Origin of the sequence: Uliginosibacterium aquaticum (assembly GCF_012972705.2) — a bacterium.
GTDB lineage: Bacteria > Pseudomonadota > Gammaproteobacteria > Burkholderiales > Rhodocyclaceae > Uliginosibacterium > Uliginosibacterium aquaticum.
The window spans coordinates 1-56,525 of sequence record NZ_JABCSC020000007.1; the positions used below are offsets into that span (position 1 = coordinate 1).

54 protein-coding genes and 2 tRNA genes (1 of these 56 running past the window's edge) are annotated in these 56,525 nt (G+C 62.9%); 35 read left to right on the forward strand and 21 right to left on the reverse strand.

The genetic code is table 11. The annotated features are described in order from the left end of the window. Nucleotides 1-497 precede the first annotated feature (497 nt). The 11 genes from HJ583_RS18410 to orn form a co-directional block, all read right to left on the reverse strand. Nucleotides 498-574 (reverse strand) — tRNA-Pro (locus tag HJ583_RS18410). A gap of 60 nt (nt 575-634) precedes the next feature. After that, on the reverse strand, nt 635-1,009 hold the full coding sequence (locus HJ583_RS18415; protein WP_170023283.1) for a MerR family transcriptional regulator: 375 nt from the start codon (nt 1,007-1,009) through the stop codon (nt 635-637). Beyond that, the gene (locus HJ583_RS18420; RefSeq protein ID WP_101944294.1) at nt 993-1,295 is read right to left on the reverse strand and encodes an integration host factor subunit alpha; all 303 of its coding nucleotides are present in this window, start codon (nt 1,293-1,295) and stop codon (nt 993-995) included. The genes HJ583_RS18415 and HJ583_RS18420 overlap by 17 nt, the downstream gene beginning before the upstream one ends. Nucleotides 1,296-1,314: 19 nt before the next feature. Next, nucleotides 1,315-3,690 carry a phenylalanine--tRNA ligase subunit beta gene (gene pheT, locus HJ583_RS18425; RefSeq protein WP_170023284.1) on the reverse strand — a complete coding sequence of 792 codons (2,376 nt, stop codon included), beginning with the start codon at nt 3,688-3,690 and terminating at the stop codon, nt 1,315-1,317. Between the two features lie 5 nt (nt 3,691-3,695). Next, nucleotides 3,696-4,730: a phenylalanine--tRNA ligase subunit alpha gene (pheS, locus tag HJ583_RS18430; protein ID WP_170023285.1), complete on the reverse strand. Its 1,035-nt coding sequence runs from the start codon at nt 4,728-4,730 to the stop codon at nt 3,696-3,698. 93 nt (nt 4,731-4,823) lie between these two features. Beyond that, a complete protein-coding gene (gene rplT, locus HJ583_RS18435) occupies nt 4,824-5,183 on the reverse strand; it encodes a 50S ribosomal protein L20 (protein WP_101944211.1) in 360 nt (119 codons plus the stop codon). 19 nt (nt 5,184-5,202) lie between these two features. Further along, nucleotides 5,203-5,400 (reverse strand): 50S ribosomal protein L35, encoded by a 198-nt coding sequence (gene rpmI, locus HJ583_RS18440; RefSeq protein ID WP_101944212.1) that lies wholly within the window; start codon nt 5,398-5,400, stop codon nt 5,203-5,205. Nucleotides 5,401-5,527: 127 nt separating this feature from the next. Continuing rightward, on the reverse strand, nt 5,528-6,052 hold the full coding sequence (infC, locus tag HJ583_RS18445; RefSeq protein ID WP_170023352.1) for a translation initiation factor IF-3: 525 nt from the start codon (nt 6,050-6,052) through the stop codon (nt 5,528-5,530). Nucleotides 6,053-6,080: 28 nt separating this feature from the next. Beyond that, on the reverse strand, nt 6,081-7,997 hold the full coding sequence (gene thrS, locus HJ583_RS18450; RefSeq protein WP_170023286.1) for a threonine--tRNA ligase: 1,917 nt from the start codon (nt 7,995-7,997) through the stop codon (nt 6,081-6,083). 162 nt (nt 7,998-8,159) lie between these two features. Continuing rightward, nucleotides 8,160-8,236, reverse strand: a tRNA-Val gene (locus tag HJ583_RS18455). Between the two features lie 45 nt (nt 8,237-8,281). Then, entirely contained in the window at nt 8,282-8,833 is a 552-nt protein-coding gene (gene orn, locus HJ583_RS18460; protein ID WP_170023287.1) for an oligoribonuclease, read from the reverse strand. 71 nt (nt 8,834-8,904) lie between these two features. Between orn and HJ583_RS18465 the strand changes: the two genes are divergently transcribed. The 10 genes from HJ583_RS18465 (at nt 8,905) to HJ583_RS18510 (ending at nt 19,932) form a co-directional block, all read left to right on the forward strand. After that, nucleotides 8,905-10,155, forward strand: a complete 1,251-nt coding sequence (locus HJ583_RS18465; RefSeq protein WP_170023288.1) for a M48 family metallopeptidase — start codon at nt 8,905-8,907, stop codon at nt 10,153-10,155. Next, nucleotides 10,152-11,051 carry a ribosome small subunit-dependent GTPase A gene (gene rsgA, locus HJ583_RS18470; RefSeq protein WP_170023289.1) on the forward strand — a complete coding sequence of 300 codons (900 nt, stop codon included), beginning with the start codon at nt 10,152-10,154 and terminating at the stop codon, nt 11,049-11,051. Before HJ583_RS18465 ends, rsgA begins: the two co-directional genes overlap by 4 nt. An 80-nt stretch (nt 11,052-11,131) precedes the next feature. Beyond that, nucleotides 11,132-12,028, forward strand: a complete 897-nt coding sequence (locus HJ583_RS18475) for a 5'-nucleotidase (protein ID WP_170023290.1) — start codon at nt 11,132-11,134, stop codon at nt 12,026-12,028. A 123-nt stretch (nt 12,029-12,151) separates the two neighbouring features. Beyond that, entirely contained in the window at nt 12,152-12,946 is a 795-nt protein-coding gene (locus tag HJ583_RS18480; protein WP_170023291.1) for a BPSS1780 family membrane protein, read from the forward strand. A gap of 45 nt (nt 12,947-12,991) precedes the next feature. After that, nucleotides 12,992-13,678, forward strand: a complete 687-nt coding sequence (locus HJ583_RS18485; RefSeq protein WP_170023292.1) for an RDD family protein — start codon at nt 12,992-12,994, stop codon at nt 13,676-13,678. Next, on the forward strand, nt 13,675-14,661 hold the full coding sequence (locus HJ583_RS18490) for a stage II sporulation protein M (RefSeq protein ID WP_170023293.1): 987 nt from the start codon (nt 13,675-13,677) through the stop codon (nt 14,659-14,661). Before HJ583_RS18485 ends, HJ583_RS18490 begins: the two co-directional genes overlap by 4 nt. Beyond that, nucleotides 14,651-16,180 carry a DUF4129 domain-containing protein gene (locus tag HJ583_RS18495; RefSeq protein WP_170023294.1) on the forward strand — a complete coding sequence of 510 codons (1,530 nt, stop codon included), beginning with the start codon at nt 14,651-14,653 and terminating at the stop codon, nt 16,178-16,180. Before HJ583_RS18490 ends, HJ583_RS18495 begins: the two co-directional genes overlap by 11 nt. Then, the gene (locus HJ583_RS18500; protein ID WP_170023295.1) at nt 16,173-17,636 is read left to right on the forward strand and encodes a DUF4350 domain-containing protein; all 1,464 of its coding nucleotides are present in this window, start codon (nt 16,173-16,175) and stop codon (nt 17,634-17,636) included. Before HJ583_RS18495 ends, HJ583_RS18500 begins: the two co-directional genes overlap by 8 nt. After that, a complete protein-coding gene (locus HJ583_RS18505; protein WP_101944224.1) occupies nt 17,633-18,604 on the forward strand; it encodes an AAA family ATPase in 972 nt (323 codons plus the stop codon). The genes HJ583_RS18500 and HJ583_RS18505 overlap by 4 nt, the downstream gene beginning before the upstream one ends. After that, complete coding sequence (locus HJ583_RS18510) at nt 18,601-19,932, forward strand: DUF58 domain-containing protein (protein WP_170023296.1); 1,332 nt, start codon at nt 18,601-18,603, stop codon at nt 19,930-19,932. The genes HJ583_RS18505 and HJ583_RS18510 overlap by 4 nt, the downstream gene beginning before the upstream one ends. Nucleotides 19,933-19,988: 56 nt before the next feature. On the opposite strand, the gene HJ583_RS18515 is transcribed toward HJ583_RS18510, so the two are convergent. The 5 genes from HJ583_RS18515 to HJ583_RS18535 form a co-directional block, all read right to left on the reverse strand. Continuing rightward, nucleotides 19,989-20,900 carry an amino acid ABC transporter substrate-binding protein gene (locus HJ583_RS18515; RefSeq protein ID WP_170023297.1) on the reverse strand — a complete coding sequence of 304 codons (912 nt, stop codon included), beginning with the start codon at nt 20,898-20,900 and terminating at the stop codon, nt 19,989-19,991. Nucleotides 20,901-21,031: 131 nt separating this feature from the next. Then, nucleotides 21,032-21,886 carry a DUF4349 domain-containing protein gene (locus HJ583_RS18520; protein WP_170023298.1) on the reverse strand — a complete coding sequence of 285 codons (855 nt, stop codon included), beginning with the start codon at nt 21,884-21,886 and terminating at the stop codon, nt 21,032-21,034. Between the two features lie 57 nt (nt 21,887-21,943). Then, a complete protein-coding gene (locus HJ583_RS18525; protein WP_170023299.1) occupies nt 21,944-22,588 on the reverse strand; it encodes an HAD hydrolase-like protein in 645 nt (214 codons plus the stop codon). A gap of 17 nt (nt 22,589-22,605) precedes the next feature. Continuing rightward, nucleotides 22,606-23,400 (reverse strand): DUF2971 domain-containing protein, encoded by a 795-nt coding sequence (locus HJ583_RS19385; protein WP_170023300.1) that lies wholly within the window; start codon nt 23,398-23,400, stop codon nt 22,606-22,608. A gap of 14 nt (nt 23,401-23,414) precedes the next feature. Beyond that, a complete protein-coding gene (locus tag HJ583_RS18535) occupies nt 23,415-24,524 on the reverse strand; it encodes an AIR synthase-related protein (protein ID WP_170023301.1) in 1,110 nt (369 codons plus the stop codon). A gap of 140 nt (nt 24,525-24,664) precedes the next feature. On the opposite strand from HJ583_RS18535, the gene hda reads away from it, so the two are divergent. From hda to panB, 9 genes are all read left to right on the forward strand, one after another. Beyond that, the gene (gene hda / locus HJ583_RS18540) at nt 24,665-25,378 is read left to right on the forward strand and encodes a DnaA regulatory inactivator Hda (protein ID WP_170023302.1); all 714 of its coding nucleotides are present in this window, start codon (nt 24,665-24,667) and stop codon (nt 25,376-25,378) included. A 15-nt stretch (nt 25,379-25,393) separates the two neighbouring features. After that, a complete protein-coding gene (locus tag HJ583_RS18545; protein ID WP_170023303.1) occupies nt 25,394-26,104 on the forward strand; it encodes a histidinol-phosphatase in 711 nt (236 codons plus the stop codon). A gap of 68 nt (nt 26,105-26,172) precedes the next feature. After that, nucleotides 26,173-26,556 carry a DUF6394 family protein gene (locus HJ583_RS18550; RefSeq protein WP_170023304.1) on the forward strand — a complete coding sequence of 128 codons (384 nt, stop codon included), beginning with the start codon at nt 26,173-26,175 and terminating at the stop codon, nt 26,554-26,556. Nucleotides 26,557-26,562: 6 nt separating this feature from the next. After that, a complete protein-coding gene (locus HJ583_RS18555) occupies nt 26,563-28,260 on the forward strand; it encodes an NAD(P)-binding protein (RefSeq protein WP_170023305.1) in 1,698 nt (565 codons plus the stop codon). Nucleotides 28,261-28,408: 148 nt separating this feature from the next. Further along, nucleotides 28,409-29,764 (forward strand): polynucleotide adenylyltransferase PcnB, encoded by a 1,356-nt coding sequence (gene pcnB / locus HJ583_RS18560; RefSeq protein ID WP_170023306.1) that lies wholly within the window; start codon nt 28,409-28,411, stop codon nt 29,762-29,764. A gap of 3 nt (nt 29,765-29,767) precedes the next feature. Continuing rightward, nucleotides 29,768-30,259 carry a 2-amino-4-hydroxy-6-hydroxymethyldihydropteridine diphosphokinase gene (folK, locus tag HJ583_RS18565; RefSeq protein WP_170023307.1) on the forward strand — a complete coding sequence of 164 codons (492 nt, stop codon included), beginning with the start codon at nt 29,768-29,770 and terminating at the stop codon, nt 30,257-30,259. A gap of 10 nt (nt 30,260-30,269) precedes the next feature. Continuing rightward, nucleotides 30,270-30,611, forward strand: a complete 342-nt coding sequence (locus HJ583_RS18570) for a DMT family protein (RefSeq protein ID WP_170023308.1) — start codon at nt 30,270-30,272, stop codon at nt 30,609-30,611. Between the two features lie 9 nt (nt 30,612-30,620). After that, the gene (locus HJ583_RS18575) at nt 30,621-31,256 is read left to right on the forward strand and encodes a deoxynucleoside kinase (protein ID WP_170023309.1); all 636 of its coding nucleotides are present in this window, start codon (nt 30,621-30,623) and stop codon (nt 31,254-31,256) included. Nucleotides 31,257-31,391: 135 nt separating this feature from the next. Beyond that, a complete protein-coding gene (gene panB, locus HJ583_RS18580) occupies nt 31,392-32,207 on the forward strand; it encodes a 3-methyl-2-oxobutanoate hydroxymethyltransferase (RefSeq protein ID WP_170023310.1) in 816 nt (271 codons plus the stop codon). 145 nt (nt 32,208-32,352) lie between these two features. On the opposite strand, the gene HJ583_RS18585 is transcribed toward panB, so the two are convergent. Further along, complete coding sequence (locus HJ583_RS18585) at nt 32,353-33,576, reverse strand: J domain-containing protein (protein WP_170023311.1); 1,224 nt, start codon at nt 33,574-33,576, stop codon at nt 32,353-32,355. After that, nucleotides 33,576-34,826: an ankyrin repeat domain-containing protein gene (locus HJ583_RS18590; RefSeq protein ID WP_170023312.1), complete on the reverse strand. Its 1,251-nt coding sequence runs from the start codon at nt 34,824-34,826 to the stop codon at nt 33,576-33,578. The genes HJ583_RS18585 and HJ583_RS18590 overlap by 1 nt, the downstream gene beginning before the upstream one ends. 178 nt (nt 34,827-35,004) lie before the next feature. Here HJ583_RS18590 and pgi point away from each other — a divergent pair, with 178 nt between their 5' ends. Together pgi and HJ583_RS18600 are read left to right on the forward strand one after the other, a co-directional pair. Further along, on the forward strand, nt 35,005-36,639 hold the full coding sequence (gene pgi / locus HJ583_RS18595; RefSeq protein WP_170023313.1) for a glucose-6-phosphate isomerase: 1,635 nt from the start codon (nt 35,005-35,007) through the stop codon (nt 36,637-36,639). A 97-nt stretch (nt 36,640-36,736) separates the two neighbouring features. After that, nucleotides 36,737-37,132 carry a type II toxin-antitoxin system VapC family toxin gene (locus tag HJ583_RS18600; protein ID WP_170023314.1) on the forward strand — a complete coding sequence of 132 codons (396 nt, stop codon included), beginning with the start codon at nt 36,737-36,739 and terminating at the stop codon, nt 37,130-37,132. A gap of 88 nt (nt 37,133-37,220) precedes the next feature. Here the strand turns inward: HJ583_RS18600 and secA are convergent, their stop codons facing one another. Beyond that, nucleotides 37,221-39,950, reverse strand: a complete 2,730-nt coding sequence (gene secA, locus HJ583_RS18605; RefSeq protein ID WP_170023315.1) for a preprotein translocase subunit SecA — start codon at nt 39,948-39,950, stop codon at nt 37,221-37,223. Nucleotides 39,951-40,130: 180 nt separating this feature from the next. Here secA and HJ583_RS18610 point away from each other — a divergent pair, with 180 nt between their 5' ends. Then, nucleotides 40,131-40,574 (forward strand): DciA family protein, encoded by a 444-nt coding sequence (locus tag HJ583_RS18610; RefSeq protein ID WP_158239275.1) that lies wholly within the window; start codon nt 40,131-40,133, stop codon nt 40,572-40,574. Between the two features lie 56 nt (nt 40,575-40,630). Here the strand turns inward: HJ583_RS18610 and HJ583_RS18615 are convergent, their stop codons facing one another. Together HJ583_RS18615 and lpxC are read right to left on the reverse strand one after the other, a co-directional pair. Continuing rightward, the gene (locus tag HJ583_RS18615; RefSeq protein WP_170023316.1) at nt 40,631-40,819 is read right to left on the reverse strand and encodes a hypothetical protein; all 189 of its coding nucleotides are present in this window, start codon (nt 40,817-40,819) and stop codon (nt 40,631-40,633) included. Between the two features lie 7 nt (nt 40,820-40,826). Beyond that, complete coding sequence (lpxC, locus tag HJ583_RS18620; RefSeq protein ID WP_101944244.1) at nt 40,827-41,750, reverse strand: UDP-3-O-acyl-N-acetylglucosamine deacetylase; 924 nt, start codon at nt 41,748-41,750, stop codon at nt 40,827-40,829. A 124-nt stretch (nt 41,751-41,874) separates the two neighbouring features. Between lpxC and amrB the strand changes: the two genes are divergently transcribed. The 13 genes from amrB to nirB form a co-directional block, all read left to right on the forward strand. Continuing rightward, the gene (gene amrB, locus HJ583_RS18625) at nt 41,875-42,690 is read left to right on the forward strand and encodes an AmmeMemoRadiSam system protein B (protein ID WP_170023317.1); all 816 of its coding nucleotides are present in this window, start codon (nt 41,875-41,877) and stop codon (nt 42,688-42,690) included. Nucleotides 42,691-42,696: 6 nt separating this feature from the next. Then, nucleotides 42,697-43,251 carry an AmmeMemoRadiSam system protein A gene (amrA, locus tag HJ583_RS18630; RefSeq protein ID WP_170023318.1) on the forward strand — a complete coding sequence of 185 codons (555 nt, stop codon included), beginning with the start codon at nt 42,697-42,699 and terminating at the stop codon, nt 43,249-43,251. Then, on the forward strand, nt 43,248-44,321 hold the full coding sequence (amrS, locus tag HJ583_RS18635; protein ID WP_170023319.1) for an AmmeMemoRadiSam system radical SAM enzyme: 1,074 nt from the start codon (nt 43,248-43,250) through the stop codon (nt 44,319-44,321). Before amrA ends, amrS begins: the two co-directional genes overlap by 4 nt. A 1-nt stretch (nt 44,322) precedes the next feature. Further along, nucleotides 44,323-44,976 (forward strand): alpha/beta hydrolase, encoded by a 654-nt coding sequence (locus HJ583_RS18640; protein WP_170023320.1) that lies wholly within the window; start codon nt 44,323-44,325, stop codon nt 44,974-44,976. Between the two features lie 82 nt (nt 44,977-45,058). Next, on the forward strand, nt 45,059-46,165 hold the full coding sequence (locus HJ583_RS18645; protein WP_170023321.1) for a pectinesterase family protein: 1,107 nt from the start codon (nt 45,059-45,061) through the stop codon (nt 46,163-46,165). A gap of 93 nt (nt 46,166-46,258) precedes the next feature. Continuing rightward, nucleotides 46,259-47,689, forward strand: coding sequence for a hypothetical protein (locus HJ583_RS18650; RefSeq protein ID WP_170023322.1), 1,431 nt, complete (start codon nt 46,259-46,261; stop codon nt 47,687-47,689). Nucleotides 47,690-47,788: 99 nt separating this feature from the next. Beyond that, nucleotides 47,789-48,499, forward strand: a complete 711-nt coding sequence (gene aat, locus HJ583_RS18655) for a leucyl/phenylalanyl-tRNA--protein transferase (RefSeq protein WP_170023323.1) — start codon at nt 47,789-47,791, stop codon at nt 48,497-48,499. Then, nucleotides 48,499-49,245, forward strand: a complete 747-nt coding sequence (locus HJ583_RS18660; protein ID WP_101944251.1) for an arginyltransferase — start codon at nt 48,499-48,501, stop codon at nt 49,243-49,245. The genes aat and HJ583_RS18660 overlap by 1 nt, the downstream gene beginning before the upstream one ends. Nucleotides 49,246-49,504: 259 nt before the next feature. Next, nucleotides 49,505-50,245, forward strand: a complete 741-nt coding sequence (locus tag HJ583_RS18665) for a FadR/GntR family transcriptional regulator (RefSeq protein WP_170023324.1) — start codon at nt 49,505-49,507, stop codon at nt 50,243-50,245. 213 nt (nt 50,246-50,458) lie between these two features. Then, nucleotides 50,459-51,427 carry a TRAP transporter substrate-binding protein gene (locus tag HJ583_RS18670; RefSeq protein WP_170023325.1) on the forward strand — a complete coding sequence of 323 codons (969 nt, stop codon included), beginning with the start codon at nt 50,459-50,461 and terminating at the stop codon, nt 51,425-51,427. Between the two features lie 73 nt (nt 51,428-51,500). Continuing rightward, nucleotides 51,501-52,040, forward strand: a complete 540-nt coding sequence (locus HJ583_RS18675) for a TRAP transporter small permease (RefSeq protein WP_170023326.1) — start codon at nt 51,501-51,503, stop codon at nt 52,038-52,040. Between the two features lie 10 nt (nt 52,041-52,050). Further along, on the forward strand, nt 52,051-53,622 hold the full coding sequence (locus tag HJ583_RS18680; protein ID WP_170023327.1) for a TRAP transporter large permease subunit: 1,572 nt from the start codon (nt 52,051-52,053) through the stop codon (nt 53,620-53,622). Nucleotides 53,623-54,158: 536 nt separating this feature from the next. Further along, on the forward strand, nt 54,159-56,525 hold the 5' portion of the coding sequence (gene nirB, locus HJ583_RS18685) for a nitrite reductase large subunit NirB (protein WP_170023328.1). The gene runs 165 nt beyond the window's last position; only the first 2,367 of its 2,532 coding nucleotides appear in the window; the start codon lies at nt 54,159-54,161; its stop codon lies off the right edge, out of view.

Here is a 56,525-nt window from a genome sequence, read left to right on the forward strand (position 1 = left end):
TCCAAGGAGGTTAGGCGGCCTGGTGACTGGATGCTTGCTCGCTTCTTGAATGGCTTGGGCCGCTGTCGATAGGCTCTCAGAGCATAAGGATGCGAGGGGAAGGCTGAGTACGGACAGTTCTATTTTTATTGAGTCAGGCCAACCGCCGCGGAGGCCGAGTAGTGCGAATGGCTCATCTGGCAGGTTTGAAAGCACTGTGGCCATTCCGATTGCCGGTTTGTCGCATGGGCGAATGCCCGCACCTAGCCGACAGCAGCCATTCTAGTCCGCGGGCATCAACGACCGCCAAGGCCGACAACCAGCGTCCGCCTCTACAACTTGAGCCGCAGGCCACGCCGTATTTCAAGCGTAACCCTTTCCACACCCACACCGGAAACGAGCCGTGATAGATCGACGGGCAGGCGCTCAAGCCTCCGTCAAACGGCAACCAGAAACGAAATTCTGGGATAGAAAGCAAAAAGCCCAATCCGAAGATTGGGCTAAGTGCTTGTTTCTGTTGGTCGGGGCGGCGGGATTCGAACTCGCGACCCCTTGCACCCCATGCAAGTGCGCTACCAGGCTGCGCTACGCCCCGACACAGAAGCGAGATTATAGCAGGAGAATCTAATCTTGCCAGCCTCCCAAGAGGCTTTTCTTACTCACGCAGGAGCGCAAGGATTGCTTGCAGTTCGCCACGCACCTGCGCGTTAGTTGCACGGCCACGCTCGACGATTTCGTCCGTCTCGCGGCGCAGGATCTGGTACTCCTCCAGGCGATTGCGCGCACCGCTGATGGTAAAACCTTCGCTGTAGAGCAACTCGCGAATACGGCGTACGAGAAGAACTTCGTGGCGCTGATAGTAGCGGCGATTGCCACGCCGCTTGACCGGCTTGAGCTGGGTGAACTCCTGCTCCCAGTAGCGCAGCACATGCGGCTTCACTCCGCACAGCTCACTCACCTCGCCAATGGTGAAGTACCGTTTGGCAGGGATAGGGGGAAGCTCTGTTAGCTCTTCAAGCTGATGGTCCATCGCTCAGTTGTTCAACTGCCGTCTTAAGTTTCTGGCTGGCATGGAAGGTCACTACCCGCCTTGCGGTAATGGGGATTTCCTCACCCGTCTTGGGATTGCGTCCAGGCCGCTGGGGCTTGTCACGTAGTTGGAAATTACCGAAGCCAGAAAGTTTCACTTCTTCGCCACGTTCAAGTGCGTTACGGATTTCTTCGAAGAAACCTTCAACCATGTCCTTGGCTTCACGCTTGTTGAGGCCAACACGATCAAAGAGAAGATCGGCGAGCTCGGCCTTGGTCAGCGTGATCCCGTTTGTCTTGCTTTCATCAGGCACGAAGCTGCCCCCCCAGCTCTCGCTCTGCGGCACTCACAAGAGCGCGCATGGCGTTATCGATTTCCGTCTCTTCCAGCGTGCGTTCAGTGTGCTGAAGCACCACACGCAGTGCAATGCTCTTGTGATCGGCGGCAACACCCTTGCCCGCATAGACATCAAATACATCTACCGTCCGGACAATTTCAATCGCAGCCGCGCGCAACACGCGCAACAGATCCGCGGCAGACACTTCCTGTTTGAGCACAATGGCCAAGTCGCGTAGCACAGCCGGGTGACGCAGCAGGTCTGCGTGTGCAGGAACGCCAACGGCCAAGGCTGCGGCGAGATCCAGCTCAAATACGACCGGAGCATTGCCCAATTCGTAGCTTTGTACCAGAGCCGGATGCAGCTCGCCCATGAAGCCTGTCACAGTCCCGTTCACTTTGATTTCTGCGGAACGCCCGGGATGCAGCGCAGGATGCTTGGCAGCAGCGAACTCCGCTTGCTCACCGAGAAGGCGCTCGACATCACGCTTCACATCGAAGAAATCAACCTTGCGTGCGGCCTGCCCCCATTGCTCGGGCGCCACCGCGCCCCAGGCCAGACCGGCCACGCGTAGCGGCTGGGCGGCCGGATCAAGCGGCGTTTCAGCCGCGTTGCCAGCAAAACAGCGGCCCACTTCGAACAGACGCACGCGGCTGGCGCGGCGCCGCTGATTCGCGGACAGCGCGCCGACCAGGCCGCCCAGCAGGCTGGAGCGCATCACGCTCATCTGGCTGGCGATCGGGTTGGCGAGCTTCACCGGATTGGTGTTGCCGGCAAAATCCTTTTCCCAGGCTGCATCGACGAAGGCGTAGGAAATCACTTCCTGATAGTCCTGCGCCGCCAGCCAGCGGCGCAGGCGATGCACCGGACGCAGGGTCTCGGTACTGGCCAGCATGTTGGCCGGGCCTTTCGGCGGCAGCGGCTGGATATTGTCGTAACCGTAAACGCGGGCAACCTCTTCGATCAGGTCTTCCTCGATGGCGATATCGAAGCGGTAGCTCGGCGGCGTCACCGCCAGCGCCTCGCCCTTTTGCTCGACCTGCATGCCGAGCAGGCGCAGCGAAGCCTCGATCTGCTCATCAGAGATATCAAAGCCCAGCACCTTGCGGGCGCGGGCAGGACGGAAGATCACCGGCAGGCGCTGCGGCAGCTTGTCCGCTACCACGGTCTCGATGACCGGCCCTGCCGAACCGCCGCAGATATCCAGAATCAGCTGGGTGGCGCGCGCCATGGCTTGCGGCGCGAGTTCGAAATCCACCCCACGCTCGAAGCGATGGGAGGCGTCCGACGAGAAATTCAATGCGCGGGCGCGACCGACGATGGCGTCCGGTTGGAAGAAGGCTGACTCCAGAAAAATCTCGGTCGTCTCGTCGCTCACGCCGCTGTCTTCGCCGCCCATCACGCCGGCCAGCGCCAGCGCGCGTGCTTCGTCGGCAATCAACAGCATATTGGCGGCTGGCTCGATTTCCTGGCCGTTCAGCAGGGTGAGTTTTTCACCCGCATTCGGCCAGCGCACATGGATCGCGCCTTGCAGCCTGGCGTTGTCGAAGGCATGCAGCGGCTGACCGAGCTCCAGCATCACGTAGTTGGTGATGTCCACGGCAGCGCTGATCGAGCGCACGCCGCAGCGGGCCAAGCGGGCCTTCATCCAGTCCGGCGTCGCAGCCTTGGCATTCACGCCGGTGATCACTCGCCCCAGATAACGCGGGCAGCCTTCCGGTGCATCCAGCACCACGGCCCGCTGCTGCGCATGGGCAACTTCAACGCTGCGCGGCGCGGTGATCTGGGCAGGGGTTCCGGTCAGCGCCGACAGCTCGCGGGCGACGCCAGCGAGGCTCAGGCAGTCAGCGCGATTCGGCGTGAGCTTGATGGTGATTTTCTTGTCATCCAGAGCCAGATACTCGCGGATGTTCGTGCCGACCGGTGCATCGTCCGGCAGCACCAGCAGGCCGTCGTGATCCTGGCTCATGCCCAGCTCATCGGCCGAGCACATCATGCCGAAGGACTCCATGCCGCGCAGCTTGGCCGGCTTGATCTCGAAGCCCGGCAGTTTGGCGCCCACCATGGCGCACGGGGCCTTCATGCCTTCAACCACATTGGGCGCACCGCACACGATCTGCAGCGGCTCGCCCTGCCCCACATCCACGCGGCACACGCGCAGCTTGTCGGCATTCGGATGCTTTTCGAAGCTGACGATCTGGCCCACTACCACGCCGGTAAAGGGCGGCGCGACGGCCTCGACCTCTTCCACTTCGAGGCCGGCCATAGTCAGCAGATGACACAGCGCTTCAGAATCAAGCGCCGGATTACACAGGCTACGCAGCCATTGTTCGGAAAACTGCATGTCGATCAGTCCTGGAATTGAGCGAGGAAGCGCAAGTCGTTCTCGAAGAACAGACGCAGGTCATTCACGCCGTAGCGCAGCATGGTGAGTCGATCCAGCCCCATGCCGAAAGCAAAGCCGGTATAGCGGCTGGCATCGATACCGCCATTCTTCAGCACATTCGGATGCACCATGCCGCAGCCGGCGATTTCCAGCCAGCGCCCCTTGTTCGGGCCACTCATGAAGGCAAAATCGATCTCGGCGGAAGGCTCGGTAAACGGGAAGAAGGAGGGGCGGAAGCGCACCTGCAGCTCGTCGGTTTCGAAGAAACGCTGCAAGAAATCAATGATCACGCCCTTGAGACCGGCAAAGGAAACCTCCTCGCCCACCCACAGGCCTTCGACCTGATGGAACATCGGCGAGTGCGTGGCATCGGAATCCACACGATAAACGCGGCCCGGCGCAATGATGCGCAGCTCGGGCATGCTCTCGGCGTCCTTGAATTTCGCTGCGTGCGCCTGCATGGCGCGGATCTGCACCGGGCTGGTATGCGTGCGCAGCAGCACATCCTTGGCACCTTCGATGTAGAAGGTGTCGTGCATCGAACGCGCGGGATGGTTATCCGGCGTGTTCAGCGCGGTGAAGTTGAACCAGTCTTCCTCGATTTCGGGGCCATCGGCCACTTCGAAACCGATGGAACGGAACAGAGTTTCGAAGCGCTCCTGGGTGCGCACAACAGGGTGCAGACCACCGCGCCCCATACCACGCCCGGGCAGGGTCACGTCCAGCGCCTCGGCGGCGAGCTGGGCTTCGAGCTGAGCCATGCGCAGAGCCTCACGGCGGGCTTCAAGCGCCTGCTCGATGGCACTCTTGCAACGGTTGATCTCAGCCCCGGCGCTCTTGCGCGCCTCCGGATCCAGCTTGCCAAGTCCCTTGAGCAGCTCGGTCAGGCTGCCACTCTTGCCAAGATAGATCGCCTTGGCCTGCTCCAGTGCATTCATGTCGGCTGCGGCGGCGAAGGCGGCTGCAGCGTCCTTGAGCAATTGATCGAGGTGTTCCACGTCAATACCCGCAATTCTGGTTCGCGGCCTGCTCGGAGCAGGCCAGAAAAGAAAAAAGGAGGCTTACGCCTCCTTTTTTTACTCCCGGACAGCTCAGGCGCCGAGCTGTGCCTTGGCCTGATTGGCCAGCGCCGCAAAAGCGGGCTTGTCAAACACAGCCAGATCAGCCAGCACCTTGCGGTCGACTTCGATCGCAGCCTTCTTCAGGCCGTTCATGAAGCGGCTGTAAGTCAGACCGACTTCGCGGGCAGCCGCGTTGATACGGGCGATCCACAGTGCACGGAACTGACGCTTGCGCTGACGACGGTCACGGTAAGCGTACTGACCGGCCTTCATCACCGCTTCTTTGGCGATACGATATACGTTCTTGCGACGGCCGCGGTAACCCTTGGCTTTGTCGAGGACTTTCTTGTGACGGGCGCGAGCCGTTACACCACGTTTAACGCGAGGCATGTTTTATCTCCTTCCTGAATCAAGCGTAAGGCATCATTGCGTGGATGCGTGCGGTATCGGTGTCATGAACACCGGTCATGCCGCGCAGCTGACGCTTTGCCTTGGTGGTTTTCTTGGTCAGGATGTGGCGCTTGAACGCCTGGCCGCGCTTGACGCTGCCACCCGCACGAACCTTGAAGCGCTTGGCAGCGCCGCTCTTGGTTTTCATCTTGGGCATTTGATACTCCAACGATTTTAGATATGACCCCCGGTGGCTCCGCCTGGAGCGCTTCAACTACCGGAACATCACTTGTTTTGCAGCAATCAGCCGGTGCTCTGGCCAGGGCTGCTGCGCCCCTTCAAACTCAAATTTTCTTCTTCGGCGCAATCACCATGATCAGTTGGCGACCTTCCAGCTTCGGAAACTGCTCAACCACAATGGTGTCGCCCAGATCCGCCTTGATCCGCTCAAGCTGGCGAATACCGAATTCCTGGTGAGCCATTTCACGGCCGCGGTAACGCAGGGTTACCTTGACCTTGTCGCCCTCTTCCAGGAAGCGGACCATGTTACGCATCTTGATCTGGTAGTCATTCTCGTCCGTTGCCGGGCGCAGCTTGACTTCCTTGACCTGGATCTGCTTCTGCTTCTGCTTGGCTTCGTGAGCCCGCTTCTGCTCCTGGTACTTGAACTTGCCGTAATCCATCAAACGGCAGACCGGGGGCTTTGCCTGGGGGGCGATTTCAACCAGATCGACCTCGGCTTCTTCAGCCATGGCCAGCGCCTGATGAGTCGGAACAACACCAAGTTGTTCGCCTTCTTCACCTACCAGCCGCACCTCGGGAACACCGATTTCCCGGTTGATGCGATGCGAGTTCTTTTCCTGAGCTATGGCAGAAACCTCCTAGAAAAACAAAAAATCAAGCCTCGGCGCCACGGCTTTCCAGCTCGTGTTGCCAACGCTCAGCCAATTCCGTGATGGACATTTGCCCCAGATCCTGACCGCCCCGGACGCGCACTGCGACCTTGCCGGCTTCTTTTTCCTTGTCGCCTACGACAAGCAGGTAGGGTAGCTTTTGCAAGCTATGTTCGCGGATTTTATAGGTAATTTTCTCGTTCCGCAAATCCGATTCGACACGAAAGCCCTTGGCGCGCAACTCTGCCACAACTTCTTGCACGTAATCGGCCTGCCCTTCGGAGATGTTCATCACCACCGCATGAGTCGGCGCCAACCACAAAGGGAAGGCGCCGCCATGATTTTCGATCAGGATGCCAAGGAAACGCTCAAGCGACCCAAGGATCGCGCGGTGCAGCATCACAGGACGGTGGCGGGCGTTGTCTTCAGCAACGTATTCGGCACCAAGGCGCTCGGGCAGCACGAAATCCAGCTGAATCGTGCCGCACTGCCAGGAGCGCCCCAGCGCATCCTTGATGTGATACTCGACCTTGGGGCCATAGAAGGCGCCTTCGCCCGGCAATTCCTCCCACTCCTTGCCGGAAGCCTTGAGCGCCGCGCGCAGACCGTCTTCAGCCTTATCCCAAGTAGCATCGGAACCGGCACGTTTTTCAGGACGCAAAGCCAGTTTCACAGCCACATTATTGAAGCCGAAATCCTTGTACACACTCATCAGCAGCGCGTCGAAATCGGTTGCCTCGGACTCGATCTGATCTTCTGTACAGAAGATATGTGCATCATCCTGCACGAAGCCGCGCACGCGCATCAGGCCATGCAGCGCGCCAGACGGCTCGTTGCGGTGACAGGAACCAAACTCAGCCAGGCGCAGTGGCAAGTCGCGGTAGGAACGCAGGCCGTGGTTGAAAATCTGCACATGACCCGGACAGTTCATCGGCTTCACCGCGTAGTCGCGCTTTTCCGACTCGGTGGTAAACATGTTGTCGCGGTAGTTTTCCCAGTGACCGGACTTCTCCCACAAGGTGCGATCCATCACCATCGGCGTACGCACTTCCTGATAGCCCGCAGCATTCAGACGTGCGCGCATGTACTGCTCGACTGCCTGCCACAGAGTCCAGCCCTTCGGATGCCAGAACACCATACCTGGCGCCTCATCCTGCAGATGGAAGAGATCAAGCTGCTTGCCAACACGGCGATGGTCGCGCTTTTCCGCTTCTTCCAACATGTGCAGATAGGCTTCCAGCTCTTCCTTCTTGGCCCAGGCCGTACCGTAGATACGCTGCAACTGCTCATTCTTGGCGTCACCGCGCCAGTAAGCGCCCGCCACTTTCATAAGCTTGAAGAACTTGAGCTTGCCGGTAGAAGGCACATGCGGGCCGCGGCACAAGTCGATGAAATCACCTTCTCGGTACAAGGAAATGGTCTGACCTGCCGGGATCGCAGCAATCAGCTCGGCCTTGTACTTTTCGCCCAGCCCAAGGAAGAATTTGACCGCCTCATCACGATCCCACTCTTCCCGGCTGATGCCGATATCCTTCTTGGCCAGCTCAGCCATGCGTTTTTCGATGGCAAGCAGATCTTCCGGCGTAAAAGGGCGGGAGTAGGCAAAGTCGTAATAGAAACCATGTTCGACCACCGGACCGATAGTGACCTGGGCTTCCGGGAACAGCTCTTTCACTGCATAGGCCAACAGGTGGGCCGTGGAGTGGCGGATAACTTCGAGACCATCCGCATCCTTCTCGGTCACGATCGCCAGCTTTGCGTCAGCAGCCATCACATGCGAGGTATCGACCAACTGGCCATCAACCTTGCCAGCCAGCGCAGCCTTGGCCAGACCAGCGCCAATCGAGGCCGCAACCTGGGCAACCGAAACCGGTGCCTCAAAACTGCGGACGGAACCATCAGGGAGGGTGATATTCGGCATTGTCTGGCCTCAAGCAATCGAAAATGCGGGCAAAAAAAAAGTGCGGGCTTAGCCGCACTTTTTCAATTTTCTACCAAATCGGGGACGCGCGGCGGTGAGCGCTTAAAAAGCAATCATCACCGTGCGAGTTCGAAACATTTTTAATCCCCGCTTCAGGAATTTTGGTAGGCGCGATTGGACTCGAACCAACGACCCCCACCATGTCAAGGTGGTGCTCTAACCAGCTGAGCTACGCGCCTGAAGAGCTGCGCATTATAGAGATTTTTTTTCGACTGTCAAAGACTTCAGGCGGGAAGTCGCAAGAAATTTTCGCGGTAGTAGCGCAGTTCCTCGATGGACTCACGGATATCGGCCAGCGCGGTATGCGCTTCGCTCTTCTTCACGCCTGCAGCCAGCGCCGGATGCCAGCGCCGCGCCAGCTCCTTGAGGGTGCTGACATCGATATTGCGGTAGTGGAAGTAAGCCTCCAGCGCAGGCATATAGCGCGCCATGAAGCGGCGATCCTGGCCGATAGTGTTGCCACACATCGGCGTCGTGCGTTTCGGCACGTATTGCGCCATCCACTCAAGATAGAGTGCTTCGGCTGCAGCCTCATCCGTCGTGGAAGCCTTCACGCGCTCAATCAGGCCGGACTTGCCATGGGTGTTCTTGTTCCAGTCGTCCATAGCGTCCAGCACTGCTGCTGATTGATGCACAACCACCACCGGGCTTTCGGCGATCACATTGAGATTCACGTCGGTCACGATCATGGCGATCTCGATGATGCGGTCACGGTCCGGCTCCAGCCCGGTCATCTCCATGTCCAGCCAGACAAGGTTGTTCTGATCCTGTGCCATATAATCCTCCAGCGCTTGCAAAGCCCGGATTCTCGCATGTACGAGCCTTTTCACCTTAGCCGCAGACCCTCATGACCGCTTCCACGCTGACCGCCCTGTTCCTGCTGGCCCTCTTTCTTTCCAGCGGTATCCGCCTGTGGCTCTCGCTGCGCCAGGCACGGCATGTCGCCGCCCATCGCGCCGCCGTGCCGGCCGAGTTTGCGGCCAGCATCGAGCTGGCGGCCCACCAGAAAGCGGCGGACTACACACTTGCCAAGGGCCGCTTCGGTCGCATCGAGCTGGCGCTGGGGCTGGTCTGGGTATTGGCCCTGACCCTGGGCGGTGGCCTGCAGCTCATGCACGACCTGCTTGCGCAATGGTTTGAGCCAAGCACGCTGTGGCACGGGCTCGCACTCTTCGGTTTGCTGTCCGTGGCGGGCTTCGTCTGGGAGCTGCCGGGCTCGCTGTATTACACCTTCGTGCTCGAGGCACGTTTCGGCTTCAATAAAACCACCGTCAAGACCCTCATTCTCGATACGCTCAAGAGCAGCCTGCTGGCCGTGTTGATCGGCGGACCTTTGCTGTGGTGCGTGCTGTGGCTGATGCGCAGCATGGGGGCGAACTGGTGGCTGTGGACCTGGGGCGTGCTGATCGCTTTCAATCTGGCGGCGATGGTGATCTATCCGCTTTTCATTGCACCGTTGTTCAACAAGTTCGAGCCACTCAAGGACGAAGCCTTGGCTGCCCGCATCAACTTGCTGCTGGCCCGCTGCGGCTTCCAAAGCAAGGGCCTGTTCGTGATGGATGGCTCCAAGCGCAGTGCTCACGGCAATGCCTACTTCACCGGCTTCGGAGCGGCCAAGCGCATCGTGTTCTTCGATACCCTGCTCGCCACACTCACGCCTGAAGAAGTCGAAGCCGTGTTGGCCCACGAACTGGGTCACTTCAAGCATCGCCACATTGCCCAGCGCGTGGCACTGTTCGCCGTGCTTTCACTGGCCTTTTTCGCGCTGCTGGGCTGGCTGGCGCAGCAACCAGCCTTCTTTGCCGGACTGGGCGTCGAGGCACACAGCGAAGCGCTGACCCTGATCCTGTTCTCGCTAATCCTTGGCCCCTTCACTTTCCCGCTCACTCCCATGATGAGCTTCTGGTCGCGCAAACATGAGTTCGAGGCCGATGCCTATGCCATGGCCCATGCCCAGGCGGGGGATCTGGTCTCGGCACTGGTGAAACTGTATCGAGACAACGCCGCCACTCTCACACCGGACCCGCTCCATTCGCTGTTCTACGACTCGCACCCGCCTGCCACGATCCGCATCGGGCGCCTGAAAGCGGCGGCATGAGCGCGCGCCAGATCGGCACGGTCATCGCCGCCTTCGGGCGCCAGTACGCGGTGCGCCTCGCAGACGGCAGCCAGCTGCTGTGCGTGCCGCGCGCCAAAAAGAGCGAAGTCGCCTGCGGTGATCGCGTGGAGCTGGCCATGGCCAGTGCAGATCAGGGCGTGATCGAAAAGATCAGCGAACGCGCCAGCCTTTTCTACCGCGCCGACCAGTGGAAAGAGAAGCTCATCGCGGCCAATGTGAGCCAGGTCGTCGTCGTCGTAGCCACCGAGCCCGGCTTCTCGGACGAGCTGATCACACGCTGCCTGGTGGCCGCCGATGCGCAGGACATCCCGGCCCTGATCGTGCTCAACAAGTGCGACATCACCGCCGGCCTCGAATCGGCGCGCCGCCAGCTCGAAACCTTCGTCAAGGCAGGCCACGACGTGCTGGAGCTTTCCGCCAAGGGTGATGTGGAAGCGCTGCGCGCCAGGCTCGCCGGGCATGTCAGCTTGCTGGTCGGGCAGTCCGGCATGGGCAAATCCACGATCACCAATGCGCTGATTCCGGAAGCCGATGCGCGCACCCGAGAGATCTCGGCCGTGCTCGATTCAGGTAAACACACCACCACTCACGCCCGCCTCTACCCTCTGCCCGGCGGCGGTGAGCTGATCGACAGCCCCGGCCTGCAAAGCTTCGGCCTCGCCCATCTGACGAAGAATGAAATCGAGTGCGGCTTCCTGGAAATCCGCGCCCTGCTCGGCACCTGCCGCTTCCGCGACTGCAGCCACATCAAGGAGCCGGACTGCGCGATCCGCGCCGCGCGGGATGGCGGCCAGTTCAACGAACGCCGCTATGCCACTCTGCTGCAGATCCTCGACGAGCACGAGGTGGCGCGCAAACACAATCTGGAACATTGATTGGTCGGTGTGACTTCAGTCGCACAAACCACCTGTGCGGCCGACTGAAGTCGGCCCTACGAACGACAAGGAGCCCGCACATGCCATTCGATCTTTCCGACAAGCTGGTTATCGGCCTTTCCTCCCGGGCCCTGTTCGATCTTGAGAGCGAAAACGCGCTCTACGAGAAGCAAGGTGTAACGGCCTATTCCGACTATCAGCGTGCTCACGAAGATCAGGTGCTCTCCCCTGGCACGGCCTTCCCGCTGGTGAAAGCCCTGCTGGGCCTGAATGAACTGGTGTCAGGCAAGCAGTTCGTTGAAGTGGTGCTGATGTCACGCAATACCGCGGACACCGGCATGCGCGTATTCAACAGCATCGAGCACTACCAGTTGCCGATCACCCGCGCAGCCTTTTCCGGCGGCGAGCCGATCGTCTCCTACCTGCAGCCCTTCAAGGTCGATCTCTTTCTCTCCAAGTCCCAGGATGACGTGCAGAGTGCCGTGAATGCCGGCCTGGCCGCCGCCACGCTCTACGCCCCGCCCACCGCCAACGCCGCGCGGCAGGAACAGATCCGCATCGCGTTTGACGGCGATGCAGTCCTGTTCTCGCCCGAATCCGAATTCATCTACAAGGAAAAAGGACTGGACGCCTTTTACGCCCATGAACAAGCCCACCGTTTCGACTCGATGCGCGAAGGTCCCTTCGCCAAACTGCTGATCCTGCTCGCCAAGCTGCAGAAGCAGTTCCCGGCCGAACGCTGCCCGGTGCGCATCGCCATCGTCACCGCGCGTGCCAGCCCGGCCCACGCCCGCGTGGTACACACCCTGCGTGCCTGGGGGGTGACCGTGGACGAAGCCTTCTTCCTCGGCGGCGTGACCAAGCACGAAGTACTCGCAGCATTTGGCGCACATATCTTCTTCGACGATCAGGATGTGCATCTGGCGAGCGCTGCACCGCTGGTGCCCAGCGCCAAGGTACCCTATCGCCAGGCCTGAAGCGGCACCAGCCGGATGTCGTAAAGACATGACATCCGGCTCGACAGAACTTGCGGCCGGCATGTACCTGCGGCATGCTGCCCGGCGATACACAACACCCACAACAGATCAGGGAGCGCTTTCATGCAAACACAGGGCAATAACCCGTACGCACCGCCGGCTGCAATCGTTGAAGATGAACAGAACTGGCAGCAGGACGGTCAGTACATCCCCGGCGGCCGTACGGTCAGCGCGGGTCGCGGTGTGTCCTGGTTCGGCATGGGCTGGGAGTTTTTCAAGCAGAGCCCGCTGGGCTGGATCGTGCTGCTGATCGTTTTCGGCGTACTGTGGATGGTGGTGTCGATGATCCCGCTGGTGAACCTGCTGGCCATCGTGCTCTTCCCGGTACTCAACGGTGGCGTGATGATTGCCTGTGAAAACCAGCGCCGGAACGGCTCCCTCGCCATCGGTGACCTGTTCGCCGGCTTCCAGCAGAAGTTCGGCCCGCTGGCCATCCTCGGGCTGATTTCCTTCGGCGTCATGCTGGTCAGCATGATCCCGGTCATCGCCATCATGGGCTTTGGTTTTGCATCGGCCCTGATGGGTGGCCAACAGATCGACCCCTCAATGATCATGGGCATGATGGGCTCTTTCGGTCTCGCCATGCTGCTGATGGTTGTGGTCTCGATGCTGATGTACTCGGCCCTGTGGTTTGCACCGGCGCTGATTACCCTGCAAAACCTGTCTCCCGTAGAGGCGATCAAGGCCAGCTTTGCCGGCTGCTGGAAGAACTTCCTCGCCGGTCTGGTGTATTTCATCACCGCCACCATCCTGATGATTCTCGGTGCCATCCCGCTCGGGCTGGGCCTGCTGGTCGTGCTGCCGATGCTCATGGTGTCGATCTACGCCGGCTACCGCGACATTTTCATCGAAGAGTAATTCTCTCTCCTTCACGGTGGCACTCACGGGTGCCACCGTCTGCCCATGCTCGACACCCTGCGTCACGTCACCACCCCGGAACTCATCGAACTGCAGTTGCGCCCGGCGGGCCTCCTGCCGCGCAGCCTTGCCTGGACGATAGACTTCCTGATCCGCATGGCCCTGCTGCTGTGCCTGATTCCGCTGACCAGCGGCCTCGGGCGTGCCGGCGGCGGGCTATGGCTGCTCGCCTACTTCCTGCTGGACTGGTTTTACCCGGTCTTCTTCGAGGTCTGGCGCCAGGGAGCTACCCCTGGCAAGAAAGCACTAGGCCTCATGGTGGTGAATGACAATGGCACGCCCGTGGGCTGGGGGGCGTCGTTTTCGCGCAACCTGCTGCGCGTGGCCGACATGCTGCCCATGGCTTACGGCTGCGGCCTTGTCACGATGCTGTGCCATCAGGAATTTCGCCGCCTTGGCGATATCGTGGCCGGCACCCTGGTGGTCTATCGCGAGAAACCGGTGGCCCTGCCTGCCCTCGAAAAAACTGCCGCCATCGCGCCTACCGAGCCGCTCGACCGGGCGACCCAACGCGCCTTGCTGGCCTTTGCCGAGCGCGCCGCAAGCCTCACCCCGGCGCGCCAGGAAGAACTGGCCAGCCTGTTGCCCCAGCTCTCGCAAGGCAGCTATGGCCCGCAGGGCGCGGCGCGCCTGCTTGGCCTGGCGAGTCATCTGATTGGGCGGCGCACATGAAGCAGGACACTTTCGAACTGCATCATCGCCAGGACTGGGCGGCCTTCGAAACCTGGCTGACGTATGCCGCACTACCGCTGCGGCAACGCAATGCACAGCAACCGCCCTTTCCGGCCCACGAGCTGCCACAGCGCTACCGCCACCTGTGCCAGCAACTCGCCCTGGCACGGGACCGCGACTACAGCCTATCGCTGGTCGAGCGCCTGCACGCCCTGGTCCAGCAAGGGCATGACCTGCTCTACGGTGCGCAAGGCAATCTGGGGCAACGCGTCTGGCGCTACGCGGCCGGAGGTTTTGCGCGTGATGTGCGCCGTGAGCGCTGGTGGGTGCTGGCGGCAGCCCTGCTGCTGTTCGGCCCCCAGCTGACGATGATGCTGGCGGTGCACCTGAAGCCGGATCTGGCTTACCTGATTCTGGATCCACAGCAACTCAGCCAGATCGAGCACATGTACAGCCACGAGGTGAAGAACCTCGGCCAAGTGGCGCGCGAGGCCTCAACCGATTTCCAGATGTTCGGTTTCTACATCTTCAACAACGTGAGTATCGCCTTCCGCTGCTTCGCCGGTGGCATCAGCGCCGGACTGCTGACGATCTTTGCTCTGGTGCACAACGGTCTGTTCTTCGGCGTGATCGAGATGCGCCTGATTCAGGCCGGGCTGGCGGAGAACTTCCATTCCTTCGTGATCGGCCACAGCGGCTTCGAGATGGGGGCGATCGTGCTCTCCGGCGCGGCCGGCCTGCGCCTGGGTTTCGCGGTGCTGGCACCGGGCCAGCGCACCCGCAGCGCCGCCCTCGCCCACACCGCCCGCAGCCTCATCGGCATGGTCTGCGGGCTGGCAGTGATGCTGGTGATCGCAGCCCTGATCGAAGCCTTCTGGTCTCCTTTGCGCCTGGCCTTCCCGATCAAGCTCGGTGTGGGCAGCCTGCTGATCCTCACCCCCTTGTTGTACTTCCTTTTTGCCGGGAGGCGTGATGGATCTTGAACGCCTGTCGGTCACCCTGCGGCCGCGCAATCACTGGGAGGCCATCGATCTGGGCGTGCGCTTCGCGCTGAGCCGCGCCCGCCCGCTGTATGCCGCCTGGTTCGCGCTGACCCTGCCGGTGCTGGCTGTGCTGACGCTGATCTTTGCCTTGTGGCTGGGCGAGATCTCCTGGGTATTGCTGATCATGTGGTGGCTCAAGCCGGTCTTTGATCGGCTCGCCCTGCATGTGGTGAGCCACGCCGTGTTCGGCGAAATTCCGAGCCTGCGCCAGAGTCTGCGCGCCTTGCCGGGCCTGCTGCGCAACTCGCGCCTGCTGGCCGCCCTCACCTGGGAGCGTTTCAGCCTGACGCGCAGCATCCGGCTGCCGGTGGATCAGCTTGAAGGCCTGCGCGGCAAGGCCGGGCGCCAGCGCAAGAGCCTGCTCGGCCGGCGCATCGGCAGCGCCGCCACCTGGCATACGCTGGCCTGGCTGCATCTGGAAACCATCCTGTGGACCGGCCTGCTGGGCCTTGTCTGGTTGCTGATCCCTGAAGACCTGATGCCGGCCGGGGTGACGCTGTGGAAACTCCTCACGGCGCAACCTCTATGGTTCTCCTGCCTGCTCTACCTGCCGCTGCTGGCCTGCAGCCTGCTGCTGGAACCGCTCTATGTGGCGGGCGGCTTCATGCTCTATCTCAAGCGCCGCACCGATCTGGAAGCCTGGGATGTCGAGCTGCAGTTCCGCCGCCTGGCCCAGAGCCACACCGCGCGCAGTGGCCTTGCCTCGGTATGCATCGCGATCCTGCTCGGCCTGTTGCTCGGCGTGGCAACGCCGAGCCCGGCCGAGGCGGCCGACAGCGCCAGCCTGCGTGAAACGCAGATCAGCCAGTCCGGCGAAACCATCAAGCAGGTGATGCAGGACCCGGCCTTCGGCAAGGAAGAAACGGAACGCCGCCTGCACTGGCGCAGCAGCGATGAACCCAAAAACAAGGATGCCTTCAAGCTGCCGGACGGGCTACGTGGACTCTTCCAGGGACTGGAGAGCTTTTTTGAGTGGATCGGCAAAGCCATGGCCATGCTCGGGCGCATCGGCAGCTGGCTACTGATCCTGGCGGCTCTGGGGCTGCTGCTGTATCTGGCCAGTCGCTTCGGTTGGCTCAGAAACAGCGGGGACGCCAAGGCGCCGCCCGCCGAACTCGCCGGTTTCGATATCCGCCCGCAGTCCCTGCCGGACGATCTGGCCAGCGCCGCACACGCCCTGCTCGCCGCAGGCGATGCGCGAGGAGCCCTAAGCCTGCTCTTCCGCGGAAGCCTGTCGCGGCTCGCCCATCGCGAGCAAGTCGCCTTCGCCCGCGGCGACACCGAGGGCGACTGCCTCGACCGCACCCGTCAGCAAGCCTCCGCCCGCGCGCCTTATCTGGCCCGCCTGCTCGGCTGCTGGCAGCGCCTGGCCTACGCCCATCAGGTCATTCCGCCGGCCGAGATCGAAGCCCTGTGTCAGGACTGGCGCAAGCACTTCGAGGAGGTTTCGCGTGGATAAGCGCCGCCTCCTCACCGCCCTGCTCGCCCTGTGTGCGCTGGCATTTGCCGGCTGGTACGTGACCGAGCATCTTGAATGGCGCGAAGAGAAATCGCGCAGCGGCTACTCGCCAGAAGCACGCACCAACACCTGGCATGCCGGCCGGCTCCTGCTGGGCCGCCTGGGCTATGCGGCGGACTTCGCCAGCACCGAACGGGCGCTCGACCAGCTCGCTCCGCAAGGCACCCTGATGCTCTCCGGCATGGATCGTTTCGCCGACCCGGAACTGCGCACCAGACTGCTTGACTGGGTGAAACGGGGCGGCCACCTCGTACTGCCGCTCAGCACCGAAGACAAGGATCGCGAGCTCCTGCGCGAATTGCAGATCGACATTCGCGGCGGCCTGCAGACCGGCGGAGAGCTGATCGGCGCGATGAGTGAGAAATTCGGCGTGGATATCGATCTGATTGGCCGGCGCAAACTCAGCGCCGAGGGTCACGCCGCGCAGCTTGTGCTCCACGATGCGCCGGTTTTCCGCGCCGGCCTCTTCGCAAAGCGCCCCGGCGAATGGCAGGCCAGCCTGCGTGGAAGCCTGTCCGGAGACGAAAACCAGCCGGACGTGTTCGAACCGCTCAGCGAGGACGAGCAGGAGCTTCCGCCTGCCCACAACGACAGCTGCCCCAATCCACAGCCGGCCGCGCCCGCTGAAGCCGATAGCGAAGCGGCGCCAGGGGAGTCTCGCAGCGAGCTGATTCCGCTGGCCGACAGCGAGCCCGTGCCACCGGAAGCAGCCGCTCCGGCAAGCGAGGAGGACACGCCAGATGCCGCCGAGGAAGACGAGCACGCCCACATTGAAACCCTCGCCCTGTATTCACGCTTCCGCCTCGGTGAAGGCATGGTCACCGTCGGCAGCTTCGCACCCTTCGCCAACGAGCGCATCGAGAAGTTTGATCACGCCGCCTTCTTTGTGCGTCTGCTGACCCTGCCGACCGAGCCGCGCCCGGTACTGATGCTGGTGCTGCCACCTTACCCGGGCCTCTTCAGCTGGCTCATTGATCACGCACCCGAGGCCTTGCTGGTTGCCACCCTGTTGCTGCTGGCCGCCTTGCGCCGGGTGATGCCGCGCTTCGGCCCCTTGCTGCCGGATGCGCCGCCGCAGCGCCCGGGCCTGCGCGAGCACCTTGCCGCCAGCGGTCATTTCCTGCTCCGCCAGCACTGCTACGAAGCCCTGCTCGCCCCGCTGCGCGAAGCCGTACTGCGCCAGCTCGACGGGCTGCAGCATCGCCACCCCGAAATCGAGGGCCGCGAGCAACTCGGCGAACACCTTTCCGGCATCAAGGCCGCCGACATCCAGCGCGCCCTGAGCCCAGACCCTGCCAACGCGCATGAATTCCTGCGCCGCGCCCGCATCCTTGCCACGCTGCGCCAGCAATGCCGCCTGCTGCAACGCCCATCCCTTCCCGGAGCCGAACCATGAGCCTGCCCACCACGCCGCTTGAAGCCACCGAACTCGCCCGCGCCCTGCGCCAGGAACTCGGCCGCGTCTTCGTCGGCCAGAGCGCCGTCGTCGAACACACCCTCTGCGCGCTGGTCGCCGGCGGCCACATCCTGCTCGAGGGCGTGCCCGGTCTCGGCAAGACCCTGCTGGTCAAGGCACTCGCCAAGACCTTCGGCGGCCAGTTCTCGCGCATCCAGTTCACGCCCGATCTGATGCCCGCCGACGTCACCGGCCACACCCTGTTCGATACGCGCAGCAGCCAGTTCGTGATCCGCCGCGGCCCGGTCTTCGCCAATCTGGTGCTGGCCGACGAAATCAACCGCGCGCCGGCCAAGACTCAGGCCGCCCTGCTCGAAGTAATGCAGGAAGCCCAGGTCACCATCGAAGGCAAGACGCTGCCGCTGCCACCGCCCTTCCTGGTGCTCGCCACCCAGAACCCGATCGAGCAGGAAGGCACCTACGCCCTGCCCGAAGCGCAGCTCGACCGCTTCCTGCTCAAGGTGCTGATCGACTATCCGAGCCTGGATGAAGAGCGTGCGCTGGTTGCCGCTTCCTGCACCGGCCGCACCGGCGACAAGCTGGAAGTCGAAGCCGTGCAGCAGGTTGCTACACCGGAGCAACTCATCGCCATGCAGCAAATCGCCGCTGGCCTGCGCATCGACGAGGCTGTGCTGGACTATGCAGTACGCATCGTGCGCAACACCCGCGAATGGAGCGGAATCGCCATCGGCGCCGGCCCGCGCGGCGCGATTGCGCTGGTGCGTGCGGCCCGTGCCTCGGCCCTGCTCGCCGGGCGCGAATTCGTCACCCCGGATGATGTGAAGCGTGTTGCCCTGCCGGCCCTGCGTCACCGCATCAGCCTGGTGCCGGAAGCCGAGATCGAAGGCCTGTCGATCGACAGCGTGCTCACCAGCCTGCTCGCCCGCACCGACGCTCCACGCGCATGATGCTGCCCGCCAAGGCCCTGCTTGCGGCCCTCGCCGCCTGGCTCGTACTGGCCATTGCCAGTGCCATCGAACCCGCCCTGCAGCCGCTCGATAACGCTGCGGGGGTAGCGCTATTGCTGTGGGCGGCGGTGGACTGGCTGCGCGCGCGCAGCGAAGCCCTGCCTGCCGCCCAGCGCGTGGTGAATGCCACACTCGCCGTCGGCGAGTGGGCACAGGTGGAACTGCGCTTTCACTGGGCACACCGCGTGCCAGCCGAGCTCAGCGTGTTCGATCACCATCCCGCCAGCTTTCAGCAGGAAGGGCTGCCCGCAGCCGTTCGCACCGCCGGCAATAACGCTCAAGCCCTGCGCTACCGGGTACGCCCGCAGGCCCGCGGCGATCACGCCTTCGGCCACATCGAACTGCGCATCCGCTCGCCCTGGGCGGCCTGGTTGAGGCAAGTACAGGTCGCCGAAGCGCAGGAAGTGCGCGTCTATCCCAACTTTGCACCGCTGGCCCGCCACGCACTGCGCGCGGTGGATTACCGCAATGCGCGCTTCGGCCTGCAGCAAAGGCAGCGGCGTGGGCAGGGGATGGATTTCTCGCAGCTGCGCGAATATCGCGAAGGCGACTCGATGCGCCAGATCGACTGGAAAGCCACCACGCGCATGGGCAAGATGATTTCGCGTGAATATCAGGATGAGCGCGACCAGCGCATCCTCCTGCTGGTCGATTGCGGTCGGCGCATGGGCGCCAGGGAACGCGATCCCGGGCGAACCTCGGGGAGTGATCTCTCGCACTTCGATCACGCCCTGGACACGGTGCTGATGCTTGCCTATGTGGCGCTCTCGCACGGCGACCGCGTTGGCCTGATGACCCTCGGCGGCCCTGAACGCTACCTGCCGGTGCAGCACTCGGCCGCCACCGTCAGCCGCATCCTGCGCGAGACCTACGATCTGCAACCCACGCTGCAGGTCAGCGATTTCGAACGCGCGGCCCAACAACTGCTGCTGCGTGAGCGCAAACGCGCGCTGGTGGTATTGATGACCAATCTGCGCGATGAAGATGATCAGGGCCTGCTGGCTGCCGTGCGCCTGCTCAGCAGCCGCCATCTGGTGCTGGTTGCCAGCCTGCGCGAAGCAGCCCTCGATGCGGCGCAGGACGAAGGCATCCAGGATGCCTTCGATGCCGCCCGCGTCACCGCCGCGGTGGACTACGCGCGGCGCCGTGAAGCCACGCTGCGCCGGCTACGCGCGGAAGGCGTACTGTGTCTGGACGTAAAGCCTGAAGATCTGGCGATCGAAACCGTGAACCGCTATCTGGCGGTCAAGGCGGCCAACCGGCTGTAACAGCCGGTCTCCGCCCAGAAGCTTATTACGACCTTACTGCGAGACCGGAGCAGCTCTCAGAGCATGTAACCCAGGCCCAGTGCTGTCGCCCGGCTGTTGCAAGGCCTTCTGAAGCAATCCGCCAGCATCAGCGAAACCGGCGTGTTCAGCTTGGACGTCTTGAACCAGCGCTCGTAAATCGAACTGATCTCACCCGAGGCATAGAGATTCGCGAGGGTCTTGTCGACCACGGCCTTGAAAGCCGGATCTTCCTTCCGGACCATCAGGGTCATCGGCTCGATGGAGAGCGGCTTCGTGCTGATCGCGTACTGACCCGGCTGGGCGCTGCTCTGACGCATGCCTTCGAGCAGAATGTCCAGCTGGGCCACCGCCGCCACGGTGCCGGCCTCCAGCGCCTTCATCGCATCCTGGTTCTTGCTGAAAACCACCAGCTTCATGGACTTGAGCGTGTCATCGCGCAACTGGTTGAAGAGCTTCTCGGCCGTGGTGCCCTTGACGATGCCGACCGCCTGACTGTTGAGCTGGGTGTAATCGCTCAAACCTGCGGACTGCTTGCTCATGAAGCGCGTACCAGCGATAAAGTGGGCGTAGGAAAAATCCACATCCTTGGCACGCGTCTGGGTGTTCACTGTCGTGCCGCACTCGATGTCTGCGACACCATCGCGCACCTTGGCCAGACGGTCAGCCGCCGTCACCACGACATATTGCACACGCAGCTCGGAGAGCTTCAGTTCCTTCCTGATCTGCTCGGCAACTTTCTGGCACAGATCGATCGAGTAGCCCGACGCCACGCCCTGGCTATAGCCCGCGAAAGGCAGGTTGTCTTCGCGGACGCCGATGTTGAGCACCTTGCTCTTGCTGATCTTCTCCAGCGTCTGGGCGTGTGCCCCACTCTGCAGACCACAGGCCACGGCCAACACCACCGCCCAAGAGAATGTTTTCTGCCACTTCAGGCCGTACTGTGCCATCACCTGCTCCGTAAGTTTTAACGTCGAACGATCTGAATCCTCTCACAGATCTTTTCCGCCAAAACGACAACAAATGTGGCATCGGATGGATGGACAGACGGCCCTGCGCGGCACCTCAACGCCAAGCCGGGCTAGGATTTCGGACCCGACTTGCGCGCCCGCCACAAGCGCCGCCCGCCCCACAACACGGCAGCTCCGACTGCGAACCAGGGCAAACCACCCACCAGAAAATACATCAGCATCGCAAGACTCTCGGCAAAAGTGCTGCCCAGCCGGCGCCAGGCCTCGCGCAGCGGCTCCCAGCTACCGGGCTGGCTCAGCGAGGCCGGTGCGCGGAACTGGATATCGAAGCTGACTTTCTCGGTGACCGCCAGCGTGGCGCGCATCTGCCCTTCCAGCGAATCGATCTCGCCCTGAACCCGGGCCAGCTCGCGCTCGACTTCCAGCAGATCGCGCACCTTGTCGACTCGCCCGGCCAGCAGCCCGCGCAAGCGATCGCGCAAGGCTTTCTGGTTGGCCAGGCGTGCCTGCCGATCAACCACCTCATTGGTGCGATCGTTCTGGCTCATCTCATGCTGTGCCAACTTGCCCAAGCCCCGCAGGGTCGCCAGCAATTCCCCCGCCCGCCCCGGCACGATGCGCAGTGCAAGATTTGCGCTGGCCATGTCACCGCGCTGGTTCGCGATTCCCGCCGCCACCACCTCACAGGCCGGCAACTGGCAGGCCTCCAGCTGTGCGCGCCAGAGGGCTTCGAGCCGATCCTCCGCCACTTCGATCACCACGTTGTGGCGCAACTCGATATGGCGCGGCACGCTGGCGGGCTGGCCGGCATCGGTCTGAGGCGCCTCCAGCTTGCGTGCCATCTCGACGGCCGGCGCAGCCGCCAGCATCGGCGCAGCCGCCATCTCTTCCTTCCGGCCGCAGGCAGCCAGCACCAGCACCAGCACCAGCAGCACACAGATCCCGCTCACCAGCTTGCGCATCATGGTTTCTCTCCGAAAAAACGCTCGTAGCACTTCAACGGGCGAACACCCGTCTGCGGGTTAGCCTGCCAGCGCGGGATAAATTTCAGCGGGCTGACTGAATAGATAACGCGGCGCCCCGGCAGCCAGCTCGGCATGCGAGCCAAAGCCCCACAGCACGCCCGCAGCGGCCAGGCCGCTGCGATGCGCGGCGTCGATATCCACCTCGCGGTCGCCCACCATCAGGCTGGCCCGGCTCACGATGCCGTCGGCCACCAGCGCGGCGATCTGCTCCCACTTGTGGATGTCCACGTCGCCACCACTGACGAAGTAGAAGTGCTGGCGCAGGCCGAAGAGATCGAGGATGCGCTCGGCGAAATCGGCCCGCTTCGAGGTGCATAAGCCCATCGGAATGCCGGCCGCATCGATGGCCGCCAGCGCCTCGGGGATGCCCGCGTAAAGCGTGTTCTCGGCGTAACCCACATCACCATAGCGCTCGCGATACTTGTCGATCAGCTCACGCACATGCGCGTCGGAATCCGTGCCGGTCAGCTCGCGGAAGCTGTATTTCAAGGGCGGCCCCACGCAGAAACGCAGATCGTCGAGCGCCCGCTCGGGATAGCCGAAGTGCGCCAGCGCGTAATTGATCGAACGACCGATACCCTGCAGCGGATCGCTGAGGGTGCCGTCGAGGTCGAAGAGGATGAAGTCGTGGGTCGCAGCCACTGTTCGTATCTCCCGAGTCAGCACGACACAAGATTAAATTTAAATTGTCCATCATCGAGTTCGACTTTACGGAATGAACAAGACAAGCCAGCGTCTTTCACCCAAGTCCGAACGTCATTTTGCTTTTCCGAATCGCAATCCAATCCGAAGACAACGCCAGTCAAAGTTTCGACCGGAGCGATATGCAAACCCGGGCCTGTCATTTGGCCATCAAGGCCTAGCTTAGCTAAGGCGCTTCCGTCGTTATTGACGTAGGAAACTATTCGCCACTCTTTTTCGTAATCCCAATACGTGGCTTTTGTACATGCCACAGTTCGGTGGATGTCCAGATAGCTCTGGTTCGCCGTGTCAACGAAGGGATACGTGTCTTGATACACGACCTCCCAAGCAAGCTGAAAAAGCCACTTTGATGTTTCAAACTCAAGACATACGCCTCGGTGCGTATCGGCGTAATGCGCCCACATCAAGGGAGAATCAGGCAACTCAGAGAGCGAAAGAAGTCCAACCCCCTCCATCTGACCTCGCTGCAAACGAGGCATGCGCTTCATTTGCGCAGCCAACTGCAATCTCTTGGCTGGTTTTGCGTCGGGGCGGGCTCTCTTTACCAACGCCCCAAGATGGGCTCGGGTGTTAGCCCCCTTCGGCGAAAATCCAGCAAGAGGGCGGCACTCGAACGGATCATTTAGTTGCCGTGGCGAAGGAAAGTAATGCTCACCATGAAGAATGATCCGTTGAACGATGGGTTCTTTGGTTACTGGATCAAGGCTGTCTAGCGACCGATACCGATAAAGTCGTGGAGGAACGCGCTTCACGACTATCTCCTGAATCAAGCCCGCAGATGCAGCTCATCGGCCGCGTAAGTCAGATTCAGCGGTTCGATCACGACCTGCTTCGGGCCGGCTTCGACGCGGCCGGCGACCCAGGCTTTCACGCCCAGACCGTTCGCGATACGCGCAACCTCTTCGGCCTGCTCAGCGGCGACGTAGAAGGCGAAACCGGCGCCCATGTTGAGGCTGCCGTAGGCTTCGCGGTCGTCAATGCCGGCGTGCTCCTGCATGAAGGCCAGCACCGGCGGCACGTCCGGCAGGGTGTGGATGCGATAAGTGAAGTTGCCGGGGTGACGCATGATCTTGCGCCAGCCGTGGCCGGTGATGTTGGCCGAGTAGTGCGGCACGATGCCGGCCGCAAACAGGGCTTCGGTCACCGGCACATAGAGCGTGGTCGGGTCCAGCAGGGCTTCGCCGTAGAGGCGGCCGTCCGAGAGCTTGGAGGCATAGCCTTCAGGCAGGCGCTCGACCAGCTTGCGCGCGAGGCTCACGCCGTTGGCGTGAATGCCCGAGGAGGCCAGCAGCACGATGGCGTCGCCATCCTGCATCTTGTCGCCCAGCGTCAGGCGCTCACGCGAAGGGATGATGCCGACCGAGGAGGCCGCCAGATCGATGCGACCGGCTTCCACCACACCGGCCAGCGCCGGGGTTTCGCCGCCGCCCCAACTGACCTTGCACACGTCGCAGGCCTTCTGCCAGCCCAGCACCAGGTCGCGCATGCGCTGCTCGTCGGCAAACCATTCGCTGCCGCCAGCGGACCAGTAGGCGTGGATCGAGAGCGGCGTGGCGCCCACGGTGATCAGGTCGTTCACCGCCATGGCGATGGTGTCCTGCGCGATCGAGTCGTAATGCGTCTTGCCGGTGATCGGGCGCACGGCGTCCGCCACCAGGGCCTTGGTGCCGAGACATTCGGTGATCGAGGCGATCAGGGTGCCGCCGATGTCCATCACATAGGCCGACTCGCCGCGCGAGGCGAGAATTTCGGAGACCCCGTGGCCGGCCAGATTGCCGGCAGTGGCGCTGGCAGCTTTCTGGGCAAGGATCTTGAGCGGATCGATCTTGCTGTAATCCACGCCAGCGGCGGTGTAGTCGAGAGGGGTCTGGGCCATGATGGGGAACTCGGTCAAGCGGGAAAGGCCGGCATTTTACCTGCTCGGGCGGCTCGGCGCCCGTCGGATCTGCAGGCGGATGTGCTGTGAGAGGGCGCCGACAGGTAAAATCCCGCCCTCACCCACCGCAGCTGCCCCTCATGTCCGCCCTCCCCAGCCCTTATCCGACGCATCAGCTCACGCTCGACGTGCGCCCCCGCGTGCCGGCGACGCTGGAGAATTTCGTGGCGGGCGATAACGAGGCCCTACTGCTGGCCTTGCGCCGCCAGCTCGGCGCGCGCGACGGCAGCTGGTTCTATCTGTGGGGTGCCGCCGGCTCCGGACGCAGCCATCTGCTGCAGGCGGCGGTAGCCGAATCAGCGGCGGCCGGCCGGCCCGCTTGCTATCTCGATGCCACGCAGGGCGACACGCTGCAGATGGAAGATGGCCTGCTGGCAGCGCTCGACGATGTCGACCAGCTTGATGCCGACGGCCAGGCCGCCCTGTTCCGCGCCCTGATCCAGGCCCGCGAAGCACAAGGCTCGCTGATCCTCGCCGGCAAGCTGCCGCCCCAGCACCTCGCCCTGCGCGAAGATGTACGCACCCGCATTGGCCAAGCCCTGATCTTCGAGATCCAGCCGCTGGACGACGACGCCAAGGGGGCGCTGCTGATGCAGCACGCCATGGCGCGCGGCATGCTGCTGCCGGCGGACGTCATCGAATACCTGCTGCGCCATGGCCGCCGTGACACGCACTGGCTGATGGAAGTGCTCGACGCGCTCGACGATGCGTCGCTCTCGCAGTCCCGCCCGCTTACCCTGCCGCTCTTGCGCGAAGTGCTGCGCGAGGACTGCGAACCCGAACTCCCCTTCTGATAAAGCTGAAACACCATGAACCTCGCTCTCTTTGATCTCGACAACACCCTGCTCGACGGCGACTCCGACCACGCCTGGGGCCAGTTCCTGTGCGACAAGGGCGTTGTCGACCCGGTGGAATTCAAGGCTCGTAACGACGCTTTCTACGAGCAGTACAAAGCCGGCACCCTGAACATCGACGAATTCCTCGACTTCGTGCTCGCTCCGCTGGCCCGCCACTCGCGCGAGGAGCTGATGAAACTGCATGACGAGTTCATGAACGACGTGGCCTTCGGCATGATCAACGAGATGGGCAAGCAACTGGTGAACTGGCACCTGGCGCAGGGTGACCTGTGCGCTGTCGTGACCGCCACCAATGCCTTCGTCACCGAACGCATCGTGCGCTACTACTTCCATGTGCCGCACCTGATCGCCACCGTACCGGCCCTGGAAAATGGCCGCTTCACCGGCAAGGCGCGCGGCACGCCGGCCTTCCGCGAAGGCAAAATTACCCGCGTGAATGCCTGGCTGGAATCGATGGCGCTGGATCTTTCCTGCTTCGAAAAGAGCTGGTTCTACAGCGATTCGGCCAATGACATTCCGCTGCTCGAGCAGGTCAGCGATCCGGTGGCCGTCGATCCCTGCATCGCCCTGCGTCTGCGTGCCGAAACCCTCGGCTGGCCGATCATCAGCCTGCGCGAAAAGAGTCAGGACGGCGCCGGCAGCGGCATCATTCTGCAAGCCTGATCGGGCAATCCCTTGTCTGCCCGCACAGTGCACTGGCAGGATGCGGGCAGCACATTGGAGACTCCGCCATGAACCTCGAAAAAGTCATCTTCGGCTTCTTCATCATCCTCGCCTGTACGCTGAACTTCGGCTTCTTCATCGGCGACATCGACCGGCCCGAGCTCCACCATGCTTCCGAGCTCTTCGCCGCCATCGTGGTGAACCTGATCGCCACGGTGCTGAAATTCGGTGACCGCACCCACATCGGCGCCACCCACCTCGCCACCAGCCTCGTCGCGATGCTGCAACTGCTGGCGGGCAGCTTCGTGTGGATGTGGCAACTGCATATCGTGGGTCAGCCGATGGATGGCCACACCATCTCGATCGTGGTCTCGCTCTCGGGTGGAGCCCTGCTGGCCAATCTCATCTCGGTGATCCTGCTGATCGGCGAGACCCTGCGCCAAAGCCGCTGAGCCCACATGGGTGACGTTCTCTTCATTGCGCTGCGCCGCCTGCGCACGCCGCTGATCACCCTCATCCTCGCCTATGCCATCTCGGTGGCCGGGCTGGTCGCCATGCCCGGGCTGGACGGCAGTGGCCAGCCCATGAAGCTGGGTTTCTTCCATGCCTTCTACGTGGTGAGTTATACCGCCACAACCATCGGTTTCGGCGAGCTGCCCTGGGTCTTCACCGACGCTCAACGCGCCTGGATCACCTTCACCATCTATCTCTCGGTCACCTGCTGGGCCTATGCGCTGGGCAGCATCTTCGCGCTGGTGCAGGAACCGGTGTTCCGCACGGCCGTGGCGCGCAGCCGCTTCACGGCGCGGGTCCGGCGCCTCGACGAGCCCTTCTACATCATCTGCGGTTACGGCCAGAGCGGCACGGCCCTGGCGCACGCCTTCGATGCACTGGGCACCCGCAGCGTGATCATCGAAACCCGCCCCGAGCGCGCCGCCCGGCCAGACGTGGAAATCTACCAGGAGCCGCCCTGCTGTCTTGCGGCAGACGCGCGCTGGCCCGACGTGCTGCAGGATGCCGGCGCGACCCATCCGCGCTGCAAGGCCCTGATCGTGCTGGTGAGCGACGACGAAGCCGCTCAGGCCATCGCCATCGGTGCGGCGGCCCTGAGCTCCGACCTGCCAGTAATCGCCCGGGTGCATAGCGCACTGGCCCGCGCCAACCTCGACAGCTTCCCGAACATCACGGCCATCGACCCCTTTGACACCTTCGCCACCAACCTTGAGCTGGCCCTGGCCATGCCCGCCGTGCTGTGGGTGGAGGACTGGCTCTCCAGCGTGCCTGGCAGCGCCTGCCCGCCACCACCGATCCTACCTGCCGGACATTGGCTCGTGCTGGGTTTCGGCCGCTTCGGCCACGCCGTGGCACGGGCCCTGGAGCGCACCGGTTCGACCTGGACCGCCATCGACTCCAACCTGCACCTGACTGATGAACCCCATCTGCAACACAGCGACAATTCGGTCGAGAGCCTCGGTGCAGCCGGCATCGACCGGGCCGTCGGCATCATCGCCGGCACCGACCGCGACGCCATGAACCTGGCCCTCGTCACGCGCGCCCGCAAACTCAATCCGAAGCTGCACGTGATCATCCGCCAGAACCATGTCGCCGAGCGCAGCCTGATCGAAGCCGCTCGCGCCCAGCAATGCTTCGTGAAATCCGAAATCATGGTGCGCGAATGCCTGCAGTTGCTGGTCGCCCCACTGCTCAACCGCTTCCTGCTGCAGGTGCGTAAGCACGGCGCGGAGCTCGCCGAACAAATCGCTGTGCGCTTGCTCACCGGGCTCGAAGAACGGGTGCCACACATCTGGGTTTTCAACGCCTACGCCTCCTACCCGGGCCTGCGCGCAGCGCTCAGCGGCCAGGCAGGAGCCCCCTTGCGCCTGAAGGAACTACAGATCCACCCGCTCGACCCGAGCTTGCAGCTGTGCGCCGTGCCCCTGCTGCTGCTACGTGGCGAGGAAGAGTTCATGCTGCCGGCACTGGACATGGAACTGCAGTCCGGCGACCGGATCCTGTTTGCCGGCCGCGAGGGCGAAGAGCGTCTGCAGCACCGCTTCCACCTCGACCCCAGCCCGCTCGAGTTCGTCCGCAGCGGCGTGGAGCCCGCCCGTAGCTGGATCTTCCGTCAGCTTCAAAAACGCCCCCGCGTGCGCTGATCATCCGCCAGCGCAGCACGCACGCGACAGTACCCGACGCTGTTTGTTCGTGCGCCCCGGCACTAAATTCCGAAGCAGGCATGCCAGGCGATATACTTCCCGGCTTCAAGAACCTCTTCAGGGCCATCGGCCCCCAGCCCACATCGGCATGATCCGCAAACTGCTGCGTCGCGTCTTCAAGAAAGCCCCCGCCTCCCTTCCCGTGGCCGAGGCGGCTGCCATCCCGCTGGAACTTCACGGCATCCGCCGCGAAATGGTCTCACCCGCCTCGCGCAAGGTCTGCCATGTGCTGCAGGAAGCCGGCTTCAAGGCCTACGTGGTCGGCGGTGCGGTGCGCGACCTGATCGCCCGCATCGACCCGAAGGATTTCGACGTGGCCACCAATGCCACGCCGGAAGAGGTGCGCCACCTGTTTCGCCGCTCGCGCATCATCGGCCGGCGCTTCCGCATCGTGCACGTGATGAGCGGGCCGGAGACCATCGAAGTCTCCACCTTCCGTGCGCTGCACGACGAAGACACCGTCACCGACGAGCACGGCCGCGTACTGCACGACAACACCTGGGGCACGATCGAAGCCGACGCCACCCGCCGGGACTTCACGGTGAATGCGCTCTACTACGACCCGACCACCGAAACCGTGCTGGACTTCCACCACGGCGTGGCCGATCTGAAGCAGAAAACCATGCGCGTGATCGGTGACCCGGCGACGCGCTACCGCGAAGACCCGGTGCGCATGCTGCGCGCCGTGCGTCTAGCCGCCAAGCTCGACCTGGCCCTCGATCCGGACGCCCGCAAGCCGATCCGCGAAATGAGCGAGCTGCTGGCCAATGTGCCCGCCGCACGCCTCTTCGACGAAATGCTCAAGCTGCTCTCCTCCGGCTACGCCGTGGTGAGCCTCAAGCGCCTGCGCGACGAGGGCCTGCACCACGGCCTGCTGCCCCTGCTCGACGTCATCCTGGAGCAGCCGCAGGGCGAGAAATTCGTCTGGCTGGCCCTCGAAAACACCGATGAACGCGTGCGCGCTGGCAAACCGATCTCTCCTGGCTTCCTGTTCGCCACCCTGCTGTGGCACGAAGTGCTAAGCAACTGGAGCGCCCGCAAGGAGCGGGGCGAGTATCCGCAGCCGGCGCTGTTTGAAGCCATGGACGAAGTGCTCGCCTCACAGGCCGAGAAGCTCGCCATCACGCGCCGTATCGCGGGTGACATCACAGAAATCTGGGCACTCCAGCCACGCTTCGAGAAGCGCGCCGGCAAAGCACCTTTCCGCCTCATTGAGCAGCCACGCTTTCGCGCTGCGTACGACTTCCTGCGCCTGCGCGCCGAATCTGGCGAGATCGAGATGGCGCTGCCGGACTGGTGGGATGATTTCGCCAATGCCAACACCGATGATCGCGAAACCATGCTGGTAGCAGACAAGAAAGGTGACGGCGCGGCCCGCAAGCGTCGCCCCCGCCGCCGCAAGCCGCGCAGTGAAGCCGGCGGCGCCGAGCCGGCAGGCGAATAAGCGATGGCCGTACTCGCCTGGATCGGACTGGGTGCCAATCTCGGCGACCCGGTCAACACCCTCAGGGAAGCCTTCACCGCATTGGGCCAGCTGCCCGGTTGCCGCGTACTGACGTCCTCCAGCCTCTACCGCACCGCCCCGCAAGGGCCGGGCACCGAAGGCCAGCCGGACTATGTCAATGCCGTGGCGGCACTGGATACCACCCTCGCCGCCCCCGAACTGCTCGAAGCCCTGCTCGAACTCGAAAAGAACTTCGGCCGCCAGCGCAGCACACGCAACGCTGCCCGCACCCTGGATCTCGACCTGCTGCTCTACGGCTGCGAGATTCTCGATGCGCCCGGCCTGCACCTGCCCCACCCGCGCATGCACGAACGTGCCTTCGTGCTCATCCCGCTCGCCGAACTGGCGCCGGAAACCCGCATTCCCGGCCGCGGCCCGGTGCTCGAACTGCTCAACGCGCTGCCGGACCAGCGCATCGCACGTATCGCCGACTGAAGGAAAGCCGATGCCGATCTGGATGCAAACCGCCGGCCTGCTCGTCGCCTCCAACGTGTTCATGACCTTTGCCTGGTATGGCCACCTCAAGCATCTCGGCAATCGCCCCTGGTTCATCGCAGCGCTGATCGCCTGGAGCATCGCCCTCTTCGAATACGTGCTTCAGGTCCCCGCCAACCGCATCGGCGCCCAGGCCTACTCGCTGGGTCAGCTCAAGATCATGCAGGAAGTGATCACGCTGGCCGTATTCGTGCCCTTCGCCGTGTATTACATGGACGAGCCCCTCAAGCTCGATTACCTGTGGGCCGCGCTATGCATGCTGGGTGCGGTGTACTTCATCTTCCGCACCTGAAAGCCCGGAATGCTCGAAAAAGCCCGCTACATCGTCGTCGAAGGCCCGATCGGGGCCGGCAAGACCAGCCTCGCCCGGCGCCTCTCGGAGCGCCTGTCGGCCAGTCTGGTACTCGAACAGCCGGAGATGAATCCCTTCCTCGCCCGCTTCTACGCAGAGCGCGAGCGCTGGGCCCTGGCCACCCAGATCGAATTCCTGTTCCAGCGCGCCGATCTGCTCGCCGAAGCCACTCGCCTCTTGCAGGGTGGCCAGCGCGTCATCAGTGATTTCGTGCTCGAGAAAGATCCGCTCTTCGCCAGTCTCAATCTCACCGAGGACGAAGCGCGCCTGTACGAAAAGGTCTTCACCCAGCTGCGCCCGGCGCCGCTCAGGCCGGATCTGGTGATCTACCTTCAGGCCCAGCCCGAGACCCTGATCGAACGAGTCAGGAAACGCGGGCTGGATGCCGAGCGCCGCATCACCGAGCAATACCTTGGCACCGTGTCGGAGCGCTATGCGCGCTTCTTCCACGATTACAATGCCGCCCCGCTGTTCGTGATCAACGCCGAAGTCCTGAATCCGGTCGACGAAGACGACGACTTCGAACTGATCCTGCAGCGCCTGCAAGCCATGCGTGGCTATCGCGAATACTTCAGCTACGCCTGAACCCGTCTCGCTGCGCAGCGTTCATGCATCTATAAAAAGGCTGGATGCCCGTCAGCAGGAGATTGACGGACAATGCGCTCCCGTTCGCCGGCGACGCATTCGCCCGGCTCGTCGCCACACCGCACAGGAGTCGACATGAGTTACCTCGAAAACGCCAAGCCCGTCACCCTCACCAGCCTGGCCGCGATGCGCCAGAACGGCGAGAAGATCGCCATGCTCACCGCCTACGATGCGAGCTTCGCCGCACTGTGCGAGCGCAACGGCGTGGATGTGCTGCTGATCGGAGATTCACTCGGCAACGTGATCCAGGGCCAGAAAACCACCCTGCCGGTGACGATGGAGCAGATGGTCTATCACACCGAGTGCGTGGCGCGCGCCGCCCAGCGTGCCTGGGTGATCGCCGACCTGCCCTTTGCCAGCTACCAGGAAAGCCCGCAGCAGGCCCTGCGCAACTCGGCGCGCCTGATGGCCGCCGGCGCCCAGATGGTGAAGCTTGAAGGCGGTGCCGTGATGGCCGAGACGGTGCGCTTTCTGGTCGAGCGCGGTGTACCGGTGTGTGCCCACATCGGCCTCACGCCGCAATCGGTACATCAGCTCGGCGGCTATCGCGTGCAGGGCAGAACTGAAGCGGGCGCGGCACAGATGAAAGCCGATGCGCTGGCACTCGAAGCGGCTGGCGCCGCCATGGTCGTACTGGAAATGGTGCCCGCCACCCTGGCCGCCGAACTGACCGCCCAACTCAGCAGCATGGCCACCATCGGCATCGGTGCCGGTAAGGACTGTGATGGTCAGGTGCTGGTCTTGCACGACATGCTGGGCGTCTATCCCGGCAAGAAGGCACGCTTCGTGAAGAACTTCATGGACGGCGCGGCGAGCATCGATGCGGCCGTAGCCGCCTATGCCGCTGCGGTGAAGGACGGCAGCTTCCCGGCGCCGGAACACACCTACTAAGTTGCGAGCGGCAAGGGCGCGCCTTCGGCGCAACAAGCTTCAAGTAAAAACCCGGCGGGATGCGCGGCCAAAATTCATGGTTTGCGGGCCACAACTCGCAACTTACAACTTGCGACTTGAAGCCGCGTAGCGGTGCTCTGGCAAGCTACTCGCACTGACTGCGGATGAACTCCGCCATCTTGCGCAGCCGCGCCGCATCAAAAGTGCCGTCGGCCTCATCACGAGTCACGAAGAGATTGATGCCGGCATCAAAGCCATTGGCGGCGAACCAGCCTTGGCGCTCCTGCCAGGCAGTACGCAAAGCTTCGCTCTCAAGCACGCCCAGATGCTCCCATAGCAGGCTCTGCCCCTTGGCATCCCGGATCGTGAAGGCCGGCTCACGCTCACCCGGGCGGGCGCTGCCGGCCAGAGGCTGACGGTAGGCGTACTCCAGCCCTAGTTCGTCGAGCAGCGCGGCGATCGCCAGCTCGGCCGGGCTGAACTGTGGCTGGCGCATCGCGGCCTCATCCTCTGCCGGTTCGTCCTGTGAGTCGCCCGGTTCGCCTTCCGGGCTGGGTTCGCCCGCCGCAGCCACTTCAGCGGCCACCGGCATCAGGGCCTGCTGACGCAGCCGGGCAAGCTCGTTCTCGGCGCGGGCAATGTCGCGCTCGATACCGATCTCGATGATGCGCAGCTTGTCCTCCCCCCGTGCCTCAGCCTCCTCCACCGCCTTGTAGAGCCGGTAGAGGCCGGACTCGCGCAGGGTCGCGGTGGTCTGGCCGATATTGCTGATCTGCTCCCGCACCCTCGACATCAGGCGGATGGTGCGGATCAGGCGGGTGGCCGCATCGTCCTCGCCCGGCTGGGCGCGCATCTGGTATTCGTCGATCAGGGCCTGGATGGTGTGCACATGGCCATCGCGATAGGCCACATTGATACGCGACATGATCTCGTCACGCAGGCTGCGGTCGTCGTCATCACCGGCGCGGTCCGGGTGTACGATCTTGGCCGCCATCCGGTAGTACTTGCGCAGATCATCACTGGGCATGAACTCCTCGGCACCCGGATCGATATCGATGGCGCGGGCGGCTTCAGCGCTGGCCTGAGCCTGAGTACTGGCAGCGCGGGCGGCAGCCTGGCGCAGCGCATCGCGTGGTGCGAGGCGCACGCGCAGCTGGGCAATCTCGGCGCGCACGCGATCGAGCCGCGCATACAGATCCCCTACCCGGCGCCAGTAGCGCAACTTGAAGGCAGCCAGGCCATTCTGCAGGGTGGCGTATTCGGTCTGCACCTCGGCGTAGCGCTCTTCGAGCACTTCGAGCTGCTGCAGCTTGGCTTCGAGCTCAAGCTCCTCGGGTGCGGGGCGATCACTGCTGAGCCACTTGAACATCAGGTCTGACTCCTGCCGGCCCACTCACGATAGGCGCGGGCGAGATGCGGGCGGTTTTCGGGGCCCAGGGTTTCGGCCAGCCAGTCGCTGAGCACCAGCAGGCTGCGATTGGAAAACGGGGACTCGACCAGCAGGTTTTCGAGAAAATCGCGCTGTTCGGCATAGTCATCCGGACTGCAGCGCACCAGTTGTTCGTCGAGCGGACCATAAACCGCGTCAGGCTGGCCCTGCAAGGCGCGCTGCAGCACACCGGGCAGCAGCGGATTGCCGCTGCGTTGCGCCATTTCCAGCGCGCTTTCGCCACTGGCCGGCTCGATCAATGCTGGGTTGGCGCCGTAGCACAGGAGCATCGCGGCCGCTTCCAGATGACCATTCACTACCGCGTAATGCAAAGCGCTGAGCCCGGTCGTGCCGCCTTCAAACGCGCACACCTCCTGAGCATCCGGCTCAGCGCCGGCGGCCAGCAGCACCTCGAGCACCCCCACCGCACCACGTGCGGCCGCGTAGTGGAGCGGCGTACGCAAGTCGGCGCACGCCGCGTCACGCGTGGCGCCGGCCTTCAGCAGCAGAAAGGCGGTGGCAGCACAGTTGCTCAGGGCGGCAGCATGCAGGGGCGAGCCGCCACCGAATGCACCGAGCTGATCATCAAAGGAATGCCAGCCAGACATCGCATCCACATCCGCTCCGGCAGCAATCAAGGCTTCGACCAGCGCCGTCATACCTTGCCCGGCAGCCAGATGCAGTGCGCTTTCGCGCCGCCCCGGCAAGCTCGCATTGGGGTCGGCCCCGGCCGTCAGCAAGCTCAGCGCAGCGTCCTCGCAACCCGCCTCGCAAGCCACCAGCAAGGGCGTAGCGCCCGGAAAGAACACGCCTTCGCGCAGATGGCCGCTGGGAGAATCAAGCGGCGCGCCCTGCTCGACCAGTAAACCGAGTGCCGCCAGCGAAGCACGCCGGGCCGCAAAGTGCAGCAGTTGCTGGCCCTCGTCGTCGTCCGAACGGTATTCCAGCAACTCCGGCTCGTCGCGCAGCAAGCGCGCCAGGGGGGCCAGCTCATTGCGTTCAATGAGGATACAAGCCTCGGCGTACTGCACAGCCAGATCGCCTGCCACGCGATCGCGCCACAGGATGGCCAGTCCGCGATTGACGAAGCCGGCGGCATCCTGCACCAGCACGGCCAGCTGGCGCTCGGGCGTAGCCAGCGCGGCGTGGGGCGTGACAAGCGTGCTGAGGCTACTGGCTTCCGGGTTCATGCAGGGCCGCAAAAGGGTGGATGACCCTGCATGATACTGGCCTCAGCCGGCGGCTGCGCGGGCTCATACTCCTAGAGGCAGCGCGGCACGCCGTATTCCGTACTCGCCCGCAGCGCCCCGGCCGGCTTATCATCACAGAACTGAACTGAATGCCATTGACCGACCGGAATCCACGCCGATGAACCCGACCCAGACCCTTGCCTGGCAACAACTCGCAATGCACGCCCGTGCGCTCGAAGCCACCCACCTGCGCGAGCTCTTCGCGGCCGATCCCGACCGCGCCGGCCACTTCAGCAGCAAGGCCTGCGGCATCCTGCTCGATTACTCGAAAAACCGGATCACGGCCGACACCCTGCGCGAACTGCTGGCACTCGCCGAAGAATGTGCGCTGGGCAGCGAGATCCGCGCCATGTTCGAGGGGGGCGAGATCAACAACACCGAACACCGCGCCGTGCTGCACACCGCGCTGCGCGCCCAGGGCGAAGTTCAGGTCCGTGTGCAGGGCGAAGACGTGATCCCGGCGATCCGCGAAGTCCGCGCTCGCTGTGCAGCCTTCAGCGAACGCGTACGCAGCGGCGAATGGCTTGGCTACAGCGGCGAGACCATTACCGACATCGTGAACATCGGCATCGGTGGCTCCGACCTCGGCCCGCTGATGGTCTGTGAAGCACTGAAACCCTATGCCGACGGCCCCCGCCTGCATTTTGTCTCCAACGTAGATAGCCTGCACCTCACCCAGACGCTGGCTGGCCTGAACCCGGCACGTACCCTGTTCATCATTGCGTCCAAAACCTTCACCACGGTCGAGACCCTGACCAATGCCCGCAGCGCCCGTGCCTGGCTGGTCAAGGCCGCCGGCTCGGAGTCGGCTGTCGCCAAGCACTTCGTGGCGGTATCGACCAACGCAACCAAGGTTGCTGAGTTCGGCATCGACACCGCCAACATGTTCGGCTTCTGGGACTGGGTCGGCGGCCGTTACTCGCTGTGGAGTGCCATCGGCCTGCCTATCACCCTCGTCATCGGTGCCGCCGGCTTCGATGCCCTGCTCGAAGGCGCGGCCGACATGGATCAGCACTTCCGCACAGCCCCGTTCAAGGACAACCTGCCGGTGCTGCTGGGCCTTCTGGGCGTGTGGTATGTGAACTTCCTGGACTGCCGCTCACAGGTCGTCGCCCCCTACAACCAGACCCTGCACCGCCTGCCGGCCTTCCTGCAGCAACTGGACATGGAATCCAACGGCAAACAGGTGCGCGCAGACGGCAGCCCGGTCGACTACGCCACGGGCCCGGTGATCTGGGGTGAGCCCGGCACCAACGGCCAGCACGCCTTCTTTCAGCTGATCCATCAGGGCACGGCGGTGATCCCGGTTGATTTCATCCTCGCCCTCTCGCAACCGGGTCAGCTCGCTAACCACCGCGTGAGCCAGATCGCCAACTGCCTTGCCCAGTCAGCCGCCCTGATGCAAGGCAAGACAGCGGACGAAGTACGCGCCGAGATGGAGGCCAAGGGCGTCGCCACGGCAGAAATCGAAACCTTGCTGCCGCACCGCGTCTTCCCCGGCAACCGCCCGAGCAACACCTTGCTGCTGGACGATCTCTCGCCACGCACGCTGGGGGCACTGCTGGCGCTCTACGAACACAAGGTCTTCGTGCAAGGCAAGATCTGGGGCCTGAACTCCTTCGACCAGTGGGGTGTGGAGCTCGGCAAACAGCTTGCCAGCGGGATTGAGCAGCGCCTCAGTGCTGCGAGTGGCCCTCGCTATGACACATCGACTGAAGCGCTACTGGCTTACATCGGCAAATCCATATCCTGACCCCCTTCAGCAAACATTCATCAGAAAGCCGGTCCGTAAGACTGGCTTTCTTGCTTTCAGCCTTCCGCTTTGACGCGCCGTCAGACAGCTCGGGCGCATGGCTATCTCAAGCATCATGCTCGCCGAGCGGGCGCATGGCGCTGAAAAAGGCAGCCAGGTTTCACGCAACCTCACCGTGGTGGAAGACTTCTGCAGCCGCCTGGCCGTGCCGCCCCATGGCGAACGCGAGGCACATCATTACGGCGGCCTCCGAGCCGCGCCGGAGAAAACGGGCCAGCCCATCGGCGCAAACGATCTGCATAGGGCAGCCCACGCTCGCGCGCAGGGGCTGACGCTGATCAGCAATAATCTGCGCGAATTCGAACGCGCGCCGGGCCTGTTACCCGAGAACAGGGTGTCAGTACCAAGATTTCGACAGACACAAAAAAAGCCAGACACTGTCTGGCTTTTTTTATTCATCATCGCCCGAACCAGGCGTTGGCGGAAAGCGTAGCGAGCGGGCCGCGATTGAGGCGAGACACGCAGCCGTATGCTTTATACAGCGAACATCACAGCCTCAAGCCCGGTTCGCGCAGCACGCTTTACGCCAATGCCCCGTGGCACTGCTTGTACTTCTTGCCTGAACCGCATGGGCAAGGATCATTGCGCCCCACGCGCAAGCCGTTGTTTTCAACCGGCAGCTGCTTCTTCTCGGTGACGGCCGCCTCCGCCAGCGCTTCGTCGTAGTCAGCGTGGTGGTATTGCACGTTTTCCACACCCGGATGCTGTTCGGCGACCTCTTCGATCTGCTCCTCTGAACGCACCTGCACGGTCATCAGCAAACGCACCACTTCGGTCCGCACGGTGTCCAGCAAGGATTCGAAGAGTTCGAAAGCTTCGCGCTTGTATTCCTGTTTCGGGTTCTTCTGCGCATAGCTGCGCAGATGGATGCCCTGACGCAGGTGATCCAGCGCAGAAAGGTGTTCGCGCCAGTGCTGATCAAGGGTATTGAGCATCACGCTGCGCTCGAAACCAGCCCAAGCGTCGTGCTGCACATCCTTGACCTTGTCGGCATAGGCCTGATCGGTCGCTTCAACCACCTTGACGAGCAGGTCTTCGTCAGAGAGACGGGTGTTGTCCTTGGCCCACTGGCCCACCGGTACCTCTACACCATACTCGGCCTTGAGCGCCTTCTCGAAACCGGCCAGATCCCACTGCTCTTCGACCGACTCAGCCGGCACGTAGGTGCGGAACAGTTCGGCGATCACACCCTGGCGCATGGCAGTGATGGTCTCGCCAATATCGCTGGCTTCAAGCAGTTCGTTGCGCTGGTGGTAGATGACCTTGCGCTGATCGTTGGCTACGTCATCGTACTCGAGCAGTTGCTTGCGGATATCGAAGTTGCGCTGCTCGACCTTGCGCTGGGCGGACTCCAGCGAACGGTTGACCATGCCTGCTTCGATCGGCTCGCCTTCAGGCATCTTCAGGCGCTGCATGATGGCGGAGAGACGCTCGCCGCCGAAGATCTTCATCAGCGGGTCTTCCAGCGACAGGTAGAAGCGGCTGGCGCCGGCATCCCCCTGACGACCGGAGCGGCCGCGCAGCTGGTTGTCGATCCGACGCGATTCATGGCGCTCGGTACCGATGATCTTGAGGCCACCAGCGGCCAGAACCTGCTCGTGCAGGCCCTGCCACTCATTGCGCAGGGTGGCGATCTTGTCGGCTTTCTGCTCGTCAGAAAACTCGGTGTTTTCCTTGACCAGCGAGATCTGCTTCTCGACGTTGCCGCCCAGCACGATGTCCGTACCACGGCCGGCCATGTTGGTGGCAATGGTGATCACGCCGGGACGCCCGGCATCCGCCACGATCTCGGCTTCACGGGCGTGCTGCTTGGCATTGAGCACGTTGTGCGGCAGCTTCTCGACCTTGAGCAGTTCGGACAGGAGTTCGGAAGACTCGATCGAGGTGGTACCGACCAGCACCGGCTGACCACGCTCGTGGCAGTCCTTGATGTCCGCAATGATGGCGGCGTGCTTTTCCTTCTCGGTGCGATAGACCAGATCGTTCATGTCCAGGCGGATCATGGGGCGATTGGTCGGGATCACCACCGTTTCCAGCCCATAGATGGAGTGGAATTCGTAGGCCTCGGTATCGGCCGTACCCGTCATGCCGGCAAGCTTGCCGTACATGCGGAAGAAGTTCTGGAAGGTGATCGAGGCCAGGGTCTGGTTCTCGGAGTTGATCTTCACGCTTTCCTTGGCTTCCACGGCCTGATGCAGACCGTCGGACCAGCGGCGGCCAACCATCAGGCGGCCGGTGAATTCATCAACAATGATCACTTCGCCGTTCTGCACCACGTACTGCTGATCCTTGTGGAACAGCGAGTGCGCACGCAGCGCGGCGTACAGGTGATGGATCAGCAGGATGTTGCCCGGCTCGTAGAGGCTGCGGCCTTCGGGCAGCAAGCCCAGACGCACCAGAATCTCTTCAGCATGGTCATAGCCTTGCTCGGTCAGCAGCACTTGCTGCTGCTTGAGGTCGACGGTGTAGTCGCCCGGCACGGTAACGTTGTCGTCCTCACCTTCCTGCTGGGTCAGCAGGGGCGCCACAGCATTCATGCGCACATAGAGGTCGGTGTGATCTTCGGCCTGGCCGGAGATGATCAGCGGCGTACGCGCTTCGTCGATCAGGATCGAATCCACCTCATCGACGATGGCAAAGTTCAGGCCGCGCTGGGCACGCTGACCGAGCTCGTAGACCATGTTGTCGCGAAGGTAGTCGAAGCCGAACTCGTTGTTGGTCCCGTAGGTGATGTCCGCAGCGTAGGCGGCAAGCTTCTCGGCTTGCGGTTGCTGCGAATAGATCACGCCAGTGGAAAGGCCCAGGAAGCTGTAGATGCGCCCCATCCAGTCCGCATCGCGGCTGGCAAGGTAATCGTTCACCGTCACCACATGCACGCCCTGGCCGGTGAGAGCATTCAGATAGACCGGCAGCGTAGCGGTCAGCGTCTTGCCTTCACCGGTGCGCATTTCGGCGATCTTGCCATCGTGCAGCACCATGCCACCGACCATCTGCATGTCGAAGTGGCGCATGCCGTGCACCCGCAAGCCGGCTTCGCGGACTACCGCAAATGCCTCCGGCAGCAGTGCATCGAGGCTTTCGCCCTTGGCGATGCGCGCCTTGAATTCCTCGGTCTTGCCGCGCAGCGCTTCATCGCTGAGCGCCTGGATCTGCGGCTCAAGGGCGTTGATGGCACGCACCTTGTGCATGTATTGACGGACCAGCCGGTCATTGCGGCTGCCGAAGACTTTCTTGAGAAGGCCAGCGATCATTTTGGATGGACGAGTAAGGCGCGGCAAAGACGCGGATTCTAGCATGCGGCCCCGGCATGGCCCGCCGGGCGTTTCGGAGGCCGATCAGCTCTTCCTTGCTTGCTTGCTACAACGCAAACACGGCATGCTTGAGCCCTGCTGACTCACTCCCCCTTGTGCGCCCACATGGGGCCGATTTCGATGGCTACAAGCCCGCTCAACCGTTTCATCGGACGCTCGGACGTCCTCGCCCGCCTGCAGGACCACGCCGCCCTCCTGCAGCGCCTGCAGCGCAAGCTCGACGCTGCCCTGCCGGCGGTATCGCGAGGAGCCGCGCAGGTGGCCAATTTCCAGGACGGCGAACTGATCCTGCACGTGGCCTCGCCCGTGATGGCCACCCGTCTCAAACTGGGGCTGGAAACCCTCAAGCATTCACTGCAGGTGGCCGGCGAGCCGATCCAGAGCATCAAGGTGAAAGTGCGGGCCAGCCCCTTTACGGGCAACGGGCGCGAAGAGGAAGTCATCGTGCGGCCGATTGGCGCCGACGGGCGGGCTGCGCTGCTGGGACTGGCTGAAGGCCTCAAGCCGGACGATCCGCTGGCGCGGGCCCTGAAGCGGATGATCGAGCGCAGCGCAAAGGGCTGATGCCTGAGCGCTTGAGCGGGGGCCAGCGGCCCGCGCGTTTCCAGTAGGAGCGGCCCTCAGACCAGCGGCGCGATCAGGCGTTCGAACACCAGCAGGACCAGGGTGACCAGCCCCACAACGAGTCCGTAGCGGAACAGATTCCAGGCCCAGCGGAAGAAGTGTGGCTGCCGCGTGAGCAGGCCCAGCGCGGCACACACACCGATGGCCAGAGCCAGTGCGAGGGCAACCAGGCGCAGGATCAGCATGACCGCCTCAGGCAAAGGCCAGCTGGGTTTCGAGCTGGCCGCGCAGGGTTTCGGGCAGCTTTGCGTCATCTTCGAAAGTAACGATCTCCCAGGCTTCCTTATCCTCCAGCAGCACGCGCAGGATCTGGTTGTTGAGCGCATGGCCAGACTTGTTGGCCACGTAATGCGCGAGCAGCGGATGGCCGCACAGGTAAAGATCGCCAATGGCGTCGAGCACCTTGTGCTTCACGAACTCATCCGCATAGCGCAGGCCGTCCGGATTGAGGATCTTGTATTCGTCCAGCACGATGGCGTTATCGAGGCTGCCGCCCTGCGCCAGGCCCATGCCGATCAGCACCTCCAGATCCTGCACGAAACCGAAGGTGCGGGCCCGCGCTACGTCGCGCGAATAGCTCTGATTGGCAAAATCCACGGTCACTTCGGTGGCCGTGCCATCGATAGCCGGATGATTGAAGTGGATCGCAAAGGAGAGTTTGAAACCATCATGTGGCAGCAGGCGCACGGATTTATCACCTTCCACATACTCCACCGGCTTCTTCACGCGCAGGAAACGCTTGGGAGCGTCTTGCAGCTCGAAGCCCACCGACTGCAACAGGAACACGAAAGGCGCGGCGCTACCATCGAGAATCGGGATCTCGGGCGCATCGACGTCCACATAGCAGTTATCCACGCCCAGCCCGGCCAGGGCGGACATCAGGTGCTCTACGGTGCCGATCTTGGCGCCATCCTTCTGCAGACCGGAGCACATGCGCGTATCGACGACCGCGTAGGGATCGCAGAACAGATCCACCGGTGGCGTCAGATCCACGCGACGAAACACGATACCGGTATCGGGGGCTGCGGGTCGCAGCGTCATTTCCACGCGCTTGCCGCCATGCAGGCCCACGCCGGTTGCCTTGACCACTGCTTTTAGGGTTCTCTGTCTGATCACGCCGCTATCCTGTTGTTCATATTGAATAATTCATGCGATTGTAACGGACAGCCGGGCAATTCAGCCCGGCCAGGTGGGGTTCCCGCTACCTATAATCAGGATAGCCTCTCACTCGCCCCTGCCCATGGCCACCCAGCCCGTCCGCCCCGCCGCCGTTGCCGGTCTGTTCTACCCGGCCGATCCGCATACGCTGAGCGCGCAGTTGCACAGCCTGCTCGCACAAACCGAGCGGCCGTCCGCCCTGCAGCCGCCCAAGGCGCTGATCGTGCCGCATGCCGGCTACATGTACTCCGGCCCGATCGCCGCTAGCGCCTATGCCATGCTGGAAGCCTTGCGCGACATCATTCGCCGCGTGGTACTGGTGGGGCCCAGCCACCGCGTGGCCTTTGCCGGAGCCGCCCTGCCCGGCTGCGCCGCCTTCGCCACACCGCTCGGCAATGTGGAGATCGATAGCGAAGCCGTGTTCACGCTTGCTCAACGCCCTGGCGTGGTTTTCGATGACAGTGCCCACGCTCAGGAGCACGCGCTGGAAGTCCAGCTGCCCTTCCTGCAGACCGTGCTGGAGCACTTTCGCATCCTGCCGCTGACCCTTGGCATGATCGAAGCCCAGCAGGTCGCCGAGCTGCTCGAAGCCGTGTGGGGCGGGCCGGAAACCCTGATCGTGGTGAGTTCTGACCTCTCCCACTACCACCCCTATGCCCAGGCCCAGGCCGACGACATGGACAGCATCGGCCAGATCCTCGAAGGCGAAGGGCCACTCAACCACGAGCAGGCTTGCGGCGCCACCGCGATCAATGCACTGAGCATCGCCGCCCGACGCCACGGCCTCTTGCCGCGCCTGCTTGATCTGCGCAACTCGGGCGACACGGCAGGCGACCGCTCACGCGTGGTCGGCTACGCGGCCCTGAGTTTTTCGCCCGGCCAGCGCCGCACGCACTGAGTCGCCATGACCACCGACGCCGCACTCGGCCCCCTCCTCCTTGCCCAGGCACGAGCGGCAATTGCCGGCACGCTGGGGCTGAAGGCGACCGAGCCCGGCGATCACCCGGCCCTGCATGAGCTCGGTGCCAGCTTCGTCACCCTCACCCGCGAAGGGCAGCTGCGCGGCTGCATCGGTCAGCTCCAGCCGGTCAAGGCGCTCGGCGCGGACGTAGCCGACAACGCCCGCGCAGCGGCTTTTCGCGACCCTCGCTTCGCCCCGCTCACAGCCGAAGAATGGCCCGATCTGCAGATCGAGGTTTCGGTGCTGGGGCCGGTGAGCTTCGTGCACTGCCCCACCGAAGAAGATTGCCTGCGCCAGCTCACGCCTTTCGAAGACGGCGTGATCCTCGCCAGCGGCGCGCGGCGCGCCACCTTCCTGCCACAGGTCTGGGAGCAGTTGCCGGACCCGCAGGACTTCATCCGCCAGTTGCTGCAGAAAGCCGGCCTGCCGGTCGACCTGTGGCCCGCCGACATGCAGGTCGGCCGCTACCACGTCGCCAAGTACAAGGAAGCCGGATGAATCACCCGGCGCGCTGGTGGCATCTGCTTGATGACGGCCGCCTCCAGTGCGACCTCTGCCCGCGCGACTGCCGCCTGCATGCCGGCCAGCGCGGCGCCTGCTTCGTGCGCGAGCGGGTCGACAACGAGATGGTACTCAGCACCTACGGCCGCAGCTCCGGCTTCTGCCTGGACCCGATCGAGAAGAAACCGCTCAACCACTTTCTGCCGGGCAGCTCAATCCTTTCCTTCGGCACCGCCGGCTGTAACCTCGCCTGCAAGTTCTGCCAGAACTGGGACATCTCCAAATCCCGCGACATGGACCGGCTGATGGATCAAGCCAGCCCGCTCACCATCGCCCGCGCCGCGCGCAAGATCGGCGCGGCCAGCGTGGCCTTCACCTACAACGACCCGGTGATTTTCGCCGAATACGCCATCGACATCGCCACCGAATGTCATGTCGAGAATGTGCGCACGGTGGCCGTCACCGCCGGCTACATCCACCCCGAGCCGCGACGCGAATTCTTCGCCGTGATGGATGCCGCCAACGTCGACCTGAAAGGTTTCACGGAGGATTTCTATGTGAAGCTCTGCGGTGCGCACCTCGCCCCGGTGCTCGACACCCTGCAGTGGATCAAGCATGACAGTCGCACCTGGCTGGAGATCACCACCCTGCTGATTCCCGGCGCCAACGATGGCGACGCCGAAATTAAGGCACTGAGCGACTGGGTCTGCCGCGAACTGGGCCCCGAAGTACCGCTGCACTTCACCGCCTTCCACCCCGACTACAAGCTCACCGACCGCCCCCCTACGCCACTCGCCAGCGTGCAGCGGGCGCGCCGCATCGCACTGGATGCCGGGTTGCGCCACGTCTACACCGGCAACGTGCATGACCCTGACGGCGCCACCACCCATTGCGCGCACTGCGGCACAATCCTGATCGAGCGCGAAGGCTATGCCATCCGCCATTACCACCTCAGCCCGACAGGCTGCTGCCCCGCCTGTGGTCAGCCACTCGCCGGGCATTTCGCAGCGCAGGCCGGACATTTCGGCAACCGGCGTATTCCGATCCAGCTTGCCGGCAAAGGATGAAATGACAAGCCCCCATGAATTACGTATCCAGACTGGCAAGGTCTGGCTCGATGCCCTCCACGCCAGCCCCGCACAGCCGCGCGGCCTGATTCTCTGTGCCCTGCCGCACATTGCACAGTTGCGCGATTCACGCGACAGCCACGCCGCCGGCTTCCTGCATGAAGCCGGTTTCGCCACCCTGCTGGTCAGCCTGCTCACCCCCTACGAAGCCCAGCACGATTCCGACGCGCATTACGACATTGCCCTGCTCGACCAACGCATCGCCGCCCTGCTCGAATGGATCGCTCACCAGCCAAGTCTGCAAGGCCTGCCACTAGGCGTACTGGCGAGCGACAGCGTGCTCGGCGCCTGCATCCGCCAGTTCGCGCGCGAGCCCGGCGATGTGAGCGCACTGGTCAGCCGCGCCGGGCGCCCGGAACTTGCCGGCGCCGCCCCGCTGCGCAGCCTGCAAGTACCACTGATGATGATCGTGCCCGAAGCCGCCAGCGAACTCGTAGCCCCCAGCCAACAGGCCTGGAAACTGCTCGGCGGCGAAAAACTCTGGCATACCGTTCCCGGCGCCAGCGCCAGCCTGATCGAGCCGGGAAGCCTGGAGAACGCCAGCCGTGCTGCCTGCGCATGGTTCCTGCGGCACATGCCAGCCGCAGAGCGCTGAAACCAGCTTGACCCGCCTGCATTGGCACCGGAAACACGGCACTGCTATCCTGCCCGCGAACCCGTTTTCGCTGGAGCACGCCATGAATCCTGATCGCCGCCAATTTCTCACCCGCAGCAGCCTCGCCTTCGCCGCCCTCGGCCTCGGCGCCTGTGCCAGCGCCCCCGCCAAGCCCAAGGACGGGCCGGACAGCGTGGTCGACGCCACATTCACTGGCAAGGCCGGCAGCCTCATCAATGGCCGCCCCACCTACCAGACCGTGCAGCAAGCGCTCGATGCCGCGCCGGTCTTCGGTGACTGGTGGGTCCAGCTCAAGCCCGGACGCTACGTCGAGAAGATCACCGTCATGAAGAGCGGCCTGCGCCTCACCGGTGAAGACCGCGAGCGCTGCGTGCTGAGCTTCGATGCCTACGCCGGCCAGGTCAAACCCACCGGCGGCTTCTGGGGCACAGATGGCAGCGCCACACTGACGATCCGTGGCACAGACTTCAGCGCCGAAAGCCTCACCATCGAAAACAGCTTCGACTACCTCGGCAACATGGCGCGAGACCGCAACGGCCCCGACTTCATCCGGGGCAGTCAGGCTCTCGCCGTCTACATCGGCGGCCAGGCCGACCGCTGCAGCTTCCGCAACGTCAGCCTGCTGGGCTATCAGGACACGCTCTGCCCCCACGTCGGCCGCAGCTACTTCGAGCGCTGCCTGATCGCTGGCAACGTCGACTTCATCTTCGGTGGCGGCCAGGCCTGGTTCGAAGAATGCGAGCTGCGCGCCCGCCCGGCTGGCTATGCCACCACCAAGGCGGGCTACCTCACTGCGCCGAGCACCCACGTAAGCGAAAAATACGGCTTCGTCTTCAATCGCTGCCGCTTGAGCCGCGAGGCCGGTGTGGCGAACGCCAGCGTCGCCCTGGGCCGCCCCTGGCACCCGAATGGCGCGGCGGACGCCATCGGCCAGTCCGTCTTCCTCGAATGCTGGATGGATGCCCACATCACCGCCGAGGGCTGGGACTCGATGAGTTCCACCACCAAGACCGGCGAACGCGTCACCTACACCCCCGAGCAATCGCGCTTCTTTGAATACAAGAGCAGCGGCCCGGGCGCAGCCATCAACGCCAGGCGCCGCCAGCTTGCCGAAACACAACTGACAGATTTCAGCCGGGACAAGCTGCTGGGTAGTTGGCACCCCTGAGCAGTCCGCCGGATGCGTGCGTCAACGCATCCGGCGCGTTAGCTAGAATGCGCGTCGTCATAAAAAACAAGACCGAACACAAAAGGGGGAAACATGAAAGGAACAGCACTGTTGCGCGCCCTGAGCGCCGCAGCCGGCCTGCTGACGCTGGGTACAGCACATGCCATGCTGAGCTTCACCCAGAAAAACGAGGTATTGATGGTGCAAGGCAAGGCCGAAACTGGCGATGCCGACCGGCTGCAGGCCGCGCTCACGCCGGGCATCACCACGCTGGTCCTGCGCTCCCCCGATGGCAACAACTGGCAGGTGGCCTCGGCGCTGGCCGAGAAGGTCGAGAAGGCCAAACTCACCACGGTTGCCCACGGCAGTTGCGAAACTTTCACATGCGCCATGATGTTCCTCGCCGGGCAGCGGCGCATGTTCAGCGGCGCAGGCCGCCCCGAGATGCATTACGTCTCCCTGTTGTTCGGCGACACCACCTACCGCCAGACCGAAGACCAGACCGCAATGAGCCGGGTCGTCAGCTGGTGGGAAGATCACACCGCGCTCTCCGGTAAGGATCTGCTGATTCATCGCGACTCAATTTTCTCAACCAACATGGACGGCATGTACGACCGCAAGGTGTTCTTCGCGCCGGGGGCACAACATTCGCTCGGCGCCGTCCTGCACTGTTCGGGAGAGCGCGCCAAGAAGCTCGGTCGCTATCAGTACCTGAGTGACTGCATGACAGCACCCGGCTCTGCCCTGCAAAAGAAGATCATCACCACCGAAGAACTCTTCACCCACGAAGCCCTTACCGAGCGCGCCGACATCACGCCTCCGCCGGCCACGCAGATCGCCGGGCTCGACAGCACACCAATCGCTCCGCTGAGCGAAAAGTGCATTGAGGCTTACAAGCTTTTCCTCAAGCAGGACTCCCCGCGCGCCTTCGTGGTCGGAGCGGACCAGTCCTGCAAATGGGCCAATGCTCAGGTTGCCCGCCCCTATGAAGTCGCCCTCTATGCCTGCCGCAACGCAAAGATCGGCGAATGTCGCTTCTACGCGATTGATGACAAGGTCGTCTTCGTTCCCTTCGATCAGGCTGCGCCCGTCATTGCCGCCGTGCCAGCTGCTGTCAGCAAGGTTGCCAGCTCAGCCACCAGCAGCGGTGTGCCGCCCTACTTCACCCCCACCCTCAAGCCCGAGCACGTCACGCTGAGCCTGGCCCGCGATTACAGCAAGGATGCAGGCCTGCAGGGCATCGCCGACCAGTTCACGCTGGAAGGCAAGGTCGTGCTCTTTGCCAACATCTCGTGGGAACCTGCAGACTGGGCACCTGGCCTGCAGCACATCGAAGTCAAATGGTTCAAGGGCAACCAGCTGATTCGCACCCAGCGCAACACAAAGGTTGAGTACAAGCGCTCGCCCGGTACTTTCTGGGCCACACAAACCACTGTCGGACTGGGCGAAGGCCAGTGGCGCGCCGAGTTCCACGCCAACGGAGTGTTACTCGGCAGCAAAACCTTCACGATCAGCTCCAACTGATCGCATTGACGCACGCCGTTCAGGGGCGGTTCTTCTGCAGAAGGCCGCCCCTGTTCATTCATGCCCTAGAATGGACGCAAGCCCGCCAGACCAAGCCGCATGATCCCCTGCCTCAACCCCGAGCATCCGCCAGCCTTCCCCCCGGTGACCCGCGCCCTGCGCGACCCGGCCGGCCTGCTCGCGGCCGGCGGGCTTCTGGAGCCGGAATGGATCCTCGCCGCCTACCGCGCGGGCATTTTTCCGTGGTTCTCGGAAGGAGACCCGATCCTGTGGTGGAGCCCGGATCCACGCATGGTGCTGCGTCCCGGCGAAGAGCGCATCAGCGCTTCACTCCGGAAAACCCTGCGCCGCGGCCACTACGAAGTACGCTGTGACACGGCCTTCCGCCAAGTGATCGACGCCTGCGCAGCGCCGCGCAGCTATGCCGACGGCACCTGGATCGTGGCGGACATGCAGGAAGCCTATTGCCACCTCCATGAACTGGGCTGGGCGCACAGCGTGGAAACCTGGATCGATGGCGAACTCGTCGGCGGGCTCTATGGTGTAGCCATGGGGCGGGTATTCTGCGGCGAATCGATGTTTCACCGCGCCACTGACGCCTCCAAGATCGCCTTCGCCCATCTTGCCCGCCTGCTTGCACGGGAAGGATTTGCAATCCTGGATTGCCAGATGAACACCACTCATCTAGCCTCGCTGGGAGCCGCCGAGATTCCGCGCCATGCCTATGTGGCTGGCCTCAAGGAATGGACCCGCGATGCCGTTCCCGGCACATGGCCCGCTGATTTTGCGCAGGCCGACTGGAGGAGCTGATGTCCCAGTTGCAGGATCTGCCTTACGCCCTGCTGCAGTTCTACGCCACGGCGCCCTATGAATGCTCCTATCTGCCAGAGCGTCAGGCGCGCTCGCAGGTCGCCACGCCGGCCCACATGGTCGACACCCAGCTCTACAGCCAGCTCGTACGCGATGGTTTCCGCCGCAGCGGCATCTACACCTACCGCCCCTGGTGCGATGCCTGCCGCGCCTGCGTGCCGGTGCGCCTGCCCGTTGCCGAGTTCACACCCAACCGCAGCCAGCGTCGCGCCTGGGCACAGCATCAGAATCTTGAGGCGCGTGAGGCCGAGCTGCGTTTCTCGGAAGAGCACTTCGACCTCTACCGCCGCTACCAGCATGCCCGCCATGAAGGCGGCGGCATGGATCAGGATGATCGCGAGCAATACGCCCATTTCATGCTCGAAAGCCAGGTCGACACGCGCCTGATCGAGTTCCGCGAAAACGGGGTATTGCGCATGGTGAGCCTGATTGACTGCCTCAGTGACGGCCTCTCCAGCGTTTACACCTTCTACGACACCGAAGTGCCGGGCGCCTCTTACGGCAGTTTCGGCATCCTGTGGCAGATCGCCAGCTGCCACAGCATCGGCCGCCCCTACCTGTATCTGGGTTACTGGATTCGCGACAGTCGCAAGATGAGTTACAAGCAAAAGTTCCGCCCCCTCGAAGGCCGCGTGGGCGGACAGTGGCGACGCCTCGAGGAAAGCGACTTCAGTCAGCTTGGCTAAAACGCCGACAAACGCTTGCGAAGCGACCCGGCTTGTTCAGTAGTTGCCTGACAAGCATTCCAGGGCATGCACAATCAAGGTTTATACGTAAGAAGTTGTCTTACCAGACACCCCAAAATAGCCCAAAAGCATGCGGGTTAACACCTAGCAAACCCTTGCCAGATCAAAAAAATCGGGCTTTTCGGCGACTTGTCCGAAAAAGGTTTACATCGCCTACAAGGTGTAAGGCAAAATGCGCCGACTCTTACAGGAGGGGCACATGGCTGACATCCAGCCGGATAGAAAAACCAGGGCAAGCGGCACGAATCGGGTGGACACCGTCTACACCGGCATCGTGGAAGCCATGTCCAACGGAGACTTCCCGGAAAACGCGCGTCTGCCGACCGAAGCCGAGCTGGCACTGCAGTACGGCGTCTCCCGCCCGACCGTGCGTGAAGCACTTTCCCGTCTGCGTCTGGATGGCCTGATTGCCTCCAAGCGCGGCTCCGGCAGCTATGTACTGCGCCGCCCGGATCGCAATATCAAGCGCTTTGCCCCGATCGAAAGCATTGCCGACGTGCAGCGCTGCTTCGCCTTCCGCATCGCGCTGGAAGCGTCCGGAGCCAGCCTCTCGGCCGAAATGCGTACTCCGCGTGATCTGGACGACATCCGGCGCTGTTTCGATGCGATGGAAGCTGCACGCAATCAGGACGACAACATCGCCTTCGTCGAACACGACCTGCAGTTTCATCTCGCCGTCGCGCGTGGTTCGCAGAACGTTTTCTTCGTCACGGCGCTGGAACTGATCATCGAGCAGATGCGGGTGGGCATGCAGTTGGCGCTGAATCTCTCGCTCGAACGCGAACGCGTGTGGCGTGAGCTGGTGCAGATTGAGCACCGCGAGATCCTCACCGCAATCGAAAAGGGCTCCTCGGTCGATGCAGCCGAGGCGATGCGTTTTCACCTCGGCAACGCTCGCCGCAGACTGTTTGAAGGCCCCGCTCAGAAGACCTCCGGATAAGCGCGGGTCAGGTGTTGCTCAAGGGCAACACTGACATCGCACCCGAAGGGTATGGCATCGAAAACACGATATCCCCCGGTGATATCGTCGTAGCACCCCGCTCAGGCGGTATGGATTCCGATCCGCATCACCTGTGAGGGCTGGTTTCAGGAGATGGACGGCCCCGGCCGGACGTTTTTTGTTTTGTTGGTCACTATCAGGAGACACACGATAATGCGTACATCAAAGCTGGCAGCAGTACTGGCCACGGCGATTTTCGCCGCCGCCCCCGTAGCAGCCGTGGAAATCAAGGCCGCTGACGTCCACCCCGAGGGCTACCCGAACGTGGTGGCCATGCAGAATCTGGGCAAGAAGCTTGAAACCCAAAGCAAGGGCAAATACACCCTGAAGATGTTCCCGGGTGCCGTTCTGGGCGATGAAAAGTCCATGATCGAGCAGACCCAGGCAGGCGGCATCGACATTCTGCGCACCTCGCTTGGCCCGCTGGGCCCGGTGGTGCCGGAAGTGAACGTGTTCAACATGCCCTTCGTGTTCCGTGACGAAGCTCACATGCGCAAGGTGATCGACGGCCCGATCGGCGACGAAATCCTTGCCAAGATCAGCGCCAGCTCCGCCAAGCTCGTGGCACTGGGCTGGATGGACGGCGGCACGCGCAACCTGTACACCAAGAAGCCGGTGCGCAAACCGGCTGACCTGGCTGGCCAGAAGCTGCGCATGATGGGCAACCCGCTCTTCATCGACACCATGAACGCCATGGGCGGCTCGGGCATCTCGATGGGCTTCGGCGAACTCTTCAGCGCCATGCAGACCGGTGTGGTTGACGGTGCCGAAAACAACGTGCCGACCTATGTGACGCAGAACCACTTCACCGTCGCCAAGTACTACGACCTGACCGGCCACCTGATCATTCCCGAAATCTTCGTGTTCTCGAAGGCCAAGTGGGAAAAACTGACCCCGGAAGACCAGGCTCTGATCAAGAAGCTGGCCAAGGAAGCTCAGTTTGAGCAGCGCGCCCTGTGGGACAAGCGCGTCACCATGGACTCCGCCCGCCTCAAGGCTGCTGGCGTGACCATTGTGGCCGACGTCGACAAGCAAGCCTTCTACAAGGCCACCCAACCGGTGCGTGACAAGTACGGTGCCCAGTTCGCCGACCTGATCAAGCGCATCAACGACGTCAAGTAATACCGCTGCACCAAGGAACTGGCGGGTCTGCCCGGCCCGCCAGTTTTTTTGCGGCCTTTTGGAGCAAGTAGCAATGAAAGATACGTACTGCAAGGCAATGGATGCGGTGTATTGGCTCTGCATCTGGATTGCCGGTCTGGCCATGGTGGTCATGACCCTCGTCATCCCGGTTCAGGTGGTTGCCCGCAAGTGGTTCGATTCCGGCCTCTCCTGGCCTGAGCCGATGGCCCTCATGTGCATGATCATCTTTACCTTCGTCGGCTCGGCTGCGGCCTATCGCGCTGGTTCGCACATCGCTGTGACCATGCTCACCGATCGCCTGCCCCCCCAAGGCAAATACATCTTTGCCCGCATCGTCGACCTGCTGATGGCCCTCGTGGCCCTCTTCGTGATCGTCTACGGCACCGACCGTGTGCTCTTCTTCATGGAAACCGGTCAGACGCTTGCCGACTTCACCCAGATTCAAGTGAGCTGGACTTACCTGCCCCTGCCCATTGGCTCGGCGGCAACCCTGCTTTTCATCATCGAATCCTTCTTCTTCGGCTCCCAGCACCATCGCCCGATCGTCACGATCGGCAGCCATGGTGGCAGCGCTGAAGATTCGACCAACTAAGGAGCCCGTCATGGATTCTGCAATCATCATGGGCATCTTCTTCCTGCTGCTCGCAGTAGGACTGCCCGTCGCTTACACCCTGGGGCTCACTGCCATGTTCGGCGCGATCTATTTCGCCGGCGACATGAGCTACATGACCACCATCATGCTCAAGATGGGTGACGGGGTGAACAAGTTCAGCCTGCTCGCCATTCCCTTCTTCGTGCTGGCTGGCGCCATCATGGCCGAGGGCGGCATCGCCACCCGCCTGATCAACTTCGCCTCGATCTTCGTGGGCTTCATCCGCGGCGGCCTGTCGCTGGTGAACATCCTTGCCTCCACCTTCTTCGGCGCCATTTCCGGCTCTTCCGTGGCGGATACCGCCTCGATCGGCTCGGTGATGATTCCGCAGATGGAAAAGCACGGCTACCCGCGTGACTACGCAGCCGCCGTCACGGCATCCGGTTCGGTGCAGGCAATCCTGATCCCGCCCAGCCACAACGCCGTGATCTACTCGCTGTATGTGAGCGGCGCCTCGATTCCGGCGCTGTTCCTGGCTGGCGTGGTGCCGGGCCTCACCCTGTGTATCACCCTGATGGCGCTGTGCGTGTTCTTCGCAGCCAAGCGCGGCTATCCGAAGGGCGAAATGCTCACCGTGAAGCAAGCCGCCAAGCAGGCCTTCGATGCCATTCCCGGCCTGTTCACCGTGGTGATCATCCTCGGCGGCATCCTCTCCGGCCTCTACACGGCCACGGAATCAGCCGCCATCGCCTGTGTGTGGGCCTTCCTGGTCACCATGTTCGTGTACCGCGACTACAAGTGGAGCCAGCTGCCGGTGCTTGTGCACCGCACCGTGAAGACCGTCACCATCGTGATGATCCTGATCGGCTTTGCTGCAGCCTTCGGCCAGGTGCTCACCATCCTGTCGATCCCGGCGACTATCTCGGCCTTCTTCACCGGCCTCTCGGACAACCCGATCGTCATTCTGCTGGCCATCAACGTCCTGCTGCTGATCCTCGGCACGCTGATGGATATGGCCCCGCTGATCATGATCATGACCCCGATCCTGTACCCGGTTGTTGCCCCGCTCGGCATCCACCCGGTGCACTTCGGCATGATCATGATGGTGAACCTGGGGATCGGCCTGATCACCCCGCCGGTGGGCTCCGTGCTCTTCGTGGCGAGCGCTGTATCGGGTCGCAAGATGGAGCAGGTCACCAAGGCCATGGCCCCCTTCTTTGTTGCCCTGTTCACCGTGTTGATGATGGTGACCTATCTGCCCCAGCTTTCGCTGTGGCTGCCTACCGCAGTGGGTGAGCTGAACGCGGCCCCGACGGTGGTGGACGATGCTGGCAAGACCGCCAAGGGTCAGCCGGTGAAGATCGAGGCGCTGAAGAACGACTCCGACAAGGAAAACAATCCGCTCATGATCGAAGAAACCAAAGTGCTGGAAGGCCAGGGCACGGTGGATTTCGACGAGAACGGTATTGTTACCTTCACCCCGGCCGCCGACTTCGCCGGCACCGCCGTGGTCCAGTACCAGGTGACGGACTTCCTCGGCGGCAGCACCAAGGGCAAGATCACGATCACGGTTGCCCCCTGATCGATCCCCGCTAAACCCGGCTGCGGCCGGGCAGCGCCCAAAAGCAAAACCCCCGGTCTCCGGGGGTTTTGCTTTTTGGGGCCCCCATTCCGCTACGGCCTGCTTGCACCAGGCACAGCGTCCCGCGACACCTGGGCTCACCAGCCCTCGCCCACAGCAACCAACTTCCTTGCGCAGCTGAGCGCGCGCACCACACCCAAACCAATGCAGCAGAGCTGCCCTATCGCACTACTTCAGTGCTGCGCAGTTTCAAACGCATCTCCTGCTCTACCTCAAACCATTGAAAGATAAAGCCCTGTGCGTCTGGCACAAATGCTGCTAGCGATCATGCGTCCGCCTGCAACGTAGTAGCGGACATATTGCCTCCGCCAACGACGGCGAAATCCGGGCCTCTCTCTTTATCGAGAGTCAGAAGCCCGGTTATTCCAACCCGACAAAGCGCCGCGTTCTGCGGGGGCCTTCATGTACGTGCCGCTTCAAAGCCTGGCACGCGATGATTTGCACAAGCCTCCGAAGCCGGTCGTGCGAGATCCAACATGAAGATAGTCATTATCGGCCACGGCATGGTGGGCCATAAATTCCTGGAAGAACTGCATCAGCTCCAGGTACCGGATATCGAAGTCACCGTCCTGTGCGAAGAGCCCAGGCCTGCCTACGACCGGGTTCATCTTTCTGAATTCTTCGCCGGCAAGAGCGCTGAGGACTTGTCGCTGGTTGAGGAAGGCTTCTTCGAACGCAGCGGTTTCTCGCTGCGCCTCGCGGCCCGGGCCGTTGCCATCGACCGTCACAATCGCACCGTCACCACGCTCGACGGTGAGCTGCTGCCCTACGACAGGCTGATCCTCGCTTCGGGCTCCACGCCTTTCGTACCACCGGTGCCAGGGCGCGAGCGGGCGCATTGTTTCGTCTATCGCACCATTGAAGATCTGCAGGCCATGCAGGCCAGCGGTGCGCAATCGCGCGTCGGGGTGGTAATCGGTGGTGGTCTGCTGGGGCTGGAATGTGCCAAGGCTCTGCGCGATCTGGGACTGGAAACACATGTCGTGGAGTTTGCGCCGCGCTTGATGGCGGTACAGGTCGACGAAGGTGGCGGACGCGTCTTGCGCGCCAAGATCGAGGCGCTGGGCGTACATGTGCATACCAGCCGCAACACGCTGGAGATCGTTGAGGGCGAGCATGCCCGGCACCGCATGAACTTCTCGGATGGCTGCTCGCTGGAGACGGACATGATCGTGTTTTCAGCCGGCATCCGCCCCCGCGACGAGCTCGCCCGGCAGTGTCAGCTGGAGATCGGCCCGCGCGGTGGCGTAGCGATCGATAGCGTCTGCCGCACCAGTGATCCGGCCATCTTTGCGATCGGCGAGTGTGCGGCCTGGAATGAACAGGTCTTTGGCTTGGTGGCGCCCGGCTACGACATGGCCCGCGTGGCGGCCCGCTATATCGCCGGCCAGGAACAGGTGGCCTTCGTGGGCGCCGACATGAGCACCAAGCTCAAACTGATGGGCGTCGATGTTGCCAGCATCGGGGATGCCCATGGCAAGACGCCGGACTGTCGCAGCTACCAGTACGTGGATGAACGCCGTCAGGTCTACAAGAAGATCGTGGTCAGTGAAGATGGCAAGCAGTTGCTCGGTGCCGTGCTGGTGGGCAATGCCGACGAATACGGCACGCTGCTGCAGATGGCGCTCAATGGCATCACGCTGCCCGCCGATCCGGAATTCCTGATCCTCCCCTCGAGTGATGGCAAGGCCAAGCCCGGCCTCGGTGTGGAGGCCCTGCCGGAAACCGCCCAGATCTGCTCCTGCAACAACGTCAGCAAAGGGCAGATCTGTGCAGCCGTAGCTGCGGGAGCCTGCAGCATCGGCGAACTCAAGGCCTGCACCAAGGCCGGCGCCACCTGTGGCGGCTGCGTGCCGCTGGTCACCCAGGTAATGAAAGCCGAAATGGCTCGCCTCGGCATGGCCGTCAACAACCACCTTTGCGAGCACTTCCCGCACTCCCGTCAGGAGCTCTATCACCTGGTCCGGGTCGGCCAGATCAAATCCTTTGGCGAACTTCTGGCCCGCCACGGCAAGGGGCTGGGCTGCGATATCTGCAAGCCTGCCGCCGCCAATATCCTGGCTTCGTGCTGGAACGATTTTGTGCTCCAGCCCGAGCTGGCCAGCCTGCAGGACAGCAATGACTACTATCTGGGCAACATCCAGAAAGACGGCAGCTATTCCGTTGTACCGCGCATGCCTGGCGGCGAGGTAACGCCTGACGGCCTGATCGCCGTGGGACAGGTCGCCAAGAAATACGGCCTCTATACCAAGATCACCGGAGGACAACGCGTCGACCTTTTCGGTGCACGTGTCGAGCAACTTCCCCTGATCTGGGAAGAGCTGATCGAAGCCGGCTTTGAATCCGGTCATGCCTACGGCAAGTCCCTGCGCACGGTGAAAAGCTGCGTCGGCTCAACCTGGTGCCGCTACGGTGTCGATGACAGTGTCGGGCTCGCAGTGGAACTGGAGAACCGCTACAAGGGCCTGCGCGCGCCGCACAAGATCAAATTTGGCGTCTCTGGCTGTACACGTGAATGCGCCGAAGCCCAAGGCAAGGACGTAGGCATCATCGCCACGGACAAGGGCTGGAACCTCTATGTGTGCGGCAACGGCGGCATGAAGCCGCGTCACGCCGAATTGATCGCTTCAGACCTGACAAAGGCCGAGCTGCTCCGCCTGATCGATCGCTTCCTGATGTTCTACGTGCGCACGGCAGACCGCCTGCAACGCACCAGCACCTGGCGCGAAAACCTCGAAGGCGGCCTGGCGTATTTGAAGGAAGTGCTGATCAAGGACTCCCTCGGCATTGCTGCCGAGCTTGAAGCCCAGATGCAACATGTGGTGGATACCTACCAGTGCGAA

Excerpts from the sequence above, each read along its gene's own strand:
- orn (WP_170023287.1), bottom strand. The coding sequence starts at position 8,833 with ATGGCACAGGATCAGAACAACCTTGTCTGGCTGGACATGGAGATGACC.
- amrS (WP_170023319.1), top strand. The coding sequence starts at position 43,248 with ATGAATCACCCGGCGCGCTGGTGGCATCTGCTTGATGACGGCCGCCTC.
- HJ583_RS18590 (WP_170023312.1), bottom strand. The coding sequence starts at position 34,826 with ATGAACCCGGAAGCCAGTAGCCTCAGCACGCTTGTCACGCCCCACGCC.
- HJ583_RS18640 (WP_170023320.1), top strand. The coding sequence starts at position 44,323 with ATGACAAGCCCCCATGAATTACGTATCCAGACTGGCAAGGTCTGGCTC.
- HJ583_RS18680 (WP_170023327.1), top strand. The coding sequence starts at position 52,051 with ATGGATTCTGCAATCATCATGGGCATCTTCTTCCTGCTGCTCGCAGTA.
- rpmI (WP_101944212.1), bottom strand. The coding sequence starts at position 5,400 with ATGCCCAAGATGAAAACCAAGAGCGGCGCTGCCAAGCGCTTCAAGGTT.
- aat (WP_170023323.1), top strand. The coding sequence starts at position 47,789 with ATGATCCCCTGCCTCAACCCCGAGCATCCGCCAGCCTTCCCCCCGGTG.
- panB (WP_170023310.1), top strand. The coding sequence starts at position 31,392 with ATGAGTTACCTCGAAAACGCCAAGCCCGTCACCCTCACCAGCCTGGCC.
- HJ583_RS18660 (WP_101944251.1), top strand. The coding sequence starts at position 48,499 with ATGTCCCAGTTGCAGGATCTGCCTTACGCCCTGCTGCAGTTCTACGCC.
- HJ583_RS18585 (WP_170023311.1), bottom strand. The coding sequence starts at position 33,576 with ATGTTCAAGTGGCTCAGCAGTGATCGCCCCGCACCCGAGGAGCTTGAG.
- HJ583_RS18670 (WP_170023325.1), top strand. The coding sequence starts at position 50,459 with ATGCGTACATCAAAGCTGGCAGCAGTACTGGCCACGGCGATTTTCGCC.
- rplT (WP_101944211.1), bottom strand. The coding sequence starts at position 5,183 with ATGCCTCGCGTTAAACGTGGTGTAACGGCTCGCGCCCGTCACAAGAAA.
- HJ583_RS18485 (WP_170023292.1), top strand. The coding sequence starts at position 12,992 with ATGCTCGACACCCTGCGTCACGTCACCACCCCGGAACTCATCGAACTG.
- HJ583_RS18545 (WP_170023303.1), top strand. The coding sequence starts at position 25,394 with ATGAACCTCGCTCTCTTTGATCTCGACAACACCCTGCTCGACGGCGAC.
- HJ583_RS18515 (WP_170023297.1), bottom strand. The coding sequence starts at position 20,900 with ATGGCACAGTACGGCCTGAAGTGGCAGAAAACATTCTCTTGGGCGGTG.
- pcnB (WP_170023306.1), top strand. The coding sequence starts at position 28,409 with ATGATCCGCAAACTGCTGCGTCGCGTCTTCAAGAAAGCCCCCGCCTCC.
- HJ583_RS18610 (WP_158239275.1), top strand. The coding sequence starts at position 40,131 with ATGGCTACAAGCCCGCTCAACCGTTTCATCGGACGCTCGGACGTCCTC.
- secA (WP_170023315.1), bottom strand. The coding sequence starts at position 39,950 with ATGATCGCTGGCCTTCTCAAGAAAGTCTTCGGCAGCCGCAATGACCGG.
- HJ583_RS18505 (WP_101944224.1), top strand. The coding sequence starts at position 17,633 with ATGAGCCTGCCCACCACGCCGCTTGAAGCCACCGAACTCGCCCGCGCC.
- HJ583_RS18575 (WP_170023309.1), top strand. The coding sequence starts at position 30,621 with ATGCTCGAAAAAGCCCGCTACATCGTCGTCGAAGGCCCGATCGGGGCC.
- pgi (WP_170023313.1), top strand. The coding sequence starts at position 35,005 with ATGAACCCGACCCAGACCCTTGCCTGGCAACAACTCGCAATGCACGCC.
- hda (WP_170023302.1), top strand. The coding sequence starts at position 24,665 with ATGTCCGCCCTCCCCAGCCCTTATCCGACGCATCAGCTCACGCTCGAC.
- HJ583_RS18615 (WP_170023316.1), bottom strand. The coding sequence starts at position 40,819 with ATGCTGATCCTGCGCCTGGTTGCCCTCGCACTGGCTCTGGCCATCGGT.
- HJ583_RS18490 (WP_170023293.1), top strand. The coding sequence starts at position 13,675 with ATGAAGCAGGACACTTTCGAACTGCATCATCGCCAGGACTGGGCGGCC.
- HJ583_RS18650 (WP_170023322.1), top strand. The coding sequence starts at position 46,259 with ATGAAAGGAACAGCACTGTTGCGCGCCCTGAGCGCCGCAGCCGGCCTG.
- pheT (WP_170023284.1), bottom strand. The coding sequence starts at position 3,690 with ATGCAGTTTTCCGAACAATGGCTGCGTAGCCTGTGTAATCCGGCGCTT.
- thrS (WP_170023286.1), bottom strand. The coding sequence starts at position 7,997 with ATGCCGAATATCACCCTCCCTGATGGTTCCGTCCGCAGTTTTGAGGCA.
- amrA (WP_170023318.1), top strand. The coding sequence starts at position 42,697 with ATGACCACCGACGCCGCACTCGGCCCCCTCCTCCTTGCCCAGGCACGA.
- rsgA (WP_170023289.1), top strand. The coding sequence starts at position 10,152 with ATGAGCGCGCGCCAGATCGGCACGGTCATCGCCGCCTTCGGGCGCCAG.
- amrB (WP_170023317.1), top strand. The coding sequence starts at position 41,875 with ATGGCCACCCAGCCCGTCCGCCCCGCCGCCGTTGCCGGTCTGTTCTAC.
- HJ583_RS18570 (WP_170023308.1), top strand. The coding sequence starts at position 30,270 with ATGCCGATCTGGATGCAAACCGCCGGCCTGCTCGTCGCCTCCAACGTG.
- HJ583_RS18600 (WP_170023314.1), top strand. The coding sequence starts at position 36,737 with ATGGCTATCTCAAGCATCATGCTCGCCGAGCGGGCGCATGGCGCTGAA.
- HJ583_RS18555 (WP_170023305.1), top strand. The coding sequence starts at position 26,563 with ATGGGTGACGTTCTCTTCATTGCGCTGCGCCGCCTGCGCACGCCGCTG.
- HJ583_RS18510 (WP_170023296.1), top strand. The coding sequence starts at position 18,601 with ATGATGCTGCCCGCCAAGGCCCTGCTTGCGGCCCTCGCCGCCTGGCTC.
- HJ583_RS18550 (WP_170023304.1), top strand. The coding sequence starts at position 26,173 with ATGAACCTCGAAAAAGTCATCTTCGGCTTCTTCATCATCCTCGCCTGT.
- folK (WP_170023307.1), top strand. The coding sequence starts at position 29,768 with ATGGCCGTACTCGCCTGGATCGGACTGGGTGCCAATCTCGGCGACCCG.
- HJ583_RS18495 (WP_170023294.1), top strand. The coding sequence starts at position 14,651 with ATGGATCTTGAACGCCTGTCGGTCACCCTGCGGCCGCGCAATCACTGG.
- HJ583_RS18465 (WP_170023288.1), top strand. The coding sequence starts at position 8,905 with ATGACCGCTTCCACGCTGACCGCCCTGTTCCTGCTGGCCCTCTTTCTT.
- HJ583_RS18665 (WP_170023324.1), top strand. The coding sequence starts at position 49,505 with ATGGCTGACATCCAGCCGGATAGAAAAACCAGGGCAAGCGGCACGAAT.
- HJ583_RS18645 (WP_170023321.1), top strand. The coding sequence starts at position 45,059 with ATGAATCCTGATCGCCGCCAATTTCTCACCCGCAGCAGCCTCGCCTTC.
- HJ583_RS18415 (WP_170023283.1), bottom strand. The coding sequence starts at position 1,009 with ATGGACCATCAGCTTGAAGAGCTAACAGAGCTTCCCCCTATCCCTGCC.
- HJ583_RS18675 (WP_170023326.1), top strand. The coding sequence starts at position 51,501 with ATGAAAGATACGTACTGCAAGGCAATGGATGCGGTGTATTGGCTCTGC.
- HJ583_RS18475 (WP_170023290.1), top strand. The coding sequence starts at position 11,132 with ATGCCATTCGATCTTTCCGACAAGCTGGTTATCGGCCTTTCCTCCCGG.
- HJ583_RS18535 (WP_170023301.1), bottom strand. The coding sequence starts at position 24,524 with ATGGCCCAGACCCCTCTCGACTACACCGCCGCTGGCGTGGATTACAGC.
- HJ583_RS18480 (WP_170023291.1), top strand. The coding sequence starts at position 12,152 with ATGCAAACACAGGGCAATAACCCGTACGCACCGCCGGCTGCAATCGTT.
- HJ583_RS18520 (WP_170023298.1), bottom strand. The coding sequence starts at position 21,886 with ATGATGCGCAAGCTGGTGAGCGGGATCTGTGTGCTGCTGGTGCTGGTG.